Origin of the sequence: Sediminibacterium sp. (assembly GCF_030695065.1) — a bacterium.
GTDB lineage: Bacteria > Bacteroidota > Bacteroidia > Chitinophagales > Chitinophagaceae > Sediminibacterium.
The window spans coordinates 113,521-171,191 of record NZ_JAUYTR010000021.1; the positions used below are offsets into that span (position 1 = coordinate 113,521).

Below are 57,671 nucleotides of genomic sequence, written 5' to 3' on the forward strand. Positions count from 1 at the left end.
GGCCCATTTTATGTTTAATGGGAAATGAATTGTTTAATGAAATTGATAAAGATGCTTTTCAGTTGGCTACTGCCATTGAGCTCTTCCATAATTTTACTTTAATTCATGATGATATTATGGATGCTGCTGCGCTAAGACGTGGCATGGAAACCATTCACACTAAATACAACAGCAGCACTGCTATACTTGCAGGTGATGTAATGATGATTAAGTCTTATGAATACATTAATAAGATGAATGGTCCTTACTTGCAAAAAATTTTGCGCATATTTAATACTACTGCTAAAGAAGTATGTGAAGGGCAACAGTTAGACATGGATTTTGAGCAAAAGGAAATGGTTACTTTAGATCAGTATATTCAAATGATCACTTTAAAAACTTCGGTATTATTAGCTGCCAGTTTAGAAATGGGTGCAATCATAGGTGGTGCAAGCGAAGGAAATTGTAAGCATTTGTATGAGTTTGGTAAAAATTTAGGGATTGCTTTTCAAATTCAAGATGATTACCTAGATGCATTTGGTAATCCAGAAAAATTTGGAAAAGAAGTTGGGGGCGATATTCGCCAAAACAAAAAAACGTTTTTGTTATTACACACACTTGAAGTAGCTCCTGATGAACAGAAACAACAGTTAATGCAATTAATGAAAGACCAATCATCTCAGAAAGTACAAAAAGTGTTGTCTATTTATAAAGCCTGTGGGGTGGATGCCTGGGCCAATACTTTAAAAGAACATTACTTAAATACTGCGCTCAAACACTTAGAAGATATTGCAGTAGTTTCTAGTCGAAAACTGCCCCTGAAAGAATTGGCTAGCTTCTTGATTCAACGAGATGTTTAATTTGCTTATCTTCCTACCAAAATAATCATACATGTCTTCTTCTTTATTTAGAAAGAAATCATTAGATAAAATTACTGCGGATGCAGCTGCTGGTATAAGCGATTCTCATTCAGGTGGACTTAAAAAAGTATTGGGTGTAAAAGACCTTACTTTTATGGGGATTGCAGCTGTTATTGGTGCAGGTATTTTTTCTACCATTGGGTCCGCTGCTTATAATGGAGGTCCTGGAATTGCCATCTTATTTGTAATAACAGCAATTACTTGTGGTTTCAGCGCGCTTTGTTACGCAGAGTTTGCAAGTAGGATTCCTATTTCAGGAAGTGCATACACTTATGCATATGTTTCTTTTGGTGAAGTAGTTGCCTGGATTATAGGATGGGCTTTAATTTTGGAATACGCCATTGGAAATATTGTAGTTGCCATTAGTTGGAGCGGCTATTTCAATAATTTATTAGAGGGCTTTCATATTCATTTACCTGGTTGGTTGTCTACCAATGCAAGCAATGCCCAATTAGGATATGAAGAAGCCGTGAAGGCTTTGGCAGCTGGTGAAGCACCAGAAACCATGACCAAGCACGCAAAATTGGGGTATGATGCTATTATGAATGCACCTATGATTGGTTCATGGAAAGTTATTTTGAATGTACCAGCATTCTTTATTGTTATGTTGATTACTTGGTTGGCTTATATTGGAATTAAAGAAAGTAAGCGCAGTACCAATATTATGGTCATATTTAAATTGGCTGTAATTGTGGGTATCATCATTGTAGGTTTTTTCTATGTTGATACCACTAACTGGACCCCATTTTTACCCAACGGATTTGGCGGAGTCTTGGCTGGTGTTTCAGCGGTATTCTATGCCTATATTGGGTTTGATGCTATTTCTACTACTGCTGAAGAATGTAAGGACCCGCAAAGAGATTTGCCAAAAGGCATGATGTACTCCTTATTAATTTGTACGGTATTATATATTCTTGTAGCATTGGTATTAACTGGTATGGTGCATTACAGTGAATTGAAAGTGGATGATCCTTTGGCTTATGTTTTTGATAAGTTGAATATGAATAAAATTGGGTACCTTATTTCTGTGAGTGCTGTTGTTGCTACCACTAGTGTATTATTGGTTTTTCAAATGGGACAACCTCGAATTTGGATGAGCATGAGTAGGGATGGATTATTACCTAAGAAATTTGCACAAGTACATCCCAAATACCAAACTCCATCATTTTCTACCATTGTAACAGGATTATTAGTTGGAATTCCTTCCTTATTTATCAGCAGTGGGTTCATGACCGACCTTACTAGTATTGGAACTTTATTTGCTTTTGTATTGGTTTGCTTTGGGGTTTTGGTATTGCCTAAAATAGCTGAAGGTGCAGGACGAAAAGGGTTTAAGCTTCCTTACATTAATGGTAAATATATTATACCTGCAATTGTATTGCTTATTACCGTTTTGTTCAGGAATAGAATTAATGATGCTTTCATTAATATAGGCAATGAAGGATCTCAAGAAATATTATTTTTAATTTTCATGGTTATTGCTTTAGTAACCGCATTCTATAGTTTCATAAGGTCTTATTCTTTTATTCCTGTTGCAGGAGCCCTATGCTGTTTATACTTAATGATTGAAATTCCTGCAATTAGTTGGCTTTGGTTTTTTGGTTGGATGGCTTTGGGATTAATTATTTATTTCTTTTATGGCAAAAACAAAAGCAAATTGGCTCAATCATGAAGTACCAAATAGGCGATGATATCTTAGTGTTGCACAGCAATGAGGAGGGTAAAGTAATAGAAATTATCAACGACAAGATGGTGATGATTGAAGTAAGGGGAGTGAAGTTTCCTGCCTATATGGATCAGATAGACTTCCCATATTTCAAACGATTTACAGAGAAAAAAAATATCCCGTCTAAAAAAATTGAACCCAAAACATATGTAGATCAGGTTCCAAAAGAAAAGCCACAGCCCAATCAAATTAAGGTTTCAGAAGGAGTCTGGTTGTCATTTATACCTAAATTTGCTTTAGATGATTTTAACGACGAAGTAGTAGAGTTACTAAAAATTCATTTGGTAAATAAAACCAATCAGGGGTATCAATTTGTATATCATCAGTACTTTAATGGGGAAGAATTTTTTTCACTAAAAAATGATATTCAACCATTTCATGATTTTTATTTGCACGATATCAAATTTGAAGCAATTAATGATACCCCTTCTTTTTCAATAGATTTTAGTTTGCTAAATCAACAAAAAGGAAAAGCGGAACATTACGAAGTTCAGTTGAAATTGAAGCCTAAACAGGTTTTTCAAAAAATTGAATTGCTGAAGGAGAACAACGAGCCCACTTTTTCTTATTCCTTATTTAATGATTATCCTGATAAGGCATTAGATACTTTGCCTTTAGATAGTTTAAGAGCTAAAGGTTACAAAGTATACGATGCTGGACGTGTAAAAGAATTCCTACCACCTGCAAGATCCGTTATTGATTTACATATTGAAAAACTAACCAATGAGCATGCCCATATGACCAACTTTGAAATGTTGACACTACAGTTAGCTGAATTAGAAAAATGGGTAGATTTAGCTGTTGCACATAAGCAATCAGAACTGGTAGTCATTCATGGCGTAGGAACAGGCAAACTTAGAGAGGAAGTGCACGAAGTACTCAAAACTCGAAGGGAGGTGAAACAGTTTTACAATCAATATGATGCCCGTTTTGGATATGGTGCAACACAAGTATTCTTTCAATATTAGTTTTTCGGCACTTATTGACGCATAGTTTATACAAAGTAATGGGTATTTTTTGTGCCTATCTGTTAATTCAGCTATGCTATAGACCACATTGCTCAGTCAATACGTATCTTCGTAAGTACTATAAACCCGAGCCATCGCTCCAATTTATTGGGGAGGAAAGTCCGGACAGTATAGAGCAACCCACCGGTTAAGCGCCGGCTTCCTAATTTATTGGGAAAGAGAGAGTGCCACAGAAAATAACTACCATGCTAAAACATGGAAAAGGTGAAAATGTGAGGTAAGAGCTCACGGTAACAGGTGGTAACACTTGTTGTGGGTAAACCTTGGGTACTGTAATGCCATGTAAAGGATTGTTCGAGAGTTGCTCGCTCTCGTTTCCAATTTATTGGAACGCAATCCAGGGTAGGCAGCAAGATCGCAACAGTAATGTTGCGGCTAGATAAATGATGGAGTTGAAACAGAATCCGGCTTACGAGGTTTATGGTATTTTTTTCCGCACCCTATCAATGACTGCAAAACAGCATTGGAACAATTATTTTGTCATAATAAGAAATGATGTTGATGTCTAAGACAAGTATACATTGTGTAAAAGGGTTATTGGCCTTGTTGCTTATTTTAGCAACACAGCTGCTAACTGCGCAATGCGTATTTGTTAGCATTTCAGGTCCTAAATGTGCGGGGGAAGGCACCATCACTGGAACCTTTAGCCGAAGTCCTTATCAAATAGAGTGGATACTCAACGATTCTGTTATTCAAAAATCAAAAGCTTCCTTAAGTACGGTTGCAACCCCAATAGTGAGTGGAAATGTTGCGGGCAAACTTAGGGTTTCAGGAACACATGGTATTGCAATTGACAACAGCGGAAATATTTATGTTTCGGATACCATTAATAATAGAGTAGTTGCCTATAACAAGAATACCCCAGATGGGGTAACTGTAGCTGGTGGTAACGGTGGAGGTAATATGCCCAATCAATTGAATAAACCCGCAGGACTATTTATTGATGGCTTTGGTAATTTATTTGTAACAGATCAATACAATAATAGAGTACTTCGCTTTGCTCCTGGATCAAGTAATGGTTTTTTAGTTGCCGGAGGTAATGGAAAGGGTTCAGGGGCCAATCAGTTAAGTGACCCAAGAGATGTGTATGTTGATGCACAAGGATTCGTTTATATAGCAGATGCAGGAAATCATCGCATTCAAAGATGGGCCCAAGGTGGTGCTTCTGGATTAACTGTTGCGGGTGGTTTTGGTGCGGGTTCAGACTCTTTACGTTTAAATAGCCCTCAGGGGGTTGCAGTAGATGGTAACTTGAATATTTATGTTGCAGATTCTGCCAATAATAGAGTTCAACAGTTTCGATTGGGAAGCGCTGTTGGTAAAACCGTTATGGGACAATTGGGTAAGGGCACTGGTTATGGATACTTATTTCAGCCTGTTGATGTTTTGGTAGATGCGTTTGGGGATGTATATGTAATTGAAGCAGGGAATAATCGAGTTCAAAAATTGTTTAATAATGGGGTTGGAATGGTTACCATTGCGGGAAGTGATAATGGGAGCAGTGGTTCAGACAACAATCAATTCAATTACCCCACAGGAATTGCGTTTGATGCATCCGGCAATTTATTTGTTTTAGACCAGCAAAATGCCAGGGTGCAGCAATATGGGGTGGTTCCCATCAATACAGAATTAAGGCCTTATCAGGGTGGAGTGTATATGGCTAGGGTTAATTCATTCTCAGGTTGTGTTCAACAATCTAATATCATTTATGTAAACCCCAAACCAGATATTAATATAAGTGGCAAAACAGCTATTTGTACTGGGGATGTTGCAGAAATAAAATTAACTGGTAGTACCAATTACACTTGGTTCCCTAATACAGGGGTTAATAAAATAAACGATAGTACTTATTTGCTTAAGCCAGATTCAACCACTTTTTACGGGATTAATTCATTAACAGATAGCGGTTGCGTTTCGTATAGGGCATTAACTATTAATGTTGGATTAAGGTCTATACCTGTAGTAACACCCACTATTTGTTTGTCTCCTGATGCAACTAAAATTACGACCACTATTTTGGGCGATCGGCCAGCTAGTCTAAATTATTTCAGAAATAATGGAATTAAAGCAGGTAGTTTTTTCCCAGAATGGAGTAAAATTGGAACTGCTTTTGCCGGAGGGAATGGTATTGGAAATGGTGCAGGTCAATTTGGGTTACCTATGGGTGCATTTATAGACCCTAAGGGGAATGTTTATGTTGCCGATGCTGTAAATCATCGAATACAATTATGGAAGCCAGGAGACTTGGTGGGAACTACTGTTGTTGGTGGAAAAGGTGAAGGAAGTGCCAACGACCAACTCAATTATCCAACAGGAGTTTTTGTGGATGTTGCGGGTAATATTTATGTAGCCGATCAAAACAATCATCGAATACAATATTTTGCTAAAGGAGCTTCAATAGGCACTACAGTAGCTGGCGGGTTAGGGGCAGGTAATAGCACTTACCAATTAAATTTCCCAGCTAGTGTTTTTGTAGATAGTTATGGAAATATTTATATAGCTGATGCTGGAAATCACCGAGTTCAAAAATGGAGCAATTCAGGTTCGCAAGTTAAAACAGTTGCTGGAACTGGCTTGCCTGGTAATGATGGGGTTAGATTGAATAACCCTCAAGCTGTTTATGTAGATCAGCGAAATAATTTGTTTGTAGCCGATGCCGAAAACCATCGCATCATGTTTTATGATCAAACAAGTTTGGTAGGTGCGGTGGCAGCTGGTAACCGAGGTCCTGGCATTTTGCCCAATCAATTAAATTTTCCTGCAGGTATTTTTGTAGATGGGAACAGCAATATGTTTATTGCAGACAGAGGAAATAATAGAATTCATCGTTGGGCTTTATATGATACAGTTGGAACAACCGTTGCTGGTTTAGCAAATGGGAGCTCAGGTTCTGCACTAGATCAATTACAATTACCTAATGCTGTTGGTATAGACTTAGAAGGAAATATGTATGTAGCAGATAGTAGGAATTATCGCATTCAAAAATATACTATTACTGCGGGCGCAGACACTGTATTGCAAACTAAAATTTCGGGTACTTATACTGCTCTGTCTGCTTCTTTTTCTGGTTGTGTAACTGGCTCAGGGAATGCCTTTGTGGTAGTTGCTCCTGATTTAAAAATTAAAAATGATACTACTGCAATATGTGAGGGTGGGCAAGCAAATCTGATTGTTACTGGGTCAAATAATTATAGGTGGTCACCTGCTGCAGGTTTAAGTGCAACGAATAGAGATACTATTATTGCAAAACCATCAGTAACCACAAAATATACTGTTGTTTCATCCATTGGAAATGGATGTAATTCTACTGCAGATGTAACAATTACCGTGTATAAAAAACCAGTGATGAACATCATTAGTACTACATGCGTATCAAATGAACCCATGAAATTATCAGCTAGCCCTAGAGTGAAGAATGTATTATGGACGCTCAATAATGATACTTTGGTTAATATGGCAAGTAGCTTTAGCAAAACGGCAGAAACCGTTGCTGGTAAACTAGTTGGAGGAACAGACTCCACTCAATTTGGAAGGCCAAGTTTTGTATTTGTAGACGAAAAGAATAATATTTATGTATGCGATCAATGGAATCATCGAATACAAAAATGGCTGCCTGGTGCTAAGTCAGGAATAACGGTTGCAGGCGGTAGAGGTGCAGGAAAAAGATTGAGTCAGTTGAATAATCCAACAAGCATTTTTGTAACAGCGGATGGATTGTTATACATAGCCGATACCGATAATGATAGAATATTGGTATGGAAAGAAGGTGATACAACTGGCACTGTTGTGGCTGGTGGTAATGGTAGAGGAATTAAGCCCAATCAATTGTCTTATCCAACAAGTGTATTTGTAGACGCATACGGATCAGTATATATAGCTGATGCATTAAATGCTAGAATTCAACTTTGGATTAAAGGAAGTATTGCTGGTAAAACTGTAGCAGGGGGTAATTTTGCTGGTGCAAGCGCCAACCAATTAAGTAACCCATTGGGTGTTTTTGTAGATCAAAGAGAAAATATTTATATAGCCGATTCTCAAAATGATCGAATTCAACGTTGGAAATTAGGTGATATTAGAGGAACAACTGTTGCAGGAGGAAAGGGTAAGGGCAATAATGCCAATCAGGTAGTGTCTCCTTTAAATGTTTTTCTTGATGCCAATAATCAATTGATTATTACAGAAGGCGGTACGGCCAATCGAATCAAAAGTTGGAGTGTTGGTGCAGATTCAGGCAAAGTGATTGCTGGTGGAATTGAAAAAGGAACAGCAGCAGATCAATTGGATTTGCCAGGAAGTAGTTTTATAGATTTGGATGGAAATTTATTTGTAGCTGATATGAATAATTTCCGCATTCAACGATATGCTACAACCGATACTGTTTTTTCTATACAACCTAAATTAAAAGGTGTCTATTATGCATTGGCTACTAGTTTTAGTGGTTGTTTGGCAACGTCGGATGACTTTAGATTAGATAGTGGCTATACTCCAACTAAGCCCGTGGTATTTGATATTCAATATTGCCTAAATGAAACAGCAAGGCCATTGGGTGCTTTAGGGGATAGTTTGCTTTGGTATACAAGGGCAAATGGTGGAATTGGTGCAACCACAGCACCTACTCCTTTAACCAGCGTGGTAGGTACTGCAACTTATTGGGTGTCTCGTAGTAATATATTTGCAGGTTGTGAAAGTGTTAGACAAAAAATAACCGTTAATACCAAACCTTTACCTGGTGCATCTCTTGCCATTGTTGGAAAGCAAAATATTTTACCAGGAGACACAACCAGATTAATTGCTTCTGCAGATTCTGGAAAAGTAATTAGCAAAATTCTATGGTACAGAAACGGAACTCAATTGAATTCTATACCAGATACCACTAATAAATTATTTGTATTTTATTCTACCATTGGCAGATACAATATTGCAGTAACCGATACCAATCTTTGTACTTCTATTTCAGATACAATTGATATTAGGGCTGATTTAACTACCGAACAGCAAATTTATTTTTTCCCTAATCCTGTCATCAATTCTGCAAAAATCATTTTTACTCCCTTAACCAATAGCAGTACGTACTTAAAAGTTATATCAAATAATGGGGTGGTTATGATTAACAAACGAATTATAACTGGTACAACAACTGGTAATTTTGTATACGATTTAGAATTGGCTCAATTACCTAAAGGTATTTACAATCTTGAATTGGTTACAGGGGCAGGAAGAATTATTGCTCGAAATCGATTTGTGAAACTCTAACACAATTCCTCCAACATCTTTTGTACTTTTGATGCATGACAATAGAGCAAGTTAAATATATGAGGGACCGCGTAATGGTCCTGAGGAGGTTTCTTTGACGTTGATAATAGACTATATAAAGTAGAGACCGATAGACAGCTTTCCCTTTCACCTGGTTTTTGGGACGACAATGCCCGAGCAACTTCGGTTATGAAGGAAATTAAAGTAAATGAATACTGGCTTAAGCTGTATAAACAGTTAGAAAACGCAGTGGAAGATTTTGTGCTTTTGTTTGATTACTGGAAGGCGGGGGATGCTACAGAAGAAGAAACCAAAGAAGCATTTCATTCTGCACTCTCCCAAATAGAAGAAGCTGAATTTAAAAGTACACTTAATAAACCCGAAGACGAGTTACCTGCAGTGCTCCAAATTAATCCGGGAGCGGGTGGTACAGAAAGCCAGGACTGGGCGGAAATGTTGCTTAGAATGTATCGAATGTATGGGGAGAAGCAAGGATGGAAAGTTACTGAACTTGATTTTCAAGAAGGAGATGGCGCGGGTATTAAAAGTGCAACATTACAATTTGATGGAGACTTTGCCTATGGGTTTTTAAAAGCAGAGAGTGGGGTGCATCGGTTGGTGCGCATATCGCCATTCGACAGCAATGCAAGAAGACATACTTCTTTTGCATCTGTTTTTGTTTATCCACTAATAGATGAGAGTATTGAAATAAATGTAAACCCAGGAGACTTAGAATGGGCTTTCTATAGAAGTGGTGGAAGTGGCGGACAGAATGTAAACAAAGTAGAAACCGCTGTTCGGTTAAAACACTTGCCAAGCGGTATTATTGTTGAATGTCAGCAAGCTAGAACACAGGGAGAGAACAGAGAGTTGGCAATGAAGATGCTAAAGAGTCGACTATATGAAGAAGAATTAAGAAAAAGACAAGAAGCCATTGATGCCACCAATGCAGGGAAGAAAAAAATTGAGTGGGGAAGCCAAATTAGGTCGTACGTATTTCATCCATATAAAATGATAAAAGATCATCGAACTGATTATGAAGTGGGTAATATCGCCCCTGTAATGGATGGAGAAATTGATGGGTTTATAAAAGCATATTTAATGATGCAGCAAGAAAATAATTAAATTGTAATTATGTCTTTGGAACTGGAACAACCTAATTTATTTGAACAATTTGAATTGTTAATTCAAAACGAAGATACCCTTGAAATAAGGGAGTTTTTGAACGATCAAAATATTAGTGATGTTGCAGATTTAATAAATGAGTATCCTGAATACGAAGCTAGAATAGTGGCCAATATGGCTATACATAGGGCCGCGAGCGTATTTAAAATTTTGGACATTGCCCAGCAAAAAGATATTGTAAAAGAATTGCCTTCTGCTAAAACAGCAGAATTATTGAATGAGTTGCCTGCAGATGACCGAACTGACTTTTTAGAAGAATTGCCCAAAGCAGCCATTAGAGATTTAATCAAATTGTTAGATCCAGAGGAAAGAAAAATAACCCTATCCTTATTGGGATATCCAGAAGATAGTGTGGGTAGATTAATGACGCCAGATTATGTTTATGTGTACTTACACAATACCATGTCTGAAGTGTTCGATACCATTCGTAAATATGCCAGAAACAGTGAAACCATTGATGTTATTTACGTAATTGATGAGAATGGTTTATTAATTGATGATGTTAGAATTAGAGATATTATTTTGGCATCGCCAGAAAAAAGGATTGAGGATGTAATAGATGGGCGGGTAGTTTCTTTGCAAGTAAATGATGACCAAGAAATTGCCAGTCAAGTATTTAAAATGAATAATCGCGTGGCATTGCCTGTTGTAGACGAAAACAATATTTTATTAGGAATTGTAACCATTGATGATATGTTATGGGTAGCTAATGAAGAGTTTAGTGAAGACATGCAGAAAATGGGAGGTACCGAAGCCTTGAATGAACCTTATTTAGATATTCCTTTATTGAAACTATTTAGAAAACGAGTAGGCTGGTTAATCATTTTATTTATTGGAGAGTTACTAACAGCAACTGCAATGGGACATTTTGAAGACGAAATTGCAAAAGCATTGATATTGGCATTATTTGTTCCCTTAATTATATCTAGTGGAGGCAATAGTGGATCTCAAGCTTCAACTTTGATTATTCAAGCTATGGCAGTTGGAGAAATTTATATTTCAGATTGGTGGAGGGTATTAAAAAGAGAAATCATCAGTGGAGTTTTATTAGGATCGGTACTGGGTTTGTTGGGTTTTTTTAGAGTTGCAATATGGCATTCCATCATCCCTAATGTTTATGGCCCTCATTGGGCAATGATTGGAGCAACAGTTGGATTTTCGCTCATTGGGGTAGTATTGTGGGGCACATTAACAGGTTCTATGTTGCCCATCTTATTAAAGAAGTTAGGCGCTGACCCAGCAGTTTCTTCGGCTCCCTTTGTAGCTACATTGGTAGATGTTACTGGTTTAATCATCTATTTTAGTTTTGCCTATCTTTTTTTAGAAGGATTGCTTTTGTAAAAGTCTGCTTTGATTTTCCTAAGTTTAAGTATAATTAATGCTTATGAATCGCTTCTTTTTATTGTGTTGTCTTTGTTTTTCTATATCTATTCTAACTGCTCAAACAGTTTTAATTCCTGCTTATACTGGTTATGCTTTGCCTACTGAAAAAGAAGATATTCAATTGTTTTCTGCAAAAAATGGTTTGCAAAATTGGGTGGATACTAAACAGAGAATAAGCTGGTTTATTTATATAAAAAAACCGGGTGAGCTTCAATTGAGTTTGTTGTCTAATAAAATAAATACCGGATCTACCATTGAAGTTTCCCTTGCAGGTAAGTCCTTTCAAACTAAAATGATTTCAGGAGCAGCACAAAAAAAAACGGCTGTAGGAAAAGTGATGATAGTAGATACGGGTTTTTATTCAATCACCATTTCTAGTATTAAAAAAGTGGGTAAATCTATTGCTAATATTCAATCATTGGAGTTGAAAGGACCCGCTACAGAGGGAATGCATTTTAACCCAGTAGAAAGAAGAAATGCCGCTTCGGTTCATTTAAAATATCCAATTGCAGATTCTGTAAAAGCAATGGCATTTTATAATGAAATCATAGTGCCTGAAGATGCAAATCATTTGTACAGCTATTATATGGCTTGTGGATTTAAGAGGGGATATTTTGGCATACAGGTAAATAGCCCAACAGAAAGAAGGGTTATTTTTTCGGTTTGGGATGCAGGCAATGAAGCAATTGATCGCAACAAAGTGCCCGATTCAAATAAAGTAAAACTATTGGCTAAAGGGTACAATGTAGTAGCGAATGATTTTGGGAATGAGGGAACAGGTGGACACAGTCATTTTGTATATCCTTGGAAAACTGGGGAGAAATACCAGTTTATGGTTTTTGCATTAACAGACAGTGCAAAAGCAAGTACTATTTATTCTGGATACTTTTTTATTCCAGAAACAGGGAAATGGAAATTGATTGCAAGCTTTCGAGCCCCAAAAGATGGAAACTATTTGCAAAATCTATATTCCTTTAGTGAAAATTTCTGGGGATTAAATGGTCAGTTAGAACGCAAAGCATATTTTGGAAACCAATGGATTCAAAAATCAAACGGACGTTGGGAAGAATTACTATCAAGTAAATTTTCTTATGATGCAACCGGTAAAGCGGGTCATCGAATTGATTATAGTGCTGGGGTAGAGGGGAAACAATTTTATTTAAGCCATGGTGGATTTAAGCCCGCTAATATTCAATTTGGACAAAGCTTATTCAGGCAACCAACTGGTCAAAGACCCAATGTAGATTTAAATAGAAATGCTGATTCTCTAGAGCAGGCTTTGGTAGACATAGAAACGATTAAGGCCGCAGTAGGTAAAGGGACCATTGATACAACTGGTAATGAGTCTTCGGTATACTACCATATTGTTAAACAAGGGGACGGGAAAGCAATTAAAGTAACCGATACGGTTAGTGTTTACTACAAGGGCAAGTTACTGTCGGATGGAAGTATTTTTGATCAAACCAAAGAGAAGCCTGCTACTTTTCCTTTGAATCGGTTAATCAAAGGCTGGCAGTTGGCAGTTCCAAAAATTAATGTGGGCGGCATTATTACCGTCATCATTCCATCGGGGCAAGCTTATGGAATTAGAAGCAGGAGCAAAGACATCCCTGCCAATAGTGTGTTGGTGTTTGATATTGAAGTGTTGGATGCTCGGCAATAAATTTTTTAACTTAACTTGAATTCGAATCCAATATTAATATTTATATGAAAAAGTATATTTTCTTTTTTATTTTATTAGCGCCCATTTCTTTTTTACTAGCGCAAAAGATTGCCCCTGTTATTGAACCTACACCTGCGGGTGTCTCTGTAGTAACAACAAAGAATAGTGTTACAATTGCGGGAAAAAAAGTGGATTATACTGCATACACAGGTTACCTGCATTTGAAAAATGATACAGGTAAGTTAATTGCAAAAATGTTCTTTACTTACTATAAAAAAGAAGGGGATGATGCCATAAAGCGACCTATTACATTCACTTTTAATGGTGGTCCAGGTTCATCTTCTGTTTGGTTGCATATGGGAGGATTAGGCCCAAAGAGAGTTCAATTTAACGACGAAGGGTTTTCTGAAGGTCCTCCATATTCTTTTATTAGCAATGAATACAGTTGGTTAGATAAAACTGATTTAGTTTTTATTGATCCGGTTTCAACAGGTTTTAGTAGACCTGCTCCAGGTGAGAATCCTAAGCAGTTTCATGGGTTTAACGAAGATGTAGCATCTATGGCATCATTCATCAGACATTTTTTATCTAGGTATGAAAGATGGGGTTCTCCAAAATACTTAGCTGGAGAAAGTTATGGTACAACAAGAGCTGCTGGGTTATCCAAATATTTACAAGACAGACATAGAATTTATCTGAATGGAATTTTCATGATATCTGCTGTGCTAAATTTTGGCACTAATGATTATTATGTAGGGAATGATTTGCCAAGGGCTTTATATATTCCGTCTTTCACTGCAGCTGCTTGGTATCATAAAAAATTAGCCCCTGCATTACAAGCTAATTTACAAAACACACTCAAAGAAGCGGAGGCTTTTGCTATTGGACCATACGCGTCTGCGCTCATTAAAGGTGGTTGGTTATCAGAATCTGAAAAGAATGCGATAGCCGAGAAAATGAGCTACTATACCGGATTGTCTAAGGAATATTGTTTGCAAGCAAACTTAAGGGTAGAGGAAAGTAGATTTTACAAAGAGCTAAGAAGAAAAGATGGGTTAAGTATTGGCCGTTTAGATGCTAGATTTACTGGTAGAGATATTGACGATGCAGGGGAAGTGAACAGTTTTGATCCATCTTTTGCCAATATTGATGGGCCTTTTACAGCAACTATTAATGATTATTTTCAAAGAGAACTGAACTTTAAAGAGGAAAATGGGTATAATATTTTTGGAGATGTGTATCCTTGGAATTACAATAATGTTCAAAATCAGTTCTTAAATGTTGCAGAAAGTTTAAGAGATGCAATGAGTAAGAACCCAGATTTAAAAGTATATATGGGAGCTGGATATTATGATTTTGCTACTCCATATTTTACGGCTAAGTATGATATTGAACATATGTTTTTAAGGCCCGAACAAAGAAAAAATGTACAATTCTATTTTTATGAATCAGGTCATATGTACTATATTCACAAACCATCACTAGTGCAATTTAAAAAAGACGTAGATGCATTCTTCGAATTCAGTAGGGGGAAATGAGGAAATTAGAGATTTACTAGTTGCTATTGCTTATAACAATGATCAGTCGGCATATCGTGCACTATTTTTTCAATTGCACGGGAAATTAAAGCAATTCTCCTTTTCTATAGTTAGGTCAGAAGAAGAAGCAGAAGATATTGTATCGGAATTATTTGTATTAATCATACAGCGGAAAGAACAACTATGTCAGTTGGACTCTCCGCTGTACTACTTTTATGCTACAGTTCGAAATATGTCGTTGAATTTATTGAAAAAGCAAAAGCGAAGAGCTGGACTTTCAATGGATGAATGGCAGGTTCAATTAAATAGTATTTATTTTAGGCCCGATTTATTGATGATTACAGAAGAAATGGTCTTGAAAATAAAAATGGCCATTAATAGCCTTCCAAACCGATGTAGATTAATTTTTAAGCTAATTAAGGAGGATGGATTAAAATACAAAGAAGTTGCAGAGCTATTGAATATTTCAATCAAAACGGTAGAGGCTCAAATGGCCATTGCTATGCGTAGAATGGCCCAAAGTATGCAGGTTGACCTTCAAGCTAAAACGGTCTTAGAAAAAAAAGTAAAAAAATAATTTAATTTGTTTAGGGGTAAATAGAATACTCAGTTGTTATAGTAATGGAACCAACTATAATAATGAGCCAGGAAAGATTTTGGTTACTAATTGCTAAGAAGATTGCCAAAGAAGCCAACGAGCAGGAACTTGTTGAGCTAAATCAATATATTCAGGATCATCCCGAGTGGCAATTTGCCGTTCAAAATCTAGAGAATATCTGGCAAATACCTCTCCCTGCCAATAAAGCAGCAGCAGAAGATGCATTTATGCTTCACCTCAATAAAATTGCTGGGAGCAGTCCTAATGATTTTTTAGAAGAACAACACCATACTATAAATTCAATCTGGACCATCCCTAAATGGATTTATTATGCTGCAGCTTCTCTATTAATTGTTATAGGATTCACGTATTTCCTACTTAAACCATCATTTTCGCCTACATTGGTAAAAGTTCAACCAGAATCTAATGAAATTTCAACTCGGTTGGGTTCAAAAACACAAGTAAAGTTACCTGATGGGTCAATTGTTTGGTTAAATGGAGGGAGTAAACTTGTTTATCAAAAAGAATACGGCAAAACTTTACGAGAAGTTAGTTTAATAGGGGAAGGATATTTTGACGTGGTAAAAAATAAAGAAGTACCCTTTATCATTAATACTAAGAGTATAAAAATAAAGGTTTTAGGTACTGTTTTTAATGTAAAAGCATATCCCGAAGACAAACAAACAGAAACCAGTCTTATAAGGGGTAAAATTGAAGTGACCATAAAAAATAGGCCAGATAATAAAATTATTTTATCTCCTAATGAGAAACTGATTGTAGAAAATGAACTAATTGAAGCGCAAAACAAGCGTAAATCCATTGAACTAATTCCAACTGTTTCCATTAACAAATTAAAATTCATTTCACCAGATAGTTCTGTTGCAGAAAATCAATGGGTAGAAAATAAATTAGTTTTTAGAGATCAAACTTTTGAAGAGTTGGCATTGATGATGGAGAGATGGTATAATATCAAATTAGAAATTCAATCGGCTTCATTGAAGTCTACAAGAATGAATGGAAATTTTGAAAAAGAAACCATTGATCAGGCTATAGAGGCTTTGAAGTTAATTATACCATTTAAAACTTACCAAAAAGGGAATACGATTATTATTTACCAATAAAATTGCTGCCATATGAGATTAAGATTGAATTCAACATAAAATTGGGCGAAGTTCCGTTGGCGCGGAACCTCGCCAGGTTTAGAAAAGACAAACTGTACAATCTGTAAGTAATTCATAACCCTTTCAATTTGAAAATATGAAAAATAATGAAACACCCGTTGTTTCACACAAAGATCTTTTTATACAAAAGCTTGCCCGAATTATGAAAATCACTACTGCTTTACTGCTACTTGTATCTATGCAAGTTTCTGCAATCGGTTTCTCGCAAAGCCGAATTACCATAAAGATGGCTTCGCTTGACCTTAAAAAAGCATTATTTGAAGTGGAGAAGAAAACCGATTATCGGTTCCTTTTTGCTGAGGAAGTAGTAAAAGGTAAACCTAAAGTGACCATTAATATGGTAGATGCAACTTTAGATGAAATCTTAGGAAAGCTACTGGTGAATACCGGCATTAATTACAAGATACTCGGTACTAATTTAGTAGTGCTGAAAGAAACAAACAATGCTACCAAAGATCTTGCAGAAATTATAGTAAAGGGAAGAATAACTTCTGCTACTGGTGAGCCATTAGCTGGAGTATCTATTCAGGTAAAGGGAACTCAAGTTGGAACCACTTCAGACAACAATGGTGCATTCTCCATTACTGTTTTAGATGAGAATGCTAAATTGCTTATTTCATCTATTGGTTATGAACCACAAGAAATTGCTGTTGCAGGTAAACGAGATGTAAGTATTGCATTAATAACCGCTGTAAACAACCTAGAACAAGTTGTAGTAACAGGTTATGGTACACAACGTAAAAGAGACCTTACAGGTTCTGTAACAACTATTAAAGGAGATGAGTTGGCAAAAATGCCCAATACCAATCCTATTAGCTCTTTACAGGGAAGAGTTGCAGGTTTAACTGTAGCAAATTCTGGTGTGGCAGGAGCAAGTCCGGTCGTTAGAATAAGAGGGGTGAATAGTACCAATAGCGCTAGCCCGGTTTATGTAGTGGATGGTATATTACAAGACAATATTGACTTCTTAAACCCTGCTGATATTGAAACCATCGACATATTAAGAGACCCTTCTTCTATTGCTATTTATGGATTAAGAGGTGCAAATGGAGTAATAGCTATCACTTCCAAAAAAGCTACAAGAGGTCAAACCAGAATCAATTTTCAAAGCACCATAGGTTTTCAAAAAGTGACTGATAAAATTAAGGTGACCGATGCTGCTGGGTTTAAAAAATTGTATGATGCACAGTTAACCAATATTAATGCTGCTCCCTTTGATTATACCAATTATACGGCAAATACAAATTGGCAAAATGAAATTTTGCAAAATGCGTTACTTACAACCAATAACTTAAGTGTTTCTAATAATTCAGAAAAAAGTAGTACTTATTTAAACATTGGGTATAATAAACAGGATGGGGTAGTAAAATTTAATAGCTACGAAAAATACATGATTCGTTTGAATCAAGAAATTCGTTTTAATAGCAATATTAAAGTAGGAGGAGAAATTAATGCATTCCATTGGATTCAAAACCCTGCTGCTGTTAGTTTAACCAATGCGTTATGGGCTGCACCAATAGTTCCAATTAAGCAAGATGCTACAACTTTTTATAGCATGCCTTCTTTTCAACGTGCACAAGTAGGTAATCCAATTGCTTCATTAAATAGAAACAATGGAACAGATATTAATAAAGGGTTTCGATTTATTGGTTCTTTGTATGCCGAAGTGAAATTTTTAAAAGACTTCACATTTAAGTCTTCATTTTTTGCAGATTTAGGGTTTAATAACTCTCGATCTTACACACCGTTGCCATTTACTTTCATCAATTTAGGAGAGGGTACAGCACCAACCAATAGTTTTTATGACAACACAATTAGAACGGGTGTAAGTCAAGAAATGGCAGAATTTAAACGCTACCAACAAGACCATACCTTAACTTATGACAAGCAATTAGGGAATGGACATAAATTAACTGCATTGGTAGGTTTCACTTCTATTTATAGTATTAGTACAAATATCAATGGTAATAGAAGAGATACTTCAGTGAACGTGCCTAATAATCCTGATTTCTGGTATCTCAGTACCATCAATGCCAATAACCCGGGCCTTTATGGCGGCGGTGGAGGCGAAAGTGCCATCATGGGTATGTTTGGAAGATTAAGTTATGCATACCAAAATAAATATTTAGTAAATGCAACTTTAAGAAGAGATGGTAGTTCAAAATTTGCACCACAGAATCGTTGGGGTACTTTTGGATCTGTTGGTTTAGGATGGATTGCATCTGAAGAATCTTTCGTAAGAAAATTCAACTTCATCAATTTCTTGAAATTAAGAGCTGCTTGGGGTGAAACTGGAAATGCAAATGGGTTTGCGGATAATTTATTTAGGCCAGGTATTTCAAATGCTTCAACAGCCATTTTTGGTAACAATGTATATACTGCAATTCAAGCGGCGTATATACCTGATCCAAATTTGCGGTGGGAAGTAGTTAGAGGATTAGATCTTGGGTTCGACTTAAAAACTTTAAACAATCGTTTAAATGTTGAGTTTACTTTTTATAACAGAACCACTTCAGATATTTTAACTGCAGTTACTTTACCCAATGAAACTAGAAGTTATTTTACCAATCTTGGCAAAATAACCAATCAAGGAATAGAGTTAAGTTTAAATTGGACCGATAAAATTGGTAAAGAAATCACCTATTCAATTGCACCAAATTTCAGTTATAATAAAAACACAGTAAATTCTATAGGTGATAAAATTAATTTTCAGCTATTTGGAAATGGCGGTGCTAATTTGACTGAAACAGGCCAATCAATTGGTTATTTCTTTGGATATAGGCAAATTGGAATATACCAGTCTACTGCAGAGTTAGGTAAAATGGCTCGTTTTGGTAATTCATTACCTGGTGATATTGCATATGCGGATATTAATGGAGATGGGTTGTTAACTCCTGCTGATCGTACTTACCTAGGAACACCATTTCCTCCGTTTAGCTATGGATTAAACATCAATGTAGCTTACAAAGGATTTGACTTCACCATTGAAGGACAAGGGGTGGCAGGTAATAAAATTTATACCCAACGAAGAATTGCCAATTTTGCAACATTAAATTATGAAGCCAACAGATTGAATGCTTGGACTGGCGGTGGTACAACTAATGTTGAGCCCATATTAGATAATACAAGAGGGAACAATTTCCTATTCAGTAGTTATTTTTTAGAGCCAGGTGATTATTTCAGATTGCGAACTTTGCAAGTTGGATATACTTTTTCTGATGGATTGCTAAAAAGAGTGGGCATTTCAAAAGCACGTGTTTTTGTTAATGGGCAAAACATTAAAAGCTGGAGTAAGGTAACTGGCTATTCTCCTGAAGCACAAATTGGAAGCATTTTAGGTGGAGGTGCCGATAACGGAACATTCCCTGTTCCAGCAATTTATTCAGTTGGTATCAATGTTACATTTTAAAAGAACGCTTAAAAATATTCAACCATGAATAATTTAATAAATAAAAAAAGCATCAGTAAATGGATGCTGCTACTATTAACCGTAACGGTTTTTACGGCTTGTAAAAAGAATTTTTTAGATACTGCAAGGCAAGGCGGGTATGACGAAGAAAATTACCCTTATCCTGGTGGCTCTGGTCCGTATGATCAATATATTTTTGGGGCATACAATAGTTTGCGTGACTACAATGTACATGTAGATGGATTCATCAATGCAACCAGTATCAGAAGTGATGATGCAGACAAAGGGAGTACGCCATCAGATGGCGGAGCCGATGTAATAAGCATGGATAATTTTCCAGTACTCCCTAATAGTGGAAGAGCAAATGCTTTATGGGTAGGTTATTATGGATTAATCAACAGATGTAATAATACATTGTTCCAAATTGGAACCAACAAACAAATTGTAGCTAATGATGCAGTTAAACTACAGTCTCAAGCTGAAGTGAAATTCATTCGTGGGTATTCTTATTTTATGTTGACTCGATTGTTTGGCAAAGTGCCCATTATTGATACACTATTTACTGATCCTGCTGCACAAAACAATGTGCCACAAAGTTCAGTTGATCAGGTTTACGCATTTATAGAAAGAGACCTCAGCTTTGCTGCAGCTTACTTACCTGCATTTTGGGATGCGGTTAAATTTCCAGGAAGAATCACCAGTGGTGCTGCCAATGGAATGTTGGCTAAGGTTTATTTAACACAGCAAAAATGGGCACAGGCAATGAATGTTGCCAATATGGTCATGAATTCGGGGCAATACAATTTAAGCACACCGTACAATACCATTTTTTCTGAAGAAGGAGAGAATAGTAAAGAATCTATTTTTGAAGTTCAAGCTAGAGCAGATGCTATTAATACAACGTCTCAGGGTATTCAGTACACTAGTTTGCAAGGTGTAAGAGGTGCAGGCCCTTGGGATCTTGGATGGGGATGGAATTCTCCAAGTGCAAATCTTGCAGCTGCTTATGAGCCCAATGACCCAAGAAGAGCAAGAACAATTTTATTCACGAGCACACCAACAACACCTGGCATAACCATTTTTGGAGAAGTAACTCCAGTAGGTTTGCCTAATCCCCGTTACAATCATAAAGTACATACCAATCCAGCAACAAGAGCTGCAGTTGGGAATAGGTTCGGTTGGTGGATGAATGTTCGCATTCTACGATATGCAGATGTTGTGTTAATGTATGCGGAAGCTGCCAATGAATTGGGTGGGGCAAATAATATTACCGCAGCTAAAGCAGCACTTAACAGTGTTCGTTTTAGAGCTAGGGCTGGAAATAATTCCATACTTCCAGATATCACTACCAATGATCAAGCAGTTCTTAGAGACGCTATTAGACAAGAAAGACGAGTAGAATTAGCTATGGAGCACGATCGTTTCTTTGATATTGTTAGATGGGGTATTGCGCAAAATGTTATGAATGCTGCAGGTAAATCTAATTTCAATGCTACCCGAGATGTATTGTTACCAATACCACAAGCACAAATTGATTTAACCGGTGGGGTTTTAAAACAAAATCCTGGCTATTAATTGACTTTTTAAAAATATTGATATGCAATTATTAAATAATAAAATCAAGTATTCAATTCTAGGCTTGTTTACACTGAGCAGCTTAATGCTCTCTTGTAAAAAGGACGGGAATCCCAATAATTTACCGGCTGTTTCTACTGCAGACTATGTAGGTAAGATTGATGGATTTACATCTTCAGATGAAGTGTTTCCAGAGAGCTTAGTAGCATATTGGCCATTTGATAATACCAAAAATGAAACAAAGTCTAATACCGCTCCAGGAACTTCTTTAAATGATAGTTATGTGGCAACCGGCGTTAAAGGGCAAGCACTTAGATTAAATGGAGGGTTTTTATACTATCCTACTCAGTTCAATGCCTTCAAAACTGATGTGTTCAAAAGTTTTGCCATTAGCACTTGGATTCAAATTTCGAATAATGGTTCTAAAAGAACGATGTTATTTCAATTAACCAGACCAGGCGTATTTAACGGGAGTTTGAATTTCTCATTGAATACACAGTCTTTTCCTGCATCTAATACAACTGATCTAAAAGTTCAGCCCACTTTCATCACTATAGGGGGTGGAACGCAAGACAATGTAAATACACTAAGAGATGCGCCAGGTTCTGCTAATTATATGCCATATATCACTCCTCCAATAGGTCCAGATAAATGGGTGCATTTAGCATTGAATTATAATGCAAGCAATGGCTTTTTTGATATTTGGATTAATGGAACAAGAGCTGGTGCATTCCCAAGTAGAGGAACTGGAAATAATAATTTTAAAGCTTATGAACCTAGTGAAGTAATTATTGGTGGTAACTATAATGTTATTCCTGGCAAATCAGTAAGTTCCGATGTAAGCTTTGGCGCAATGACTGGTGTAATAGATGAAATGAGAATTTATAATATTGCATTACCCGATGCACATATTAAAGCGCTTTACAACTTAGGTAAAGCGGGTAAATAATAATAAAAGTTCTTTTTGGGTTGAATACTGGTTTTTTTGATAAATACCCGCCTTAGTGCGGGTATTTTTAATTCATTAAATTATTCTATGAAAAAATATTTATTGCTGATTGTTTGTTTAATGGTGTCCACATTATTTGCACAAAAAAAACAAATGAATGCCAATTCTATTTCACCAAATGATACGGCTTTATTTAGGAAGGTACAGGCTGCCACATTTCAATATTTTTGGACTGGCGCCGAGCCAAACAGCGGATTGGCAAGGGAACGTGTTCATATGGATAATATTTATCCGCAAAATGACCAAGATGTTGTAACAAGTGGGGGAGGTGGTTTTGGGGTCATGGCTATACTAGTAGGAATTGAAAGAAAATTCATTACTAAGGCTGAAGGAATTCAACGACTTGAAACCATCTTACATTTTTTAGAAACTGCAGATCGATTTCATGGTGCATGGCCACATTGGTGGAATGGTAAAACTGGAAAAGTAAAACCTTTCAGTAAATACGATGACGGTGGTGATTTAGTGGAGAGCTCCTTTATGTTGCAAGGATTGTTATGTGTTAGACAATATTTTAAGAACGGGAATAAACAAGAAAAAGCATTAGCTGCAAGAGCAGATAAACTTTGGAAAGAAGTTGATTTCAATTTTTATCGTAATAACCAAAATGTATTGTATTGGCATTGGAGTCCTAACCATGAATGGAAGATGAATTTCCCGGTAAAGGGATACAACGAATGTTTAATCATGTATATCCTGGCAGCATCTTCTCCCACTCATGCTGTACCTGCAGAAGTTTATCATGAGGGGTGGGCAATGAATGGGAAGATTAAGGATACCAAAATCTCCTATAATTTACCCCTAGATTTGAAGCACCAAGGTAATCCACCCAATGGGGGGCCATTGTTTTGGGCACATTATTCATATTTGGGTTTAGATCCTAGAGGACTAAAAGACCAATATGCCGATTATTGGAATGAAACGGTAAATCAAGCTAAAATAAATTACGAGTGGTGTGTACAAAATACTGCGGGATATAAAGGCTATGGCCCCAATAATTGGGGATTAACTGCTAGTTATTCTATAAAGGGCTATGCCGGACATGCACCTAGTAAAGAGAGAGACAAAGGGGTTATTTCACCTACCGCAGCACTCTCATCCTTTCCATATACCCCTAAAGAATCAATGCAAGCAATGAAATTTTGGTACAATGATTTGGGAGATAAGGTTTGGGGGAATTATGGTTTTTATGATGCATTCAGTATTCATCATAATTGGTTTGAGCCAAGGTATTTGGCTATAGATCAAGGACCAATTGTAGTGATGATGGAAAACTATCGAACAGGTTTATTGTGGAAATTATTCATGAGTAGCCCTGAAATTAAACAAGGCTTAACTAAATTAGGATTCAAAAGCCCCTACATAAAAAAATAAATATGAGAAACTGTTTAATTTGGGTTGCTGTTTTTTTGTTTATTACTGATATTAATGCACAGTCAACAGTTAAAGCAATGTCATTTAATATTCGTTTAGATGCTGCTTCTGATGGAGAAAACAGATGGGACCTGCGTAAAAATAGAGTGGCAGACCTCATGCAATATTATGAACCAGATTTTATTGGTGCTCAAGAAGTATTGCATCACCAATTAGCCTATTTAGACAGTAGTTTGGTTCAATACAGTTATATAGGTGTAGGCAGAGACGATGGCAAAACGCTCGGAGAATACTCCTGTATTTTTTATAATCAAGATAAATATACTCCCATTAAACAATCTACTTTTTGGTTAGCGCCAAAATCAGATTCTGTTTGCATGGGTTGGGATGCGGTTTGCAATCGAGTTTGTACATATGGCTTGTTTAAAAACAAAAAAACCAATCAAGTGGTTTGGGTATTCAATACCCATTTTGATCATGTTGGAAAAACAGCTAGAATAGAATCTGCAAAATTGATATTACAAAAAATTAAAGAACTGAATGTTAAGAATGATCCAGTAATTCTATTGGGCGACTTTAATTTAAGACCAACCGAAGAGCCGATTCAAAAAATTGCGAGTGATATGAACAATGCAAGAGCTATTAGTAAAATGGTTTATGGCAATATAGATACTTGGAATGGGTTTAAATTTAAAGAAAAGCCCAATGGGGGAATTGATTATATATTTGTGAATAAGCATAAGCGAATAGTTGTTGAAAAATTTGCAACTATTACAGATTCTTATGATTTAAAATATCCAAGCGACCATTTTCCTGTAATGGCAACTATCACTCTATTAAAATAATCATTAATGAAATCGATTTTTAAAAGCCTATTTGTTTTTTTTATTCTATTACAATTTGGTTCTGGCAATTTTGCTACTGCTCAACCTTTTATTAAAGAAATCAAGGCATTTCAAACTGCTGATAGTATATTAATGCCACCCTCAAGAGCAATTTTATTTGCAGGTAGCTCCTCATTCAGGTTATGGAAAAATATTGAATCAGATTTTCCAAGACATACCATTATTAATAGAGGGTTTGGTGGTTCTTCTTTACCTGATGTTATTCGCTACACCGAGGAGATTTTATTTCCGTACAATCCTAAACAAGTAGTTATTTATTGTGGTGAAAATGATTTTGCGGCAGATCCAACACTTTCAAGTGATTCGGTAGTTGAAAGGTTTAAAACGCTTTTTCAAATGATTCGTAAGCGTAATAAAACTACTCATATTGCATTTGTGAGCATGAAGCCAAGCCCATCTAGGTGGAAAATGAAAAATCAAATGATTGCAGCTAATGAGGGAATTAAACAGTATTTAAAATCACAAAGAAGAACGAATTATGTTGACGTGTGGACTCCTATGTTAGCTGAAAATGGAGAACCAATGAAAGACTTATTTCTTTCGGATAATCTACATATGAACGCAAAAGGCTATGCTATTTGGCAAAAAGCAATAGAGCCTGTTTTAAAAAAATAATTTAATCATTACTGACTGTTTTTTGTTTAACTTCAATAGGTTCTGTTTTTACATTAAACAGCCGATATGCATATTGACATTGATACATTGCTTGCTTATGGTGCTACACCTAAAGAATGGCGCAAGGGAGAACTAATCTTTAGTCAAGGAAACGAAGCCCGTTATTTCCACCAACTTGATGCTGGTATGGTAAAAATGACGAGTTTAACCAATGATGCAAAAGAGTTTATACAAGGTGTTTTTACCGATGGTAATAGTTTTGGAGAACCCGCATTAATGTTATCAAAACCTTATCCTGCAAGTGCATACGCAGTTAGTGATTCAATCATTTATCGATTAAATAAGGAAAAATTTCTATTGTTGCTCGATGATCATCCCGCTTTATTTAAAAAACTATTCAATATATTTTGTGAGCGATTGTATTGTAAAACTTTAACAGCTAATATTTTAGTAAACAATTCCCCTGAAGAGAAATTAATTGGTTTTTTTGATAAGATTAAATCTGAATGTAAGTTAAAAGGAACTGGTCTTGTGCCCTATACAAGGCAACAATTGGCAGATTATACAGGTTTAAGAGTTGAAACTGTTATTCGAACTTTATCTAAATTGGCAGAAAGAAAAATTGTGGTCATTCAAGATCATAAAGTATTTTATAAATGAATGTTACCCGCCTATTAAAAATTGCCATGCTAAATTTAGTTTTAGTAGCCTTGATAGGTGTTTTGATGCGGTATAAAATTGGTTTTGAATTCACATGGGTTAATCAGAAGAATTTACAATTAGCTCATTCCGGATTTGCTTTTTCAGGGTTCATTTCATTTTTGTTAATGATTTTTATAGTTGATTCATTAAAAAAAATATTAGATGAAAGGCAGCTCGATTATTTTAGTAGTATTATTTATCTCAATCTACTATTTGCTTATACTACCTGTATATTGTTTTTCTTAACCGGTTATGGGGTATGGTCGGTATTATCTCAATTGGTTGGGTTGATTGTTGGAGGCTTATTTATTTATCGCTTATTGCGTGTTTTGCCTCTCTTTAAGCAACCTCATATTACTAATTGGTATAAAGCTGCTGGTATCTTTTATTTACTTTCGCTTTTAGCCAATATATGGCTTTTATACATGTTTGTTTCAGGTAAGAAAACCCAACATACTTATTTAGCAGCAACTTATTGGTTTCTTCATTTTCAATACAATGGTTGGTTCTTTTTTGGATGCATGGGATTATTTTTCAATTGGCTTTTTACCAAAGATTTATTAACCAATTTTAATCAACGTACGTTTTGGCTTTTTGCCGCCAGTTGTTTCCCCGCTTACGGACTTTCTGTATTGTGGTTAGAACTTCCTTTATGGGTGTATATTATAATTGTGGTTTCAGCATTTATGCAATTAATTGGTGTAATTCAATTGACCAAATTGATATTAAGCAAACCAATAATCAATTTAATAAAGCAGAACAAAACAGTATTAATGCTTTTCTTCATTTCACTAGGTGCTTTGTTGGTAAAAGTTTTTTTGCAAGGTGGATCAACCATTCCTTTTATCAGTAAACTGGCCTTTGGCTTTAGACCTATTGTGATTGCTTACTTGCATTTAGTATTATTGGCTTTTACTGCTTTGTTTTTAATTGGATACATTTATTTGAATGATTATTTTTCATTTAGTAAGCGCAATTTTTTGGCTACAAAATTATTTGCACTTTTTGTTGTGTTAAACGAAATTGTGTTGGGTATTCAAGGAATTGCTTCTTTGAGTTATACCGTGATTCCTTTCGTAAATGAAATTTTATTAATTATTGCTGCAGGGTTGTTATTATCTAGCATTTTGATGGTTCCGCAAAAGTCTTATAAGCAGTAGCTTTATTTGTGATTACAATCATAAAAAAAACTTTTGCTAAATAGGAACTTAGCCAAAACCATAAATCTCGGTTATGAAAAAAAATGCACTTATCTTATCTTCCATGCTATTGGTATTTAGCATAGGATGTTCAAACGCCAATTCTTCAACTGAGCCCGAAAATTCAAGCTCGGCTACCACATCAGAAACAGGGGCAGGTCAATCTGCAGTTAAAGATGAAATATCAAGCCCCAATATCGTTCAGGTAGCAGTCGGTAGTAAGGATCATAGTACCTTGGTAGCAGCTGTGAAAGCTGCAGAATTGGTGGATGCTTTAAGCAATGCTGGTCCCTTCACTGTTTTTGCTCCAACCAATGCTGCTTTTGAAAAGTTACCTGCTGGCACAGTAGAAGGTTTATTAAAACCAGAGAAGAAAGCTGATTTGAAAAATATTTTAGAGTACCATACCTATGTTGGCGTTCTAAAAGCAGAATACATGCAGGATGGTCAAGAATTTGAACAAGTAAATGGGGGTAAGGTAAAAATTACTAAGAAAGATAATAAGTTATTTGTTAATGGTTCTGAAGTGGTAGCATCAATTGTTACATCAAACGGTATTATTCATGTAATCAATGATGTATTATTGCCTAAATAGTTGATCTAGCTAAACATTTTGATTTGCATTACAGTTGCAATACTCATTGCTCTTTGCTTAGCTAATTCTGCTTTTTCACCTTCAAACAATTCTTCAACTGTTTCGGTAAATAAACTAGTCCATCTTTGAAAATGCTCCATCTTCATGGGGCATTTTTGATGTATGTCTTTATGTTTTGCCATTGGATTACCCTCGTAAGTTCCGGAATAGAATAAAATATTTTCCCAGAATCCGTACATGACAGGCAAATGTGCTGCCCAATTTACGGGCACAATTTCTGTAAAAAAAAATGCTATTAACGGATCTTTTTTTACTTTTTCATAGAAGCTATTGATTAATAACTCTATATCAGCTCTATTAGTAATATCTTTTTTCATAGTAGTTTTTTAATAATTAAATAGTATTAATTACAAATCTTTCTTTTTAAACTTTGATAAGGAATATGCAAATGGCAAAACACCCCAAAGTATCAATAATCCAAGAGAGACGACCATTCCGATTGTAGTGCCAAAAAAATCCTTGAAAATCGCCCCAGTATATCCCATGATAGCAGAAGTGTCTAATTGCAGTAAAATTAATATTCTTGATAGGTCTAATGGGCTTAAAGCAGTCATTAGCACCATTGGTTGTTCAATAGGGTAGTCGGCAAATTGAAAAAGCAGAAAAAGTAAAATTCCGTCAAAGAGTAATGCAAAATAGATCCATAAAACAATGGTTAGCCCAATCCCTTTTGCTTTGTCTTTATATACAATGGTACAAAGCATTGCGATTGATACAAAAATGGTTGTAATCAGAATACCAATACCAATCATTAAAAATGATAAGGGAGGCTCTGCAAAAATGAGCAAAGGAATGCCTGCACCAATAATAAAAGCAGTAACTAGACTACTATTTAAGCCCCAGAATAAACTAAGCCAAATTTTTTTTCTTTTGATTGGATGACTGATCAATAGTTCAATAAATTCAGCACTATTATAGATATATATTGCTGAGAATAATATGGAAACCAGCGGTACAGTTAATAAAATTAAATTTAATAAGGTTAAAATGCCTTTTGCGCTGCTATCTTCTAAAGTAAATGCAGACCATCCAATTAATACCAGGATGAATGTGTAAATCATCACAAACTTGTTCTTCATGATATCTAGCATTACATATTTAAATATTCTTCCCATTTTTTCCAGCTTTTAAAATTTGTAAAATGGCTTTGGAGATTTTTTCTGTTTGGGTATATTTTTTTAATGCTGAAACAGATTGATGAAAGATAATATCTCCTTCTTGCATAAAAATAAGTTCACTAACCATATCGTCTAATTCACTGAGTAGGTGAGAAGTGATTATAATTAATTTCCCTTTTTGTTTTTCAGCAATTATTTTTTGTTTGAGTTTTTCAGCAGCAATTGGATCAAGGCCTGCCGTGGGTTCATCTAATATCAGAATTGCAGGGTTAAACATAAATGCCAATACGGCACTTACTTTTTGCATTGTTCCCCCACTTAGTGTGCTCATTTTTTTATCTAATAATGAATCAAGGTCATATGCCTTATATAAATCATAATCTAACTCAGCATCACTATTTCGAATGCCTTTGATCATCTTTATTATTTGACCGATGGTCATATTTTGAGGGTATCTACCTATTTGAGGCATGTAACCAATTTGCTTTTTGTATAATTCAGCTTTAAGAATGGATTCATTATTCACTAAGATATTTCCTGTATCAGGAATTACCATTCCAAGTATTATTTTAATTAGAGTGGTTTTGCCACATCCATTCGGCCCAACTAATGCGATGCATTCACCTTTGTTTAAGAAGAGGTCAACGGAATTTAAAACGGAAAGTTTTCCAAATTTTTTCGATATTTTTTCAATCTGAATCATAATTTCAACAAGTTCATTAATGGTTTTTCATCAATAAAATTTTCTGGCGTAAGGCTTGGGATTTTCTTCTCCGATTGATCAAGCAGTGTTACAATAAGACTTCTGTATAATAACATAGCTGTTGGATTATTCTCTACTATTACTGAATATAAACTCAATGGTCTATAAGGGACGTCTCCAATTTTGTCTTTATTTAAGTCGTATCCAGTGTATTTATCCCAATAGTTGTATTGAAACTTATTCAATAATAAAGTTCCATTAGTACTTACATCAAAAGTATTTTTTAAAAAATTGTTGCTTTGAATAGTATTATCCATACAGTTGGCTTGTATTTTTAGTCCCCATCCATTATTGCTAAAGGCATTTTTTTCTACGATAGTTCTATTGCAGCCATCCATAAAAATAGCTGCCGTATTTTTATTAAATGTATTTCCAGACAAATGGCAGTCAGATATTTCTTTTAATAATATTCCATATGCAGCATCCCCCCAATTTTCATTGAAAGTGTTATTCATCATGGTAATTTTTTTTGAAAACATAACAGCCACACCTGCTCCATTTCTACTGAATATATTTGTGAAATAAGCATCGTTATTAGAATTCATAAAATGTAAACCATACCTAATATTATCAGTTACCGTATTTCTCCAGATTACTGAATTATTTACAAATTCAAAATAGATTCCATCTCTGCATCCTTTCATACTATTGCCAATGATTTGTAAACTGTCGCTTTTCCAACAGTGTATTCCATTGCCTATAGTTTGTTCTTCTTTTCCAAATGCAACGATTTTATTGTTTTTGATTAAACAGTGGGTACTGAATTGGATGTATATGCCAAAAAAGTTATCGTATAATTCATTATCAATGATGGTTACTCTTGTTGCATCATATACTTTAATGCCCCCCGGATCATCTAAGCTTGCATATCCAGAATGCTGAACTCTCAAGCCACGAATGGTAACATAACTAGATTTAACTGAAAGTACTTCGTATTTTTTATCTCCGTCTAAAATTGGTCTATCTATACCAAACAACGTAATTGATTTGTTAACAATAATATTGCCTTCTTTGTACAGCCCTTTATGTATATAAACAGTATCCCCATTTTCTGTTTTTTCTAACGCTGCTTTAATCGTTTTAAAAGAATGATTTGATCCAACGTGTAAGCTTTTGGCAATAAGCGCATATTTGCTAGTTAAGAGTAACAGCGTAATCAATATCCATTTCATCCTTATTTGTTTATTTGATCCCAAGAAACTGTTTCTACAGAAATTGATTTACCCTTATTCATTGCTAAATCTTTGTTTGAAAATGCAGCCGTATTGCTTCCCATTGGACTTTTAATTGTTTCATGACTGATATACCAAGCAGTAGTTGCATCAATTAGTTGATTGTTTGCTTCATAGTCATTTACAAATAATTTGTTCATCATAATTTTTTCGTTCAATTTATTAAATGCAATCATACAGTTTAAGTCGTCAAACTTATAAATCCTTCCCTTAGTACTAATAGCTTCTGCGCCAAACCGAATATCTGCAACAGTCATTTTACAAAATGCACACTGGTCTTTATTAACTACTAAAGCATCTGGTTTTACATTAGAGCAAGAGCTAAGTAGCATTACAAATAATATTGTAGCAGTTGTTTTTTGCTTAATCCATTTTGTAAACCAGCCCGCTTCTAAGCCTACTGCTATTAAACATAATAATCCAGCTCCAATGAATAACCATCCCCCCATATCGGGTATGGAGTAAGCCCCAAAATTGAGTAACTGTTTAAATCCAATAAGTGGTGGTTGATAAGCCATTCCAGGTACAATAATTGCAGCATTGGGGTCTAGATTATGTCCATAATTGTATTCCCATCTCCAAAAATCAATCATAGCGATTATTCCAAATACTACAAATGCAATGAAGGTACTGTACAACAATTTTCTGCCGCCTTTTAAACCAGCGAAAAGCATCAATAACGAATAGAAACCAATAATATAAGGTAAAATAGTAAACTCAATAAAATTCTCTTCATGTAATGTTTGCATTCCTATATAATGGTTTAATCCATTTATGATTGCAACGTCTCCACCTAATTTATAAGAAAATATTTGCAAGCCCAATCCTTCAGGGTATTGTGGCGCGTCTAATTCAATTCGCCAAATAGGTATAAAAATGGAGATTGCTAAAAATACAGCACTAATTACTAACAACCATTTCGATGTTGTAGCTATTTCTTTTCTCATCTTAAAAAGTTTAAAAATAAAAAAGGAGCAGTGTTGGTCTGAACTGCTCCTTTTGTTACAAACGATTACTTAGTTTCTGGAACAGGTTTTCCTAAACTAAATGTAAGCGGTACATTACTACCAGCAGGGGAAACCCTAATATAACCCTGCATTTCTTGGTGTAATGCACTACAGAAATCTGTACAGTACATTGGAAACATACCAGGTTTTTTTGGAACCCATTTTAATGTGGTTGTTTCGCCAGGCATAATTAATAGTTCTGCATTATCTGCACCTTTAATAGCGAAGCCATGTGGCACATCCCAGTCTTGTTCTAAGTTGGTTACATGAAAATATACTTCGTCTCCAACTTTAATACCTTCAATATTGTCTGGTGCAAAGTGAGAACGAATTGATGTCATGTAAACATGTACTTTATTTCCATCTCTAGTAACTTTTGCATTTGCTTCACCCATGGTTACATACGGATGCTTGTTTTCAGATAGTTTATATAATTTTAACTGACCATTGTTTCTTATAATGTCTGCCGGTGCAGACTGAGCATAGTGTGGCTCTCCAATAGTTGGGTAATCTAAAATCAATTGCATTTTATCGCCACTGATATCATACAATTGTGCACTCTGCGCCAATTCTGGACCAGTAGGTAAATAACGATCTTTGGTAATTTTATTATATGCCACTAAGTATTTAGGAGAAGGTTTTTTAGTATTTCCTCCAGGAATACTTAAGTGTCCAACAGAATAATATGTTGGCACACGATCTACCACTGTTAAATCTTTGATATTCCATTTTACTACTTCAGAAGATACAAAGAAAGAAGTGTATGCATATCCTTTACCATCAAATTCTGTGTGCAATGGTCCTAGACCTGGTTTCTTTACTTCGCCGTATAAAGCTGATTCATATTTGATTACAGGAATACCTTCGTAATCTCCATCATATGATTTTGATGCAATAGATTGTTGAATTTTATCAAAACTAAATACTGGGATTAAGGCTGCAAGTTTGCCAGAGCCTACAATATATTCTCCGGTTGGATCCACATCACAACCATGTGGAGACTTAGGACAAGGGATGAAGTAAACGATGTCTTTAAACTCTTTCACATCTAATACCAATACTTCTTCTTCCATTTTTGAAGTAGCTGTTTGGGTAGATTCATTCCATGTATTATGGGCATATTTGGCTTTCACTTTTTTGCCTTTGCCTGCTTTAATATATTCTTCCGCTTTTTTCCAATTCACCGCCATGATAAAGTCTTTGTCTTTTTGAGAAGCATTCACTTCTAATAAAGTACTGGCTTGCTCGGTATTATAGCAGCTGAAGAAAAACCAACCATGAGATTTTCCTTTACCAGCTCTGGCCAAGTCAAAGTTTACACCAGGTGTTTTTAATTGGAAAGCAACTTTCATTTCACCTGTTTCTTTTGCAACACTCACAAAAGAGATATGACCTTTAAAATTCTTTTTGTATGAATTAATGGCAACATCACCATTGTCTTCATCAGACGGGACACTAAAACGGGTACCTGCTACAATGTATTCTGAGTTCTCTGTTCCAAATGGTGAACTGTGGTTGCCAGCACTATTTGGGAGTTCTAAAATTTCAGCAGTTCTAAATGTTTTTAGATCTATTCTTGCTAAACGGGGGGTATTGTTGCCATTGGCGAATACCCATTTACCATCTATTTCACCATTGGTTTGGCTCATTTCTGTATGGTGTAAATCGTCCCATGGCACAAATCCATGCGAAGTGTTTAACATTGGTTTGGTTTCTTCACTATAGCCCCATCCTTTTTCAGGATCTACAGAGAATACAGGAATTACCCTTAATAAACGACCACTTGGTAACCCGTAAACACTCATTTGTCCGCTAAATCCACCTGAGACAAAATTGTAGTATTCATCGTATTTCCCAGGAGCTACATAGGCTTTGGCAGCTGCATCGCCACTAACAGCACTTCCCGAGTTTTTGGGTTTACATGAATACAATGCAGAAATAGCAATTATAGCTGCAATAGAAGTTGATTGTATTATTTTCATAATTATTGTTTGATTATTTAGTTCCGTCATTTTTACGCATAAATTCTAAAATTTCCCTTGCATCGGTATCGCTTAAGCCTTGATTGGGCATTCTTACCAAACACAATTCAAGTTGTGCTTGAATTTTAGGATCTTTTTCAATCATTGGATCGGGGTTAGATATAAAGTTTAAAATCCAATAGGGAGTGTTTCTTGTGGTTACTCCTTTCCATCCCGGGCCAACCAGTCTTTCTTCGGTTAGTTTATGGCAAGAAGTACACTTAGTTGCAGAAATAGCTTCTCCTTTACTAGCCATTGTATTATCAAGTGCCCCCAATATTACATTGGACTCATTAAATTTTCCTTCTCCGCGTTTAGGATCATAGTCTGAAGGAGAGGCATTTGTTGCAGCATTTACATCTGAAGCTGCTTCTGTAGATGCTGCTTTTTGACCTCCGCCACCACAAGCTATAATAGCCCAACATAGGGCTGTCATAAGTACAAATACGATCGGTTTTTTATTCATAACTGTAAGTTTTGTGTAAAGCTAGAAAAGGCAAAATCCAATGTTTATGATTGCAGTCATACTTATAAAAAAGCTTAAACATTATAATCTTCTTATTTTGCAGTATGATTCCACTATTAACGGTCTTATCTGGTTTGCTTGATTGGCTTATCAAGGCAGATCAAGAATTATTTTTATTATTAAATACTGTATACACGCATCCCTTTTTAGATGCTGTTTATCCATGGTTTAGAGAAGGCAATACTTGGATGCCTTTGTATTTATTCATTATTGTATTGGCCTTAGTGAATTTTAAACAAAAAGCTTTTGCCTTTATTTTATTTGCTGTACTTACAGTTGTGTTAACCGATCAAATAAGTAGTAGTTTAATAAAGCCTTTTTTTGAAAGGCCTAGACCTTGTAGAGATCCCTATTTGATGAATCAAATTCGACTATTATTAAATGCTTGTTCGGGTGGATATAGTTTTACCTCTTCTCATGCTACCAATCATTTTGGGTTTGCTATTTATATTATGTTCACATTAAGTAATATAATTGGGAAGTGGAAGTATGCTTTTTTAATTTGGGCTGCTGCAATTGCTTATGGTCAAGTGTATGTTGGGGTTCATTACCCATTGGATATTTTTTTTGGCGCTTTGTTAGGTGCATTCATAGGATTTGTAACTGCCTATTTTCACAACAAGACTGCTGGTATAATAACTTCAGCAGACATACAAAATAATTTGAGCCATGGTATCCAATAAGTTTTTTTATACAGTTATTGGAAGTTGTATTACTGTTTACATACTTGGAATGTTCAATATTCCATTAATGGATATTGATGCCTCCCAATATGCTTCTATTAGTAGAGAAATGATAGAGCGGAATAGTTTTTTGCAAATTTTTGATCAGGGGCAAGATTACTTAGATAAACCACCCTTGTTGTTTTGGTTATCTGCATTTAGTATGCAATTATTAGGTGTTTATGATTGGGCATACAGGCTTCCTTCTTTATTAGTATTATTAGCAGGCATTTATGCAACTTATCAGTTTGCTAAAATGCATTATGGCTCATCCATTGGTAAATTGAGTGCCATGGTATTGGCCTCATCTCAAGCAGTTTTTTTAATAAGTCACGATGTAAGAACCGATACCATGCTCATGGGGTGGGTAATGCTTTCTATTTGGCAATTGTCTAAATGGTTTCAACAACAGCGCTGGAGTAATTTTATTTTAGCATTTATTTTTATTGGATGTGGAATGATGACCAAGGGGCCCATTGCATTGATGGTTCCGGGACTAGCTTTTGCGAGTCATTTTTTATTGCAAAGGAATTGGAAACAGTTTTATAGATGGGAGTATTTAGTTGGCATTTTAATTATTGCCATCATTTTATTGCCCATGTGTATGGGGCTCTACCAACAATATGATTTGCAGCCTGGAAAATTGATTAATGGCAGACCAATAGAATCAGGACTTCGCTTTTATTTTTGGACACAAAGTTTTGGGAGGTATACAGGTGAAAATTTCTATCATGAAATGAGCCATTTCACTTTCTTGTTAGAAAATATGTTTTGGAGTTTTTTGCCTTGGATTTTTTTCTTTTTGCCTGCATTGTTTTTGACACTTAAAGAATTGCTTAAGCAAAAGTTGCGTATTTCTAACGAGCATGAATTTATAACTACTGGAGGGTTCTTACTAACTTATTTAATATTAGCAAGAAGCCAAGCGCAACTACCTCACTATATATTTGTAGTATACCCACTGGCTGCGATAATTACAGCAAAATTTTTATATGATTTGTTTTACTTAAGAAAAGGGGTGAAATGGGAAAAGCCATTGTACTATTTTCATCTATTTGTTATGGGCTTTCTATGGGTGGCCATCATTGCAATAACTGGTTTAGTTTTTGTTGAAGTGCCGGTAGTATTTCCAATTTTGGCAATCGTTGGGTTTGGCCTATTTATTTGGGTTGCTGCTAAAAAAACGGCTCCAATCCCCACACAGCTATTTATTGCACTAATTACGAGTATTGGAGTGAATTTTTTTCTGAGCACTTCTTTTTATCCCCATTTATTACAATACCAAATGGGTAATGATGCCGCAAAAACCATAAAATTTAAGAAGCTGAATCCTGCTGAAATTAGTTTGTACGGAATTCACAATAGCAATGCCCTTCACTTTTACGCAAAACATATATTCCCTTATAAATCCAATAAAGAATTGTTTAGGCTAAATGAAAAAGTACTTACCAGTAAAGACAGTATTGCAGTATTTAAAACCCTTTTTCCTTCAACAACCATAGTGCATGAAGGAAATCAGTTTGCAGTTTCTCTATTAACATTGCCTTTTCTAAATCCAACAACTAGGCAAGCAGAGACCCCCCGATATGTTATTTTAGATTTAGATGGCAAGCCCTAGCTGCTTATTTTTACTTATTTTTACCAAAATGATGGAATTTTTTCTGATACTTTTTCTAATTATTGTCAATGGGCTTTTTTCCATGGCTGAAATTGCCTTGGTGTCTGCTAGAAAAGCACGTTTAGAAGCGCAAGCAGCAAAAGGAGATGAGGATGCGGCTAAAGCACTTAAATTAGCCAATCATCCGGATACTTTCTTGTCAACGGTTCAAATAGGCATTACATTAATTGGGGTTTTAACAGGTATTTTTTCTGGCGATAAATTCAAGGAACCGCTGGCTGCTTGGCTAGCTGGTTTTAGCGGCTTGGCTGAGTACAGTACTACTATTTCTACTACTATCATTGTAATTATTGTTACTTATTTATCACTGGTATTAGGCGAATTGGTGCCTAAGCGTATTGGATTAAGTAATCCAGAAGGGATTGCAAAATCGGTGGCAGGACCAATGCGTGTTGCAGGTTGGGTTACTTTTCCTTTTATTTGGTTATTGTCTAAGTCTTCACATTTAATAGTGAAACTGCTAAGGATTAAAGCCAACGATAATCAAGTTACCGAAGAAGAAATTAAAGCAATCATAAGTGAAGGAACCGAGCAAGGGACCATTGAAGAAGCGGAGCAAGAAATTATAGAAAGGGTATTTCATTTAAGTGATCGTAATATCACTTCTTTAATGACACATAGAAGTGATATTGAATGGTTAGATGGGGAAAAGAAAGTGGGAGAGGTAAGGGCTCAATTGCAAGATATGATTCACTCAGTATATCCAGTTTGTGAGGAAGATATTGATCATATTAAAGGAGTTGTTTCTATAAAAGACTTATTTACTGCAGATGAAAATGCAACCATTTTCTCTATCATGCGTGCGGCAATGTACGTACCAGAAAACAATTCTGCCTATCAGGTATTAGAGAAATTTAAGCAGACCAAAATACACCAATGTTTTATTGTAGACGAATATGGAAGCGTACAAGGATTAATGACCTTGAATGATATTTTGGAAGCGATAGTGGGCGATATTCCTCAAGAGGAAGATGAAGACTATGAAATTATAGAGCGAGCGGATGGTTCTTATTTAATAGATGCGCAGATTCCATTTTACGATTTCTTGAGCAAATTTGATAAAACAGAATGGATGGAAAAATGGGAGCAAGACTTTAATACCCTTGCTGGCTTTATTATACACCATCTAGAAAGAATACCCAAAACAGGAGAAACTTTAGAATGGGAATCTTTCACTTTTGAGATTATAGATATGGATAACCATCGAATAGACAAAGTATTGGTTACTACTACAGAAGCATTAGCCAGCGAAGACTAAAAACTAAAACTGGTCAATTTATTGGGATAATCTAATTTGTAGCTTTTTTGATTCCCTTTACTCTTCACATGAAATAAATTGATTTGGCTGGTTTCAAAATCGTGTAATATGGAGCAGTTGATGTCTACTGTATTCATTTCTTTAATATCCGTTACTTCAAAATAAGACCAAGTACTTTCCTTTATAATTTCGTATCCTATATAATTGAACTTAACAGGCTTCCCATTAACTTTTAATTGAAGATTTTTATTAATATATTGACTGATTTTTTGGTCAATTAGTGCTTTGTTTGTTGGTTTGATGATATCAATGGTTCCTGTACTTTGTTTTTGAAGTGTTTTTTCCAAGTCATCAGTGAATATTCTAACACTAATTTCTGCGGTTGCATCTGTAGGATTGTGATTAATTTCAATTATTGAAACAAAAAAAGGGTGCAAGATTGCTAAACTTGCGCTTATTAACCATTGAGCGAATATAGTTGCCATTAGAACAATTTAATTACCGCAAATGTCGGTTTTAATTTAAATTGCTCCAATGAATGATTTTGGCCTTTTTTTTGAAATAGGTTACAAGCATATTGCTGACTTAAAAGGAATTGATCATATTCTATTTGTTGCGGCTTTATGTATTCGCTATCAGTTTGCCGATTGGAAAAAACTGTTATGGTTGGTTACTGCATTTACCATTGGTCATTCCATTACCCTCGCTTTGAGTGTTTTTAATATTTTAAATTATTCTACAGATTGGATAGAGTTCTTAATTCCAATCACCATGTTAGTCACTGCCATCAGTAATGTCTTTGTTAAAAAGTTTGCTTTCAAGGCCAAATTCCCCATTATTTACTTTTTTGCCCTTTTCTTTGGACTAATTCATGGATTGGGCTTTAGCAATTACTTCAAAAGCATGTTAGGTAAGGGAGAAAATATTGTTCCAGAATTGTTGGCGTTTAATCTTGGGTTAGAAGCTGGGCAAATCTTGATTGTGCTATCCATTCTGTTTATTTCACTTATATTCGTTAACCTTTTTAAAGTTAATAGAAGAGAATACATTCTGTACATTTCAGGGGGTATTTTTGCCATTGCCCTTCAAATGGCTTTAGAAAGAAATCCATTTTTATAAATCAACTCTAATTATGAAGAAAATTGCGGTGTTTTTAGTTGCATCTGTCTTTGCTTTAAGCAGTCAGGCGCAAAACATCATGAACAATCCCAGTTCCAATCACGGTAACAAGTTTGAGCAACTAGGTACCATTTTACCTACGCCAAATGAATACAGAACTGCAAGTGGCGCCCCAGGTCCTAAGTATTGGCAGCAAAGAGCTGACTATGTAATTAAAGCAGAGTTAGATGAAGCCAATCTTAAATTAAAGGGAACAGAAACTGTTACTTATTTTAATAATTCTCCTGATGTGTTAACTTATTTGTGGTTGCAATTAGATGAGAATGAGCACAGCAGCAAAAACAATGCAAACTACCAAGACGCATCATCTATGCCTCGCCAATTAACCACAGCTGCGTTAGATAATATGGCTGCTGCAAAAACAGATAATGGAAATGGACATATCATTTCTTCGTTAACTGATGCTGCTGGTAAAGCTTTAAAATATACCATTAACCGCACCATGATGCGTATTGATTTGCCAAGTCCATTAAAGCCTGGCCAAAAATTCGTATTCAATGTAGCATGGAGTTATAAAGTAACCAATCGTATGACTGTTGGTGGTAGAGGTGGATATGAAACCCTAGAAGATGGAAACAATCTATTCACCATGGCACAGTGGTTCCCACGTTTATGTGTTTACAGCGATTTCCAAGGATGGCAAAACCAACAGTTTACTGGCAGAGGAGAATTTGCTTTGGCTTTTGGTAATTACGATGTAACCCTTACTGTTCCTGCCGACCATATTGTATTAAGCACAGGAGTTTGTCAAAACTATGCGCAAGTTTTAACACCAGCTCAAATGGCTAGATGGAATCAAGCACAAACTGCAAAAGAGCCTGTTGAAATTGCTACATTAGCTGAAGCCAATAGCAAAGAAAACACTAAGAGCACCCAGAAAAAAACTTGGGTATACAAAGCAGAAAATGTACGTGATTTTGCATGGACAACCAGCCGCAGGTATATCTGGGATGCAATGCCAGTTTATGTTGAAGGCAAGAAGATTATGTGTATGAGTGGCTATCCAAAAGAGGCGTATGGCTTGTATAGAAAATATTCAACTAAGGTAGTAGCACATACTATTAAATCTTATTCTAAGTTTTCTATTCCTTATCCTTATCCAGTGGCTCAAAGTATTGAAGCTTCAAATGGTATGGAATACCCAATGATTTGTTTCAATAATGGTAGAACCAACAAAGATGGTTCTTACAGCGAGCAAACCAAAGTGGGAATGATTGGTGTAATTGTTCACGAAGTTGGGCATAATTTCTTCCCTATGATTGTGAATAGCGACGAGCGTCAGTGGAGTTGGATGGACGAGGGTATCAATAGCTTTGTTCAATACTTAACCGAAGAATTGTTCGACAATAAATATCCTTCTAGAGGAGGTCCAGCTTGGGGAATTGCAGGTTATATGCGTTTGCCAAAAGAGCAATTAGAGCCAATTATGACCAATAGTGAAAACATTGTACTCTTTGGACCCAATGCTTATACCAAGCCGGCAACAGGCTTAAATATACTTCGTGAAACCATCATGGGCCGCGAGTTATTTGACTATGCTTTTAAAGAATATGCTAGAAGATGGGCATTTAAACATCCAACCCCTGCAGACCTGTTCCGTACTATGGAAGATGCAAGTGCAGAAGATTTGGATTGGTTCTGGAGAGGATGGTTCTATGGTATTGACCCAGTAGATATTGCCATTGATACAGTTAAACATGCAGTAATGAATCCTAATGCAGTTCCTACAGCACCTCTAGCTCCTACGCAAACCATGTCATTAGCAAAGCCACTATTTAGCGGTGCTGCAGCGTTTGATGATATTTCTAAACAAAGAAATAGAAACGATAAGCGCATTGTTTTCCAAACAGATGTAGATACCAGTTTAAGAGATTTTTATTGGAGATATACTCGTGGAATAGAGCCTTACGATTCAACCGTTAAGTTTTCTTTCCCTGCTAATGTTGCACCAACTGCTTTAACAGAAGAAGAGAAAAGCAAATACAAGAATGTAAACTTATATGAAGTTACTTTCTCTAATAAGGGGGGATTGGTGATGCCGATTATTGTAGAGTTTACTTTTGAAGACGGAACCACTGAAACAGAAAGAATACCTGCACAAATTTGGAGAAAGAATGAACAAAAAGTAACCAAGCTCTTTATGACTACTAAAAAAGCCAAGTCAATAAAAGTAGATCCAATGAGAGAAACAGCAGATATTAATGAAGGAAACAATAGCTGGCCTAAAAACGGTCTAGCACCAGAACCAAGCAAATTCAGCTTGTTCAAGGGTGCTGCTGGTAGAGCGCGTGGCGCATCATTTGGAGTGAATCCAATGCAGAACGCTATGCAGAAAGCCAATCAGTAATTGAATAAATATATATATGAATGCCACCTGTTTAAATACGGGTGGCATTTTGTATTTTAGCCATCCTTAAGATGCTGACTAAATATACTTTTATGAAAAAAATTGTTTTCCTCCTTTATGCTTTAGTGATAGGCTTGGTTGCCCATGCGCAAAATATCATGAACAATCCAACTTCTAATCACGGGAATAAGTTTGAACAGCTAGGTACTATTCTACCTACGCCCAATGAATACAGAACAGCAAGTGGCGCCCCCGGCCCAAAATACTGGCAACAAAGAGCCGATTATGTAATTAAAGCAGTATTGGATGAAGCCAAACTAGAACTAAAAGGAACAGAAACCATCACTTATTATAATAATGCACCTGATGTATTAACTTATATATGGTTGCAGTTAGACGAGAACCAGCATAGTACCGTTAACAATGCCAATTACCAAGATGCAACAACCCTTGAGAATGCGGTTGCAACCAATCAACTAGAAAAGTTAGCCGCTGCAAAATCGGATAATGGCTATGGCCATAAAATTGCCAAGTTAACAGATGCAATGGGTAAGCCTTTAAAGTATATCATCAATAAAACCATGATGCGCATAGATTTGCCAGCACCATTAAAGCCTGGCCAAAAATTTATTTTCAATGTAGCATGGAGCTATAAAATTGCAGATAGAATGACTTTTGCGGGCAGGGGTGGATACGAAATGTTAGAAGATGGGAATCATTTGTTTACGATGGCTCAGTGGTTCCCGCGTTTATGTGTGTACAGTGATTTTCAGGGCTGGCAGAATCAACAGTTTTCTGGAAGGGGAGAATTTGCGCTCACATTTGGCAACTATGATGTTACATTAACGGTTCCATCCGATCATATTGTATTAAGTACAGGAGTTTGTCAAAATTATAGTCAGGTATTAAGTCCAGCACAAATGACTCGCTGGAATCAGGCACAAACAGCAAAAGAACCTATTGAAATTGCTACATTAGAAGAAGCTAATAAGCGAGCTGAAGGAAAAGCAACAAGCACTAAAACATGGGTGTATAAAGCAGAGAATGTAAGAGATTTTGCATGGACTTCTAGTAGAAGATATATATGGGATGCAATGCCAGTTTATATTGAAGGAAAGAAAGTAATGTGCATGAGCGGCTATCCAAAAGAAGCGTATGGATTGTATCGTAAGTTTTCTACCAAAGCGGTAGCACATACTATTAAAACCTATTCTAAATTCTCTATCCCTTATCCATATCCAGTTGCACAAAGTATTGAAGCGTCTAATGGAATGGAGTATCCGATGATTTGTTTCAACAACGGAAGAACCAATAAAGATGGCTCTTATGCAGAAGCAACCAAGTATGGTATGATTGGAGTAATTATTCATGAAGTAGGTCATAATTTCTTCCCCATGATTGTGAACAGTGATGAGCGTCAGTGGAGCTGGATGGACGAAGGCTTAAATACATTTGTTCAATTCTTAACAGAAGAATTATGGGATAATAAATACCCTACTAGAAGAGGTCCTGCCAGATTAATTACCGATTACATGCGCTTGCCTAAAGACCAGCTTGAACCAATTATGACCAATAGTGATAATATCATTCAATTTGGTCCTAATGCGTATGCCAAGCCTGCAACTGGATTGAATATTTTGCGTGAAACCATCATGGGGCGCGAACTATTTGATTATGCATTTAAAGAGTATGCAAGACGATGGGCTTTTAAACATCCAACTCCTGCAGATTTGTTTAGAACAATGGAAGACGCCAGTGCAGAAGATTTAGATTGGTTTTGGAGAGGATGGTTTTACAGTATAGAGCCTTGTGATATTGCCATTGAAAACGTAAAGCATGCGGTGGTTAATAGTGCGCCTAGTACAGACGCCCCAAGAGCTTCTAATACAATGACGCGTGGTTTAGATAAGCCATTATTTAGTGGTGCTGCAGCTTTTGATGATATTGCTAAACAAAGAAACAGAAATGATAAGAGCATTGTTTTCCAAACAGATGTAGATACCAGTTTAAGAGATTTTTATTGGAGGTACACAAGAGGATTGGAAGCTTATGATTCTTCATTTAAGTTTCAGGTTCAAGCAAATACGCCCCCTGCTGCATTAACTTCTGAAGAATTAGCCAAGTACCAAAATACCAACTTGTATGAAATTACTTTTGCCAATAAAGGTGGATTGGTTATGCCATTGATTGTAGAATTCACTTTTGAAGATGGAACAAAAGAAATGGAGAAAATACCTGCTCAGGTTTGGAGAAAGAATGAAAATAAAGTCACTAAATTATTCATGACTAACAAAAAAGCGGTTTCGATTCAATTAGATCCATTAAAGGAAACAGCAGATATTAATGAGTCAAATAACAAGTGGCCTAATGGTGCAGTAGCTGAGCCTTCTAAATTTAGTATTTTCAAAGCAGGAGCGGGTAGAGGCAGAGGTCAGTCATCTGGAGTTAATCCCATGCAACACACAATGCAAAAAGGACAATAAATGAGGAAGAAAGTTTTTTTGAGTTTTCTAATGGGATTCTTTTGTATGGTGCTTTTTGCAAAAACAGATACGATATCTGTATATAGCAAAAGCATGAATAAGCAAATTAAAGTGGCGGTTATTCAGCCTGATAATATAGTAAAGAATCAAAAGCTACCTGTTGTATACCTATTGCATGGACATGCTGGCAATCATCGCTCTTGGTTACAGTCTGCGCCTCAACTGGAAGCCAAGGCCAATCAGTTGAATATATTATTGGTTATGCCAGATGGCAGTAGAAATAGCTGGTACATGAATAGCCCAATCAATCCAGCTGTGCAATATGAAACCTTTATGATTAATGAATTGGTGCCATATATTGATTCAGCTTATGCTACTAATTTAAAAAGAGCCATCACTGGATTGAGTATGGGTGGACATGGTGCTTTTTATTTGTCTTTAAGAAATAAAGGAGTGTTTGGCGCAGCAGGTAGTATATGCGGAGGTGTTGATATTCGTCCCTTTCCTAAAAACTGGGAACTCAATCAGTTGTTAGGAGAAATTGCTGAACAACCATCCAATTGGGAAGCTAATACAGTAATTAATATAGCAGACAATCTTAAACCTGGTGATTTACAGCTCATTTTTGATTGTGGATATGGAGATTTTTTTCTAAATGTGAATAGGGCTTTGCACCAAAAATTGTTACAGAAAAAAATTCCACATGACTACACAGAAAGGCCAGGTGCACATAGTTCGGCTTACTGGGGAAGTAGTATAGATGGACACCTTTTGTATTTCAGTAAATTTTTTAATGAAAAATAGCAAACTATGAAATCTTGGTCGCTGGTATTGGTAGGATTAATTTACAGTGGGCTTTCATTTGGCGCACAAACAGATACTTTGGCTGTTCCAAGTGCTTCTATGAAGAAAAAAATTCCAACTGTTATTGTTTTACCTGAAGGGTATCAATCTGCTAAGCAATCATTTCCAGTAATTTATTTATTGCATGGGGCTGGTGGTAGTTATCGCAATTGGATTACTCGGGTACCACATATTCAACAATTAGCTGATGAAAATAAAGTGATTATTGTTTGCCCAGATGGTGCTGTTACCAGTTGGTATTTTGATAGCCCAATTGACAGTTCTATTCAATATGAAACATTCGTAGCAAAGGAATTGCCTGCTTATATTGACCAACAATATAAAACCATTGCTAATAGAAATGGCAGGGTTATAACAGGATTGAGTATGGGTGGGCATGGTTCTTTATTTTTAGGCTTTAGACATTCTGGTACTTTTAGTGGTGCGGGAAGTATGAGTGGCGCATTACATGTTACCGTTATTAGGCAAGGCTACGGGGTAGAAAAAATATTGGGTGATACAGCAATAAATCGAAAATATTGGAATGATTGGAGTGTTTTAAATGCCATTGAACAAAAGCCAACAGATTCTTTGTCAATTATAATAGACTGTGGGGTTGAAGATCGTGTTTTGCCAATGAATAGAGCCGTTCATGAAAAAATGCAAAAGCTGAATATTGCGCATGAATACACAGAGCGACCAGGAAACCATGATTGGAAATACTGGTCAAATGCAATTGATTACCAAGTGCTTTACTTTAGTAAGCATTTTAAAAGAATGCTTAAACCTAGTTAGTTTTGTGTGGGCGATTTTTAAAAATCAATAACCTAGTAATCCTTTTAGTGCATCTATTCTAAATTGAATAATAGGTTTCATTTTAGTAGGATATCCTTGAAATAAATAGCCCAATGCTAATATTATTGATGCCCCAAATTTAAAGAGGTATTCTAGAATTTTAAAGTAGTACGTGGTTTGGCTGATTGTTTGTGTTCTCACTTTTTCGCCTCTACCAATTCCGCTTGCAACTCGATACATGTATTCAGGAGTTAACTTATGGGTTTCAACTACGTGGTCTACAATAATCTCAGGGTGGTAATAAATGATTTTCCCCAATGCTTTAAGTTTTAAGAAAAACTCTTTGCCCTCACCACCAATTCTTAATGTGCCCTTAACCCCAGGTAATGCTGTATTAAATCCATTCACCAAATTAAAATCATCCCTTTTAATAATCATATTCGATTCTAAAGGATACTTATTTGGGCTAAAGACACATATCTCCTTACTGTAGTTAAAGTTTCCAACTAACGAAGAAACAAAATGGCTCATCCAAACTGGCTCAGAGGGGATATACTTGGGAATAATTCTTCCACCCAATCCTCCTGCATCTGCATGCGTTTTAAAAAAATCAATAATTAATGATAAGTAATTCGGATGTGCAATTGCGTCATCATCCATAAAACAGAGTAGGGGAGATTGAGCAATAGCAGCCCCTGTATTTCTTGCAAAAGAAGCCCCTTGTTTGGGCTCATTTAAATAAATGAAATGGGCATTTGTATGCGAAGCTATAAAATTGTTACAAACGCTTTCAGTATTATCTGTGGAGTTGTTATTAACGACTATTACTTCATAGCAATCTTTATTGATTTGCTGATTATATAAACTTTCTAATGCAGCTGGTAAATAGACGGCTCTATTATAAGTACAGATTACTACCGATATTTCTAGTTTGCATTGGTTCATTTAGGCAAATATAAAATGGATTCTCGAACTATATAAGCCCAGTTAAATGCTTTATAAAAGGCTTTTGGGGTTTCATGCATTTCAATGATGGGTAATTGAATCATGGCCCTTGCAAATTCATCCCAATTGTAGTCTTCTACTACAATTAGTTGATTGTTTAGCATATTTTGATTGAAGCCATCGCAACTTTTTTTGCATGCTATTACAATTAATCCACCAGCAACTGCATCTGTAATTTTGGTTTTAACACCAGTACCTAAAGTAATGGGGCAAATAAAGCAGTGGGCACCTTGATTGTACAATTCAATATGTTCCACAAAGCCTTTAAATATAATAGTGGGGCAAGCTAATAGCTGTGCTTCCCAATTGGGTTTAATTTGCACTCCACAAATTATGATTCGATAATTTAACCTAGCTTGATTAAGCCTTGGAACTAGTTCATTTAAAATGATATAAAGCGCATCTTCATTGGGTATATAATCTAGGGTTCCATTAAATAAAAACAGCTTCGTTTCAACTGAAAGTGAATGGTTGTTCAAAATAGAATTCCTGCTTTCATTTTTTTCAAATTGACTATATGGTTCTTCTATAAAAGTTCCATACGGTATAGTATAAGAAATGGTTGCATTAACTTTCCAATGTTCAATGGCATATAGTCGTTCTTCGTCGGAAATAAAAAAATTACGATCTGCATGTTGAAGTACCCATTTTTCATACACTTCATATAATTGCCATCCCCATCTACCCATATCTCTAAAACGGAATGCCTCTAAATTGGCAGATTTAATGATTAATTTTCTACCCGTTAAGAAACGGAGTAAAATACCCAGCCAGCCATAATAGCTGTGATCTATTATGATGATATCTATTTTTTCTTTTTTGATTATTTGAACCAATTTAAAACAATAAAATAGGTTCAGAAATCCATACCAATGATTAAATAAGAAAGGAAGCACGTTCAACTCCTTTTCAGATAAAACGGCTTCCTTGTTATCTTTTGAAACAGCTAAAACAACTTTTGTTTGTTTGGCTAGTTCCTTGTAATAGTCAACAATATATTTTTGTCCACCCATTAAAGCGGGGAACACTTTAAATGAAACTATTCCCAGCACGCTGGGCTTTTTAGGGAGCATTATGCTGATTTCGTTTTTTTGAAACCGGTGATAATTGCCCCTAATAATAGTAACCAGATAATAACAGATGATCCTACTGCTGCTTTAGAACCTATTGCATAAGAAGTAGGTTCAAACTTGAATTCGATGGTATGTTCACCAGCAGGAATTTCCATTCCTCTTAATACATAGTTGGTTTGCAAAATGGCAGATTCTTTTCCATCAATAAATGCTTTCCATCCAGCATCATAAAATACTTCACTAAAAACCGCAAACTGATTGGCACTAGATTTATACTGATAAGTTGCAGCGTCATTTTCGTTCTTTAATAATTGAATACTTGCTGTACTATCATATTTAATGGCACCAATTCTAGTTTTGTCTTTTTGATCTAATAAAGCGGTTTCTGAAGGATTAAAATCGCTAATTGATTTCATAATAGCGGCAGGTCCTTCCTTAAATTCAACCGATTTTACCAACCATGCTGCACCCAGCGCATTGGGGTTTTGCTGAACGGTTGCTTGACCAGTTTGTGGATCAGGCATGATCAGGTATTTGGTATTCAGCATATTCAAAGCAGGCATACAATTGGGAAACTTAAAAAATTGATTTTCTATTAAATCTTGGTAGATGCTCAATTTTGCTGGGTGGTATCCACCCACCGATTTATGAAAATATGCAGTAAGTGCACCACCATTAAATGCAGCAGAAACTCCTTGGGTTAAGTTTAATACCCTATAATAGCCGGTATCTTTTAATATCTGCTGGTCAGCTGCAGATGGGGCAAAATTATTCTCATATTCTGCAGCATCTTGGTAATTATCAGCATTCAGGTATTTGCTATTAATCCCAAATACATCAATCATTGCAAATATGCCTATGATAGCTGTGACGATGATTGGATTAATTTTTTGTTTGATGGCGGCAAACACCGCAGCTCCAGCCACTGCACAGAATAATAGGGTTCTTAATAAGTCTCCCAACACCAAACTTTTTCTATCTTCTCTTAACCCATCAACAAACGATTTCACTGGGGCTTCAATTTGAGCACGCTGCGTAGCATCGGGTATTTTGCTAATTTGATCCATTAACATTTTATCGCCTGAATTACTAAAGTCTGCAGTTAAATAAACCAATAAGGCAATTCCAAAAACAGCAGCAACTGCCATTAATCCTTTCTTATATTTTTCCCAAAGCAAGGTTTTGTTTTCTTCGGTAATAATGGTATTTAGAGACAATGCGGCCAACATACAAAGCAAGAAAGTGGGAACAACCAAAATCATACTTGGAGCTCTAAACTTATCGTAAACAGGTAAGTATTTGAGCATGGCAATATTGAATCCCTCTAAATATTTGCCCCAACTCAGCATCAAGGTGAATACAATGGCAGCCCCCATCCAATAAGTATATTTTTTATCTACGATCACAAATCCAATCAATGCTAAAAAGCAAATAATTGCGCCTGCATAAGGAGGGCCAGATGTACCAACACCATCAATCCCCCCCCAATAAAATTGGATATACCCTTGTATTTGCTGGGCCAACTCTTGTGGCATTTGTTGCAATGCTGCAACGGCTTGAGACTTTTCTTGTGCCACTTCTAGTTGGTTACTGCTACCTCCATAAAATCGGGGGAACATCATCACCAATGGTTCTGTTTTATAAACACTATAGCTTAATGCATAATCTTTGCTAAGACCAGTCTTGGTTACATTGGTTGTACTGTCTGCTAATACACTTCCCCCTCTAATTGTTTTTTTTGCATATTCATAAGTGGTAAACAGTGTAACTGCATTCACCAAGATTCCTAATACTGCAGCCATAATTGCTAACCCTGCTGATTTACCTAAATGCTTCCAGTCTTTTGCTTTAATACAGGTAACTGCAAAAGCAACACTCATAAATAATATGATCAAAAACCCATAGTAAGTAATTTGTAAATGGTTTGCGCCTAGTAGGAGTGCAGTAAATAGTGCCGTCAAAGCCGTGCCCGCAATATATCTTTTATTGTAAATCAAAATCAATGATCCAATTACTGCTGGCAAATAGGCAATGGCATTCATTTTAGTGTCATGCCCCGCTGCAAGTATTATTGGATTATAAGTTGCATAAGTGTATGCCAATGCGCTAAAAATGCCTATATATGCATTGATACTTAACACTTGCGTTAAGAAGTAAAAACACAAACAAGCCAAAAAGAAAACACCAACGGGTTTGGGCAAACCTAATAAAATGATATCGCCTAAATACCCTACAGAAACGGGGTTTTCACTTATGCCAGTTATTTGATAAGCGGGCATTCCTCCAAACATACCATTGGTCCAAAGAGGGAAATGACCAGTGCGCTCTTTTGCCTGAAATGAATTTTGAGCCATCCCTTTCCATTGGGTTACATCGTGTTGCTGCAATACTTTTCCTTCCAATGCTGGCTTACAATAAATAAGGGCAACTAATAAGAAAATCACCACTGCAAGTGCGTGTGGCATTAAGGCTTTCCAATTGATCCTGTTCATAGAATTTAAAATATGCAGCAAACCTAATAACTTTATGGTATGAGACCACTTTTATTTGCCACAAGAATGGCTTTTATCTGTAATATGCTATTTATTTTATGTTTAATCGTGCAAAGAACCTATGATTTTATACCCAATAAAGACCTTAGTGCTATGGTTGTATTATTGGGTTGGATTGTAGCCCCTATACAGAATTTGATTGCGAACATTTGGTATGGATTGGTGTTAGTCAGTAAATCAACTATACGTTTGCCACTGTGGATAGCAGTGACTAATATGGTATTATTGATTATCCAATTTATTGTATTTATAATACTCCCTTAGTGATAAGTAAAATATTAAATGATCGCCCAACTAAACTTTTCTTGGGTATAACCGCCTTCTTCGTAGCAAATGCTTTAATTGCGGAATGTATAGGCGGTAAAATTTTTTCTCTCGAAAAGTTATTGGGTATTGAACCCTTCAACTTTAGCCTTTTCGGCCAATCTGGGTTGGCATTTAATCTTACTTGTGGGGTGCTTTTATGGCCGCTGGAATTTGTAATCACCGATATCGTAAATGAATATTATGGCCCCAAGTCGGTAAAACGAATTAGCTATACTGCAGTAGTATTAATATTATATGCCTTTATTATGTTTTATGCTGCTATGGAAATTCCACCCGCCGATTTTTGGGTAGGATCTGGATTAGACAAAGGGATACCCAATATGCAGTTGGCTTTTGGTGGCATTTTTGGTCAGGGTATGTGGATTATAGTAGGAAGTTTAACGGCCTTCTTAGTAAGTCAAATAGTAGATGTGACTGTTTTCCATAAAATCAAAAAAGCCACAGGAGAAAAATGGGTTTGGTTAAGGGCTACAGGGTCAACTTTGGTTTCTCAAATGGTAGACAGTTTTGTGGTTTTATTTATTGCTTTTAAAATTGGAAATGGTTGGAGCTGGCAATTGGTCTTGGCAATAGGGGTAGTGAATTATATGTATAAGTTTACTATGGCAATTTTATTGACCCCATTGATTTATTTTATTGAGAAAAAAATAGAGAATTACGTTGGCAAAGAAACTGCTTATAAAATGAAAAGGGAAGCAATGGGATTGGCCAATGAATAAAGGTGTTTACGCAACTGCACTTTTAGAAAGTGAACCCGAATTGTTAGGGTCTAAATGATCAATAATATAATCATAGTGTTCTCTTTCCAATCTTTTTTGGTCTACTCTATGTTTTACTAAAACGCTCACCCCATAAATAAGATAAGCTGCTTGAATATATACAAGTAGTTGAAAAATGCCCAATGCCAGTGTGTTATAATAAGACCATTTTTTATATGCAGGCAATTCACCCATATAGTATCTCCACTTAATATTTATGGGTAACGCATATGTATAAATAAAGAGTATAGTGGCTATTAATAAACAAGAAAAGAATACATGTGCCCAAGAAGCAAAAAAGCTTCTCTGTCCTAAGTCTCTTAAAACGGAATGCATCATAAAAGGGATAAGCATTACCAATAAACTGATACCAATTAGAGTGGGGAACGTTAAAATATAATAATTATCGTCTAAGTACAGCAATGCCACATCGCTGTAAGCAGCGTAGTTGGCCAATAGGCCAAATAGTATAGGTACCGCCCAGAGTAAGTTCTCTGCACGGATGAGTCTTGCTGTCATAGGGTTGACGAACGGGTACAGTACAAAAATATATTAATAATTCAAGACTAAATTGCAATTTTGCTCTAATTCATCCCTATTTACCTTAAAATACCAACCTGTTTGTACCGAATGACACCTGAAAGAGCTCGAAAATTAGACGAAGTAATTAATAAACGCCAGAATGGCCTTACTGTGGTTATGGAAAATGTGCATGATCCCCATAATATTTATGCGGTGATGAGAACTTGTGACGCAGTTGGCATTCAAGATATTTATGTCTTGAATACAGAATTGCCTAAGGATGGATATTTTGGAATTAAAAGCAGTAGTAGCGCCAATAAATGGCTGACCATTCATTCATTTAACAATGTTAAAGATTGCTTTGCCGAATTACGAACAAAATACCAATCCATTTATACTACCTACTTGGGGGAATCAAGTAAGTCGGTCTATGATATCAATTTCACTAATAGTATTGCCTTAGTTTTTGGCAATGAACACAAAGGCGTTTCAAAAGAAGCCAGAGACTTGGCGGATGGCAATTTTATTATACCCCAAGTTGGAATGATTCCTAGTTTAAATATTTCTGTAGCCTGTGCAGTTGCTATCTATGAAGCTTTCAGGCAAAGAAAAGTAGCTGGATTATATGACCAAAATGCGCAGCCGCATCCAGCTGCTGCAGAAATAAAATCTTTATGGGCAAGTTTCTCAGCTAGTTGATTCTTGTAGTTTTTTCCTTTGTGCAGCATGTTGGGTTAAATAGGTAATGCTTACATTTAATTCAAACCCAATTAATAGAATTAGAGAATTGATGTATGCAAGAATCATTAAGATCATAATAGTACCTATTGATCCGTACACCTTATTATAATTTCCAAAATTATTAACCCAATACGAAAACAATAACGTAGTACTTAATATAAGTGCTGTAGCTAAAAGGGAACCAGGCGAAACCAGCTTCCACCTGATTTTTACGGATGGGGCATATTTATAAATAAAAGCAATTCCATAAAAGAATAATCCAATAATCACTATCCATCTTATACTGTTTAGCCAAGCTAGATTTGATTTTTTAAGTCCTAGTAGTTTGCGTAGCAAATAGGTGAGTTGTTCTTGCCCTAATAAAATTAAGGTAGAAGCAATAAGTAGTAAAATGATTATTGTAGTTAGTTGTATGGCCTTCCAACGCTGGTGAAGAAAAAATCTTTTGTGCTCCATAATGGACCTGTCAAAAGTAATAATGAGAGACATCATTGCATTAGAAGCATAATAAACCACTAATAAAAATCCAAATGAAAATACCCCTAAACTTCTCTGCATTAGGTCGTCCATTAAATTGGCAATAATTTTATAGGTGTTCGAGTTGGGGCTTATGTCTTCAAATAACCCAAGCATTTGTTGCTTAATATTTAGAAATTCAGGAAAATAGGGTAGAATTGAAAACAAGAATAATATGGTTGCTGGAAGCGCCATAATTAAATTGAAAGAAATAGCGGCAGCTCTTTCATTTAATCCAATTTTGTTTACTTGTTTTATAAAGAAAACAACTACATCGTAAAAAGGAATGCCTTGGAACCCCGGAATATACAATGCTTTGCTTTTTCGAATAACAAAAGCAATAGGAGGCCAATTCAGTATAATTCTTTCGAGTTTAGTCATACTATGGTTTTTCAGCCCTTTTTTTCAACATATAATCATCTAATTTTTTCTGGTATTCTTTTGCTTTGGCATTGTGTTCTTCGTAATTATTGCTAAAATGGTGATAGCCACTAAAATCACTCTTTGCTACAAAATAAATATAGTCTGTTTGAGGCGCATCTAACACAATATCAATGGTTTTAGGTGAAGGGGTACATATAGGTCCCGGTGGTAAGCCTTTAACTTTGTAGGTGTTGTATGGGGAAGGGTTGGTTAAATACTTTTCATAAATACGCGTAATGGTAAAATCATTCATTGCATATTTGATGGTTGGACATGCTTGCAAAGGCATTTGTTTTTTTAATCGATTGAGATAAACACTCGCAATTTTGTATTTATCTGCATCATAGTTGGTTTCTTCATCTACAATAGAAGCAAGAATATACACTTGCTCGGGTGTCATTTTTATAGCTGCTGCTTTTTGAAGTCTATTATTTTTCTCCCAGAAATTTTTAGATCCGGTACTTAGTTTCTGAAGTATGGTCTTCATAGACGCATCTGCAAAATAGTTATAAGTGTCGGGTATTATTTTGGTAAATAATAAAGTGGTGTCTGAATTAATTTCTGCTAATGAATCATTAGAGCTTAAATAGTCCATAACTGTGCTAGAATCGGTCATAAACTGTTTGCTGATTAACTTAGCTAACTCTGCCTTGGTTCTAACTCTATTGATGACTAATTTAACTTCTGCCAGCCTGCCATTCTTAAGCATTCTAACAATATCTAAGATGCTTTGACCTTTCTTTATTTCGTACCTGCCTGGTTTCATTTTATCCCAAATATTAAAAGGGGCGCCAGCTATTCCTAAAAGACTATTAAATCTTAGAATACCTGCATCTTCAAAAACTTTTAAAACCGCAGATTTTTGGGTATTGTCCTTTTCAATAGTTACCATTCTGCTTTTTTCATTAAATGCCGTTGCAGATAAAGCAAAAAGCCAATAGGTAATAAAAGCAATTAAAACAATTGCTAAAGTAATAAAGAGGAAAGTTTTTTTAGACCTACTGGTTGCTTTGGGAGGTGATTGTTTTTTTCGAGCCATAAAGTAAAATAAATAAAAAACCCTGTCTTTTTTACAAGGCAGGGTTTAAAATAAGTGTAAATATCTTTATTTCTTAGATGTATCAGTTTTTGTTGGTACTGTAGCAGCAGGTGCTTGTTGAACACCAGAAGCAGCAGGAGCAGGGCTAGTGGTAGTGGTATTGATCTTCTGAAGAACTTCAGTGTCAACATCAGTTGAACCGCCTTTTAAAAACAAAGTAGAGAATAATGCCAATAGGGCTATGATAGCGGCAAAAATCCAAGTGCCTTTCTCTAAAACATCGGTTGTTTGCTTAACACCCATTAATTGATTGCTGATTCCACCCACATTACCGGCTAAACCACCACCTTTGGGATTTTGAATCAATACCATAAAGGCCAAGCCCACAGCTGCAATCACAATTAGAACCAAGAACAGATAAATCATTTTAAATACCTTTTAATTGTTGAATTTTGTCTGCAAAATAAGCGGTTTTTTCAGGATTAGAGAAACTTAATTTGATATAAAGCTGAATTGCCTTATCAATTTGGCCTTGCTTTGCTAAAACTTCGGCCATTGTTTCGGTCAAAATTTCTTTAGATTCGTTAGAAACCAAGGCTGTTTCAGCTACTTTTTTCTCCTGTTCAGGACTAGTACCAAGGTCTTCAGGGTTTGGACTATGATTTTTCATGTCTTTTAACCAATCAGTAAACCTTCTCAATTTGGTAGTAAGTTTGTCTTGCGGAATCTTACTTAAATCAATTTGAATACCCTGAGAAGCGAAATAATCAATTGTATGTAATTTATCTTGAACAGGCTCAATGGCTAGTTCTGTTTCTTTCTCTATTGGTTTTCTAAATTCAGCCAACTGATTAGACAAAATACTGGCAATTTTGGCATCGCTCTTATCTTGATCGGGGTGTGTAATTGTGCTACTCGTTTCTTCTTCACTGTATTCCTGTTCCGGCAATAGCGGCTCAAGAATAACTTGCTTGGCTTCAATTGGGGCAGGCATTTCGGTTGGTTCCGTGTCATTTAAAGCACTAAATACCGGATCGAAAGGTTCGCTATTTGGAACTTCAGGCAGCGTATAATCCACAGGCGCAGAAGGGGTATTTTCTCTAATAACCGGAATGATTGTTCCAGGTTTATCAATAGGTTCAATGCCTTTCATTAATTCTCTAACACTCTCTATAGTCGGTATAGAGATATCTGGATTAGGCAGTTCAGGAGCTTCAAAACTCTTTTCTGCAGATTCAATGGTTTCTTCAATTTTGGGCAAACTGATCATTTCATCCCACTCAATATCCTTTTGACGAATGGAGCGAAGCAACGCGGTATCCAATTCTTGTTTTGGAGCCTGATCAATACCTGGGTCTTTTAATGCTTCTAGTTGAAATTGAAGCCAATGCGGATTCGTAAAATACAGCGCCGTTTTCATGGCTTGTGAACCAACCAAAGGGTGATCTTCTTTTTTTAATTTTGCAGCAAATAAGTATTGTCCTGGCGAAAAGAAAGGATAATCGTGCACCAATTTTTCTATTGCTTCCATTTTAATGGAAGATAGGTCGGCACTGCCTGTTAAATGAACTAAAGCTTTTTCCTGCGTAAATTTCATAAAAAATAAAGATACAACTCTCTTACCAGTTATTAAATATGCGATTGAATATTTCGTCTGTTAAGTTCCTAACAACTTCATCTAATAGCTGTCCCTCTGCTTGTTGCAAGGTTAAATTTGCGGAGAAGTCAAAACTTCTGGAAACATCAAATTCTTCTACTTTGTTTTCTAATGTTTTTCGTAGTACAATATGAACTGTAACAGTTAATCGGTTGGTACTGGCCTGTTGAGCAGAAACACCTACTGTTTGACTTGGGTCGTAGTTGGTAATGGCCCCACTTATCACATAATCTGCATCATCATTATTTGTTCTGGTTAATTTGGTTTGCCCAGTAATTTTTGATTGTAACTTATCGGTTAATTTAGGACTCAATTGTGGGTTAACATACCTCGCCCTATTTTTAATAAATCCAATCTTAACTGTTTTTACATTTGTGGGTATAACAGCATCATTAAATTTATATACAAAACAACCACTCAGTGAAAGCGATATCAATAGTAGCAATGTGGCAATTTTTTTAGGCATCAAATTATTCATCAATATCATATTCTTTCAATTTGCGGTATAAAGTTCTTTCACTAATACCAAGATCTAATGAAGCATCTTTTCTTTTTCCTCTATGCTTTTTTAGGGCCTTGATGATTAATTCTTTTTCCTTGTCCATGATATTTAAAGACTCTTCAACTTCTTCGTGAACTTGAATATCCTCATTATTTAAAATCACTGGTAAAGATCCGTTGTTGCTATTTGCTGGAAGTAAATTATTTTGACCTGCATTTAATGAATTGACATTATTGTTCGAATTCATTACAGGCATTTCATTAGCATTTCCTGCATAATCGTTCAAAATAGACTCCTTAGTAAAATTTGCTGCTGTTCCTGCTAACGAAGGGTTTTGTAAAATTTCTACAAACATCTTTTTTAACTCGGTAACATCCTTTTTCATATCAAAAAAGAGCTTGTATAGAATTTCTCTTTCATTGGCAAATTCTCCAGTACTGCTTCCTGTTCCAGCTAACATGGGCATTCTGTTGTCTTTCTTTTCAGGAAGAAATATGCGCATTTCTTTACCGCTAACTTGATTAGTAGGGCTAAGAACAGAAATTTGCTCTGCAATATTTTTGAGTTCTCTAATATTACCAGGCCATGGGTATTGAATCAACATTTCTTTTGCCTCATCGTCTAATTGAACAGGGGTAGTTTTATAGCGTTCAGCAAAATCAACTACAAACTTTCTGAATAATAAAA

Annotated in this window: 48 protein-coding genes and 1 other RNA gene (2 of these 49 only partly in view); 31 read left to right on the forward strand and 18 right to left on the reverse strand. The window is 35.8% G+C overall.

What is annotated here, in order from left to right; translation table 11 throughout:
• The 20 genes from Q8S25_RS10180 to Q8S25_RS10275 form a co-directional block, all read left to right on the forward strand.
• Positions 1-839, forward strand: partial view of a polyprenyl synthetase family protein gene (locus Q8S25_RS10180; RefSeq protein WP_305537366.1) — the 3' portion only. The gene continues 127 nt to the left of window position 1, outside the view; 839 of the gene's 966 nt are visible here — the last part of the coding sequence; its start codon lies off the left edge, out of view; its stop codon occupies positions 837-839.
• A gap of 31 nt (positions 840-870) precedes the next feature.
• Positions 871-2,571 carry an amino acid permease gene (locus Q8S25_RS10185; RefSeq protein WP_305537368.1) on the forward strand — a complete coding sequence of 567 codons (1,701 nt, stop codon included), beginning with the start codon at positions 871-873 and terminating at the stop codon, positions 2,569-2,571.
• The gene (locus Q8S25_RS10190; protein WP_305537370.1) at positions 2,568-3,593 is read left to right on the forward strand and encodes a Smr/MutS family protein; all 1,026 of its coding nucleotides are present in this window, start codon (positions 2,568-2,570) and stop codon (positions 3,591-3,593) included. The genes Q8S25_RS10185 and Q8S25_RS10190 overlap by 4 nt, the downstream gene beginning before the upstream one ends.
• Positions 3,594-3,711: 118 nt before the next feature.
• Positions 3,712-4,081: RNase P RNA component class A (rnpB, locus tag Q8S25_RS10195), an RNA gene on the forward strand.
• Positions 4,082-4,154: 73 nt separating this feature from the next.
• Complete coding sequence (locus tag Q8S25_RS10200; RefSeq protein ID WP_305537372.1) at positions 4,155-8,906, forward strand: hypothetical protein; 4,752 nt, start codon at positions 4,155-4,157, stop codon at positions 8,904-8,906.
• Between the two features lie 35 nt (positions 8,907-8,941).
• Positions 8,942-10,031 (forward strand): peptide chain release factor 2 gene (gene prfB / locus Q8S25_RS10205; RefSeq protein WP_305537374.1). Its coding sequence is split into 2 segments (ribosomal slippage): positions 8,942-9,001 and positions 9,003-10,031, totalling 1,089 coding nucleotides; the frame shifts between segments, so codons are not numbered across the junction.
• A gap of 9 nt (positions 10,032-10,040) precedes the next feature.
• Positions 10,041-11,432 carry a magnesium transporter gene (mgtE, locus tag Q8S25_RS10210; protein ID WP_305537375.1) on the forward strand — a complete coding sequence of 464 codons (1,392 nt, stop codon included), beginning with the start codon at positions 10,041-10,043 and terminating at the stop codon, positions 11,430-11,432.
• Between the two features lie 43 nt (positions 11,433-11,475).
• Positions 11,476-13,137 carry a DUF3472 domain-containing protein gene (locus tag Q8S25_RS10215; RefSeq protein ID WP_305537376.1) on the forward strand — a complete coding sequence of 554 codons (1,662 nt, stop codon included), beginning with the start codon at positions 11,476-11,478 and terminating at the stop codon, positions 13,135-13,137.
• Positions 13,138-13,181: 44 nt separating this feature from the next.
• A complete protein-coding gene (locus tag Q8S25_RS10220; protein WP_305537378.1) occupies positions 13,182-14,675 on the forward strand; it encodes a S10 family peptidase in 1,494 nt (497 codons plus the stop codon).
• Entirely contained in the window at positions 14,644-15,252 is a 609-nt protein-coding gene (locus tag Q8S25_RS10225; RefSeq protein WP_305537380.1) for a sigma-70 family RNA polymerase sigma factor, read from the forward strand. Before Q8S25_RS10220 ends, Q8S25_RS10225 begins: the two co-directional genes overlap by 32 nt.
• A gap of 62 nt (positions 15,253-15,314) precedes the next feature.
• Positions 15,315-16,394, forward strand: a complete 1,080-nt coding sequence (locus Q8S25_RS10230; RefSeq protein ID WP_305537382.1) for a FecR family protein — start codon at positions 15,315-15,317, stop codon at positions 16,392-16,394.
• 136 nt (positions 16,395-16,530) lie between these two features.
• The gene (locus Q8S25_RS10235; protein WP_305537383.1) at positions 16,531-19,863 is read left to right on the forward strand and encodes a TonB-dependent receptor; all 3,333 of its coding nucleotides are present in this window, start codon (positions 16,531-16,533) and stop codon (positions 19,861-19,863) included.
• 24 nt (positions 19,864-19,887) lie between these two features.
• A complete protein-coding gene (locus Q8S25_RS10240; RefSeq protein ID WP_305537385.1) occupies positions 19,888-21,438 on the forward strand; it encodes a RagB/SusD family nutrient uptake outer membrane protein in 1,551 nt (516 codons plus the stop codon).
• A 22-nt stretch (positions 21,439-21,460) separates the two neighbouring features.
• Positions 21,461-22,387 carry a LamG-like jellyroll fold domain-containing protein gene (locus Q8S25_RS10245; protein ID WP_305537387.1) on the forward strand — a complete coding sequence of 309 codons (927 nt, stop codon included), beginning with the start codon at positions 21,461-21,463 and terminating at the stop codon, positions 22,385-22,387.
• Positions 22,388-22,474: 87 nt separating this feature from the next.
• Positions 22,475-23,821 (forward strand): glucoamylase family protein, encoded by a 1,347-nt coding sequence (locus tag Q8S25_RS10250; protein WP_305537390.1) that lies wholly within the window; start codon positions 22,475-22,477, stop codon positions 23,819-23,821.
• A gap of 2 nt (positions 23,822-23,823) precedes the next feature.
• Positions 23,824-24,666 carry an endonuclease/exonuclease/phosphatase family protein gene (locus Q8S25_RS10255; RefSeq protein ID WP_305537392.1) on the forward strand — a complete coding sequence of 281 codons (843 nt, stop codon included), beginning with the start codon at positions 23,824-23,826 and terminating at the stop codon, positions 24,664-24,666.
• A 6-nt stretch (positions 24,667-24,672) separates the two neighbouring features.
• Positions 24,673-25,341 carry a GDSL-type esterase/lipase family protein gene (locus Q8S25_RS10260; protein WP_305537394.1) on the forward strand — a complete coding sequence of 223 codons (669 nt, stop codon included), beginning with the start codon at positions 24,673-24,675 and terminating at the stop codon, positions 25,339-25,341.
• Between the two features lie 66 nt (positions 25,342-25,407).
• Positions 25,408-26,001, forward strand: coding sequence for a Crp/Fnr family transcriptional regulator (locus tag Q8S25_RS10265; protein ID WP_305537396.1), 594 nt, complete (start codon positions 25,408-25,410; stop codon positions 25,999-26,001).
• Between the two features lie 26 nt (positions 26,002-26,027).
• Positions 26,028-27,203 (forward strand): hypothetical protein, encoded by a 1,176-nt coding sequence (locus Q8S25_RS10270; RefSeq protein ID WP_305537398.1) that lies wholly within the window; start codon positions 26,028-26,030, stop codon positions 27,201-27,203.
• Between the two features lie 73 nt (positions 27,204-27,276).
• The gene (locus Q8S25_RS10275) at positions 27,277-27,837 is read left to right on the forward strand and encodes a fasciclin domain-containing protein (RefSeq protein WP_305537400.1); all 561 of its coding nucleotides are present in this window, start codon (positions 27,277-27,279) and stop codon (positions 27,835-27,837) included.
• A 5-nt stretch (positions 27,838-27,842) separates the two neighbouring features.
• Here Q8S25_RS10275 and Q8S25_RS10280 read toward each other — a convergent pair whose 3' ends face one another.
• From Q8S25_RS10280 to Q8S25_RS10310, 7 genes are all read right to left on the reverse strand, one after another.
• Positions 27,843-28,214: a group III truncated hemoglobin gene (locus Q8S25_RS10280; protein ID WP_305537402.1), complete on the reverse strand. Its 372-nt coding sequence runs from the start codon at positions 28,212-28,214 to the stop codon at positions 27,843-27,845.
• Positions 28,215-28,244: 30 nt separating this feature from the next.
• Positions 28,245-29,012 carry an ABC transporter permease subunit gene (locus Q8S25_RS10285; protein WP_305537404.1) on the reverse strand — a complete coding sequence of 256 codons (768 nt, stop codon included), beginning with the start codon at positions 29,010-29,012 and terminating at the stop codon, positions 28,245-28,247.
• Positions 28,996-29,718 carry an ABC transporter ATP-binding protein gene (locus Q8S25_RS10290; protein WP_305537406.1) on the reverse strand — a complete coding sequence of 241 codons (723 nt, stop codon included), beginning with the start codon at positions 29,716-29,718 and terminating at the stop codon, positions 28,996-28,998. The genes Q8S25_RS10285 and Q8S25_RS10290 overlap by 17 nt, the downstream gene beginning before the upstream one ends.
• Positions 29,715-30,950 carry a nitrous oxide reductase family maturation protein NosD gene (locus Q8S25_RS10295; RefSeq protein WP_305537408.1) on the reverse strand — a complete coding sequence of 412 codons (1,236 nt, stop codon included), beginning with the start codon at positions 30,948-30,950 and terminating at the stop codon, positions 29,715-29,717. Before Q8S25_RS10295 ends, Q8S25_RS10290 begins: the two co-directional genes overlap by 4 nt.
• A gap of 2 nt (positions 30,951-30,952) precedes the next feature.
• Positions 30,953-31,957 (reverse strand): nitrous oxide reductase accessory protein NosL, encoded by a 1,005-nt coding sequence (locus Q8S25_RS10300; RefSeq protein ID WP_305537410.1) that lies wholly within the window; start codon positions 31,955-31,957, stop codon positions 30,953-30,955.
• 65 nt (positions 31,958-32,022) lie between these two features.
• A complete protein-coding gene (gene nosZ / locus Q8S25_RS10305) occupies positions 32,023-33,999 on the reverse strand; it encodes a Sec-dependent nitrous-oxide reductase (protein ID WP_305537412.1) in 1,977 nt (658 codons plus the stop codon).
• 13 nt (positions 34,000-34,012) lie between these two features.
• A complete protein-coding gene (locus Q8S25_RS10310; RefSeq protein WP_305537414.1) occupies positions 34,013-34,504 on the reverse strand; it encodes a c-type cytochrome in 492 nt (163 codons plus the stop codon).
• Between the two features lie 104 nt (positions 34,505-34,608).
• Here Q8S25_RS10310 and Q8S25_RS10315 point away from each other — a divergent pair, with 104 nt between their 5' ends.
• Genes Q8S25_RS10315 through Q8S25_RS10325 form a run of 3 tightly spaced genes read left to right on the forward strand, consistent with a single transcriptional unit; the run spans position 34,609 to position 38,222 of the window.
• Positions 34,609-35,247: a phosphatase PAP2 family protein gene (locus Q8S25_RS10315; protein ID WP_305537416.1), complete on the forward strand. Its 639-nt coding sequence runs from the start codon at positions 34,609-34,611 to the stop codon at positions 35,245-35,247.
• Positions 35,234-36,904 carry a glycosyltransferase family 39 protein gene (locus tag Q8S25_RS10320; protein WP_305537418.1) on the forward strand — a complete coding sequence of 557 codons (1,671 nt, stop codon included), beginning with the start codon at positions 35,234-35,236 and terminating at the stop codon, positions 36,902-36,904. The genes Q8S25_RS10315 and Q8S25_RS10320 overlap by 14 nt, the downstream gene beginning before the upstream one ends.
• Before the next feature lie 28 nt (positions 36,905-36,932).
• Complete coding sequence (locus Q8S25_RS10325) at positions 36,933-38,222, forward strand: hemolysin family protein (RefSeq protein WP_305537420.1); 1,290 nt, start codon at positions 36,933-36,935, stop codon at positions 38,220-38,222.
• Here Q8S25_RS10325 and Q8S25_RS10330 read toward each other — a convergent pair.
• Positions 38,219-38,707, reverse strand: coding sequence for a DUF6702 family protein (locus Q8S25_RS10330; RefSeq protein ID WP_305537422.1), 489 nt, complete (start codon positions 38,705-38,707; stop codon positions 38,219-38,221). The genes Q8S25_RS10325 and Q8S25_RS10330 overlap by 4 nt on opposite strands.
• 49 nt (positions 38,708-38,756) lie before the next feature.
• Here Q8S25_RS10330 and Q8S25_RS10335 point away from each other — a divergent pair, with 49 nt between their 5' ends.
• The 5 genes from Q8S25_RS10335 (at position 38,757) to Q8S25_RS10355 (ending at position 45,869) form a co-directional block, all read left to right on the forward strand.
• Positions 38,757-39,341: a HupE/UreJ family protein gene (locus tag Q8S25_RS10335; RefSeq protein WP_305537424.1), complete on the forward strand. Its 585-nt coding sequence runs from the start codon at positions 38,757-38,759 to the stop codon at positions 39,339-39,341.
• Between the two features lie 13 nt (positions 39,342-39,354).
• The gene (locus Q8S25_RS10340) at positions 39,355-41,748 is read left to right on the forward strand and encodes a M1 family metallopeptidase (protein WP_305537426.1); all 2,394 of its coding nucleotides are present in this window, start codon (positions 39,355-39,357) and stop codon (positions 41,746-41,748) included.
• A 92-nt stretch (positions 41,749-41,840) separates the two neighbouring features.
• On the forward strand, positions 41,841-44,231 hold the full coding sequence (locus Q8S25_RS10345) for a M1 family metallopeptidase (protein ID WP_305537428.1): 2,391 nt from the start codon (positions 41,841-41,843) through the stop codon (positions 44,229-44,231).
• Positions 44,232-45,035 carry an alpha/beta hydrolase family protein gene (locus tag Q8S25_RS10350; protein WP_305537430.1) on the forward strand — a complete coding sequence of 268 codons (804 nt, stop codon included), beginning with the start codon at positions 44,232-44,234 and terminating at the stop codon, positions 45,033-45,035.
• A gap of 6 nt (positions 45,036-45,041) precedes the next feature.
• Positions 45,042-45,869, forward strand: coding sequence for an alpha/beta hydrolase family protein (locus tag Q8S25_RS10355; RefSeq protein WP_305537432.1), 828 nt, complete (start codon positions 45,042-45,044; stop codon positions 45,867-45,869).
• A gap of 24 nt (positions 45,870-45,893) precedes the next feature.
• On the opposite strand, the gene Q8S25_RS10360 is transcribed toward Q8S25_RS10355, so the two are convergent.
• The 3 genes from Q8S25_RS10360 to Q8S25_RS10370 are packed head-to-tail and all read right to left on the reverse strand — an operon-like array spanning position 45,894 to position 50,439.
• Positions 45,894-46,814, reverse strand: a complete 921-nt coding sequence (locus Q8S25_RS10360) for a glycosyltransferase (protein ID WP_305537434.1) — start codon at positions 46,812-46,814, stop codon at positions 45,894-45,896.
• Positions 46,811-47,926 carry a glycosyltransferase gene (locus Q8S25_RS10365; RefSeq protein ID WP_305537436.1) on the reverse strand — a complete coding sequence of 372 codons (1,116 nt, stop codon included), beginning with the start codon at positions 47,924-47,926 and terminating at the stop codon, positions 46,811-46,813. The genes Q8S25_RS10360 and Q8S25_RS10365 overlap by 4 nt, the downstream gene beginning before the upstream one ends.
• A 20-nt stretch (positions 47,927-47,946) precedes the next feature.
• On the reverse strand, positions 47,947-50,439 hold the full coding sequence (locus Q8S25_RS10370; protein WP_305537438.1) for a YfhO family protein: 2,493 nt from the start codon (positions 50,437-50,439) through the stop codon (positions 47,947-47,949).
• Between the two features lie 39 nt (positions 50,440-50,478).
• Between Q8S25_RS10370 and Q8S25_RS10375 the strand changes: the two genes are divergently transcribed.
• Both Q8S25_RS10375 and Q8S25_RS10380 read left to right on the forward strand, forming a co-directional pair.
• A complete protein-coding gene (locus Q8S25_RS10375; protein ID WP_305537440.1) occupies positions 50,479-50,763 on the forward strand; it encodes a hypothetical protein in 285 nt (94 codons plus the stop codon).
• A complete protein-coding gene (locus Q8S25_RS10380; protein WP_305537442.1) occupies positions 50,763-51,545 on the forward strand; it encodes a queuosine precursor transporter in 783 nt (260 codons plus the stop codon). The genes Q8S25_RS10375 and Q8S25_RS10380 overlap by 1 nt, the downstream gene beginning before the upstream one ends.
• Before the next feature lie 6 nt (positions 51,546-51,551).
• Here the strand turns inward: Q8S25_RS10380 and Q8S25_RS10385 are convergent, their stop codons facing one another.
• On the reverse strand, positions 51,552-52,103 hold the full coding sequence (locus Q8S25_RS10385; protein WP_305537444.1) for a hypothetical protein: 552 nt from the start codon (positions 52,101-52,103) through the stop codon (positions 51,552-51,554).
• Between the two features lie 111 nt (positions 52,104-52,214).
• On the opposite strand from Q8S25_RS10385, the gene Q8S25_RS10390 reads away from it, so the two are divergent.
• On the forward strand, positions 52,215-52,805 hold the full coding sequence (locus tag Q8S25_RS10390; RefSeq protein ID WP_305537446.1) for an RNA methyltransferase: 591 nt from the start codon (positions 52,215-52,217) through the stop codon (positions 52,803-52,805).
• On the opposite strand, the gene Q8S25_RS10395 is transcribed toward Q8S25_RS10390, so the two are convergent.
• The 6 genes from Q8S25_RS10395 to Q8S25_RS10420 form a co-directional block, all read right to left on the reverse strand.
• Positions 52,794-53,744, reverse strand: a complete 951-nt coding sequence (locus Q8S25_RS10395; RefSeq protein ID WP_305537448.1) for a YihY/virulence factor BrkB family protein — start codon at positions 53,742-53,744, stop codon at positions 52,794-52,796. The genes Q8S25_RS10390 and Q8S25_RS10395 overlap by 12 nt on opposite strands.
• Position 53,745: 1 nt before the next feature.
• Complete coding sequence (gene mltG / locus Q8S25_RS10400) at positions 53,746-54,825, reverse strand: endolytic transglycosylase MltG (RefSeq protein WP_305537450.1); 1,080 nt, start codon at positions 54,823-54,825, stop codon at positions 53,746-53,748.
• 66 nt (positions 54,826-54,891) lie between these two features.
• Positions 54,892-55,251, reverse strand: coding sequence for a preprotein translocase subunit SecG (secG, locus tag Q8S25_RS10405; protein WP_305537452.1), 360 nt, complete (start codon positions 55,249-55,251; stop codon positions 54,892-54,894).
• Between the two features lies 1 nt (position 55,252).
• Complete coding sequence (locus Q8S25_RS10410) at positions 55,253-56,422, reverse strand: hypothetical protein (RefSeq protein ID WP_305537454.1); 1,170 nt, start codon at positions 56,420-56,422, stop codon at positions 55,253-55,255.
• Positions 56,423-56,444: 22 nt separating this feature from the next.
• The gene (locus Q8S25_RS10415; RefSeq protein WP_305537456.1) at positions 56,445-56,969 is read right to left on the reverse strand and encodes an LptE family protein; all 525 of its coding nucleotides are present in this window, start codon (positions 56,967-56,969) and stop codon (positions 56,445-56,447) included.
• Positions 56,953-57,671, reverse strand: partial view of a sigma-54-dependent Fis family transcriptional regulator gene (locus Q8S25_RS10420; RefSeq protein WP_305537458.1) — the 3' portion only. Its footprint extends 571 nt past the window's final position; 719 of the gene's 1,290 nt are visible here — the last part of the coding sequence; its start codon lies off the right edge, out of view; its stop codon occupies positions 56,953-56,955. Before Q8S25_RS10420 ends, Q8S25_RS10415 begins: the two co-directional genes overlap by 17 nt.

Excerpts from the sequence above, each read along its gene's own strand:
- Q8S25_RS10185 (WP_305537368.1), top strand. The coding sequence starts at position 871 with ATGTCTTCTTCTTTATTTAGAAAGAAATCATTAGATAAAATTACTGCG.
- Q8S25_RS10190 (WP_305537370.1), top strand. The coding sequence starts at position 2,568 with ATGAAGTACCAAATAGGCGATGATATCTTAGTGTTGCACAGCAATGAG.
- Q8S25_RS10200 (WP_305537372.1), top strand. The coding sequence starts at position 4,155 with ATGTCTAAGACAAGTATACATTGTGTAAAAGGGTTATTGGCCTTGTTG.
- mgtE (WP_305537375.1), top strand. The coding sequence starts at position 10,041 with ATGTCTTTGGAACTGGAACAACCTAATTTATTTGAACAATTTGAATTG.
- Q8S25_RS10215 (WP_305537376.1), top strand. The coding sequence starts at position 11,476 with ATGAATCGCTTCTTTTTATTGTGTTGTCTTTGTTTTTCTATATCTATT.
- Q8S25_RS10220 (WP_305537378.1), top strand. The coding sequence starts at position 13,182 with ATGAAAAAGTATATTTTCTTTTTTATTTTATTAGCGCCCATTTCTTTT.
- Q8S25_RS10225 (WP_305537380.1), top strand. The coding sequence starts at position 14,644 with ATGCATTCTTCGAATTCAGTAGGGGGAAATGAGGAAATTAGAGATTTA.
- Q8S25_RS10230 (WP_305537382.1), top strand. The coding sequence starts at position 15,315 with ATGAGCCAGGAAAGATTTTGGTTACTAATTGCTAAGAAGATTGCCAAA.
- Q8S25_RS10235 (WP_305537383.1), top strand. The coding sequence starts at position 16,531 with ATGAAAAATAATGAAACACCCGTTGTTTCACACAAAGATCTTTTTATA.
- Q8S25_RS10240 (WP_305537385.1), top strand. The coding sequence starts at position 19,888 with ATGAATAATTTAATAAATAAAAAAAGCATCAGTAAATGGATGCTGCTA.
- Q8S25_RS10245 (WP_305537387.1), top strand. The coding sequence starts at position 21,461 with ATGCAATTATTAAATAATAAAATCAAGTATTCAATTCTAGGCTTGTTT.
- Q8S25_RS10250 (WP_305537390.1), top strand. The coding sequence starts at position 22,475 with ATGAAAAAATATTTATTGCTGATTGTTTGTTTAATGGTGTCCACATTA.
- Q8S25_RS10255 (WP_305537392.1), top strand. The coding sequence starts at position 23,824 with ATGAGAAACTGTTTAATTTGGGTTGCTGTTTTTTTGTTTATTACTGAT.
- Q8S25_RS10260 (WP_305537394.1), top strand. The coding sequence starts at position 24,673 with ATGAAATCGATTTTTAAAAGCCTATTTGTTTTTTTTATTCTATTACAA.
- Q8S25_RS10265 (WP_305537396.1), top strand. The coding sequence starts at position 25,408 with ATGCATATTGACATTGATACATTGCTTGCTTATGGTGCTACACCTAAA.
- Q8S25_RS10270 (WP_305537398.1), top strand. The coding sequence starts at position 26,028 with ATGCTAAATTTAGTTTTAGTAGCCTTGATAGGTGTTTTGATGCGGTAT.
- Q8S25_RS10275 (WP_305537400.1), top strand. The coding sequence starts at position 27,277 with ATGAAAAAAAATGCACTTATCTTATCTTCCATGCTATTGGTATTTAGC.
- Q8S25_RS10280 (WP_305537402.1), bottom strand. The coding sequence starts at position 28,214 with ATGAAAAAAGATATTACTAATAGAGCTGATATAGAGTTATTAATCAAT.
- Q8S25_RS10285 (WP_305537404.1), bottom strand. The coding sequence starts at position 29,012 with ATGGGAAGAATATTTAAATATGTAATGCTAGATATCATGAAGAACAAG.
- Q8S25_RS10290 (WP_305537406.1), bottom strand. The coding sequence starts at position 29,718 with ATGATTCAGATTGAAAAAATATCGAAAAAATTTGGAAAACTTTCCGTT.
- Q8S25_RS10295 (WP_305537408.1), bottom strand. The coding sequence starts at position 30,950 with ATGAAATGGATATTGATTACGCTGTTACTCTTAACTAGCAAATATGCG.
- Q8S25_RS10300 (WP_305537410.1), bottom strand. The coding sequence starts at position 31,957 with ATGAGAAAAGAAATAGCTACAACATCGAAATGGTTGTTAGTAATTAGT.
- nosZ (WP_305537412.1), bottom strand. The coding sequence starts at position 33,999 with ATGAAAATAATACAATCAACTTCTATTGCAGCTATAATTGCTATTTCT.
- Q8S25_RS10310 (WP_305537414.1), bottom strand. The coding sequence starts at position 34,504 with ATGAATAAAAAACCGATCGTATTTGTACTTATGACAGCCCTATGTTGG.
- Q8S25_RS10315 (WP_305537416.1), top strand. The coding sequence starts at position 34,609 with ATGATTCCACTATTAACGGTCTTATCTGGTTTGCTTGATTGGCTTATC.
- Q8S25_RS10320 (WP_305537418.1), top strand. The coding sequence starts at position 35,234 with ATGGTATCCAATAAGTTTTTTTATACAGTTATTGGAAGTTGTATTACT.
- Q8S25_RS10325 (WP_305537420.1), top strand. The coding sequence starts at position 36,933 with ATGATGGAATTTTTTCTGATACTTTTTCTAATTATTGTCAATGGGCTT.
- Q8S25_RS10330 (WP_305537422.1), bottom strand. The coding sequence starts at position 38,707 with ATGGCAACTATATTCGCTCAATGGTTAATAAGCGCAAGTTTAGCAATC.
- Q8S25_RS10335 (WP_305537424.1), top strand. The coding sequence starts at position 38,757 with ATGAATGATTTTGGCCTTTTTTTTGAAATAGGTTACAAGCATATTGCT.
- Q8S25_RS10340 (WP_305537426.1), top strand. The coding sequence starts at position 39,355 with ATGAAGAAAATTGCGGTGTTTTTAGTTGCATCTGTCTTTGCTTTAAGC.
- Q8S25_RS10345 (WP_305537428.1), top strand. The coding sequence starts at position 41,841 with ATGAAAAAAATTGTTTTCCTCCTTTATGCTTTAGTGATAGGCTTGGTT.
- Q8S25_RS10350 (WP_305537430.1), top strand. The coding sequence starts at position 44,232 with ATGAGGAAGAAAGTTTTTTTGAGTTTTCTAATGGGATTCTTTTGTATG.
- Q8S25_RS10355 (WP_305537432.1), top strand. The coding sequence starts at position 45,042 with ATGAAATCTTGGTCGCTGGTATTGGTAGGATTAATTTACAGTGGGCTT.
- Q8S25_RS10360 (WP_305537434.1), bottom strand. The coding sequence starts at position 46,814 with ATGAACCAATGCAAACTAGAAATATCGGTAGTAATCTGTACTTATAAT.
- Q8S25_RS10370 (WP_305537438.1), bottom strand. The coding sequence starts at position 50,439 with ATGAACAGGATCAATTGGAAAGCCTTAATGCCACACGCACTTGCAGTG.
- Q8S25_RS10375 (WP_305537440.1), top strand. The coding sequence starts at position 50,479 with ATGAGACCACTTTTATTTGCCACAAGAATGGCTTTTATCTGTAATATG.
- Q8S25_RS10385 (WP_305537444.1), bottom strand. The coding sequence starts at position 52,103 with ATGACAGCAAGACTCATCCGTGCAGAGAACTTACTCTGGGCGGTACCT.
- Q8S25_RS10390 (WP_305537446.1), top strand. The coding sequence starts at position 52,215 with ATGACACCTGAAAGAGCTCGAAAATTAGACGAAGTAATTAATAAACGC.
- Q8S25_RS10395 (WP_305537448.1), bottom strand. The coding sequence starts at position 53,744 with ATGACTAAACTCGAAAGAATTATACTGAATTGGCCTCCTATTGCTTTT.
- mltG (WP_305537450.1), bottom strand. The coding sequence starts at position 54,825 with ATGGCTCGAAAAAAACAATCACCTCCCAAAGCAACCAGTAGGTCTAAA.
- secG (WP_305537452.1), bottom strand. The coding sequence starts at position 55,251 with ATGATTTATCTGTTCTTGGTTCTAATTGTGATTGCAGCTGTGGGCTTG.
- Q8S25_RS10410 (WP_305537454.1), bottom strand. The coding sequence starts at position 56,422 with ATGAAATTTACGCAGGAAAAAGCTTTAGTTCATTTAACAGGCAGTGCC.
- Q8S25_RS10415 (WP_305537456.1), bottom strand. The coding sequence starts at position 56,969 with ATGATATTGATGAATAATTTGATGCCTAAAAAAATTGCCACATTGCTA.